The organism is Erysipelothrix sp. strain 2 (EsS2-7-Brazil), assembly GCF_016617655.1.
GTDB classification, from domain to species: domain Bacteria; phylum Bacillota_I; class Bacilli_A; order Erysipelotrichales; family Erysipelotrichaceae; genus Erysipelothrix; species Erysipelothrix piscisicarius.
Map to the genome: position 1 here is coordinate 57,672 of NZ_SCFT01000003.1, position 57,286 is coordinate 114,957.

The following is a 57,286-nucleotide window of genomic DNA, read 5'->3' on the forward strand; positions in this document are numbered from 1 at the left end:
ATTGAGGATTTAGTTGAAGCATCGAAAGCGAGTTCAGGAACAATCCCTCTCAATCAAGAAGATACCGACCTTAATGTCCTTCTTGATCAAGTCATTGGAGAGTACCGTGATCGTTTGAATCAGAATGAATTAGAGCTTATTGTGATACAAGATGAGGTTCATGCGCATTTAGATGGTAATGTCCTTTTCCGTATTTTGGATAATCTATTTGGAAATATTTGCAAGTATTCTTTAACCAAATCACGTGTTTATGTAACGTTAAATCAAATTGATTACAATGCAGTCATCGAAATTAAAAATATATCGGATGTATCGTTAAATATCAGTTCGGATGAATTAATGGAGCGATTTGTACGCGGGGATGCTTCCCGAAATACAGAAGGGAGCGGTCTGGGGCTTTCAATCGCAAAAGCATTAACTGAAGTCATGGGGGGCGCGTTTAAGTTGGAAATTGACGGCGATTTATTTAAAGTTAATTTAACCTTCCCACTTCAGTGACACACTTCGTTTTCTCACGTATAATAAAGTGAAGGAGACGATGCTAATGAATCAAAAACTTATGAAATTTAAAAATATCATCGTCTTAATCGCCGTAATTAATTTTACGATGTTGACGATAGTTCGCGTGATTCTCTATTCTGAATTGCATTTAGTATATCGCTCCCATTTTAAGATGTTTCTTTATGGATGTTTCTTTATCTGTATCATCCTCCTGTTGATTTACATGGTTTATTTTCTAATGCGTCCCAACGCCTTTGATCGACGGTATGGCATTGACAACTTAACTCGACGCATCTTTCTCACAGTATTTCTACTGGGATGTATTTTTTATTTAGGGTCCATCATGACACGTTATGTTATTGGGCTGGAGCGAACAGAAGTCAAACGTGCAGGGATGATTGAAGTAACCGCGAATGGACATCTTGAACGCTATCGAAATCGAGGTCCATTCTTTATGGAGTACATCACACCATCCCCCAATTAAGTAAAACGATCTTTCCAGGATCGTTTTTTTTTACGTGATTTTGAATAACAATTATTGACAAGAAAAGTGAGAATCTCTATATTTAAACTTGATTTACTTGAGGAGGATGTATTATGAATCGGATATTGGTGGTTGATGATGATTTTGAAATCAGAGAATTGCTTGAATTACTACTCACAAACGATGGTTTTCACGTGCAGACATATGCGAATGGGTATGACGCGCTGGAGGCTCTTGATGATGGATTTGATTTAGCCATTTTAGATGTAATGATGCCAGAAATTGATGGTATTCAGCTTTGCCGGAAAATTCGGGATGCACATCACATTCCAATTTTATTTCTAACTGCAAAAGAAAGAGAAGAAGATGTAGTCAAAGGATTTTCAGCAGGTGCGGATGACTATGTCATGAAACCCTTCTCGTATCTTGAACTCAGTGTGCGTGTGAAAGCACTGCTTCGACGTTACTGTAATTACGGAAGCAAACCACAAGGGTATGAGTCCGATTTTCTTGAATCAAAGGACTTGCGTTTAAATCGTAGAACCAATGAAGTTTATAAAAAGGGAGCACTGCTCGATCTTACAGAACGTGAGTATCGTATATTACGGCTTCTTTTAGGGAATCCAGGCCGCATTTATACGATGGAACAGCTTTTTGAAATTGTATGGGAGGATACATATTTTTATTCGTGTTCCAATACGGTGATGGTTCATATTCGAAACCTGCGTAAAAAAGTCGAGGATGAACCCAATAAACCCAAAATTGTAAAGAACGTTTGGGGTAAAGGGTATACATACGATGGTCTTTAGGCAAACAAAGAAGCCAACGCATCTTTCGTTTCAAATTTTGGTTTATATCTTTATCGCAACAGTCGTGAGTTCGTGTTTGTATTTTACGATGCAGCGTTTCTCTGAAATCTATATTACCAGTGTCCACCCCAATCGAAACACGATTTTTCAACGGGTCGAATCTTTACAAACGTATATTGATGATAAAAACATTACCGAGCAATCCTTTGATCAACTGAATGATTGGGCTAAGCAATATCCTTATTCACTGTTTTATATCTATAATAATTCAAAACTTTTGTATACCAATGATCTTGAGGTTGAGGTGCGATCCTTTGATACGGTCAATGATGCCTCCTACCCCTTACAAACCTTTGGATTAAAGGTAGATGGGGATTCCCTTCGTGTTGATATCATGAGTCAAGATATTATTGAATTTCTCGATCGTTTTGATCAGGTGAATCGGGTTGTTTCGTTTATCGCATTTATAACGGTTATGTGTATTTTACTGCGAAGCATGACCTTATACATTGAAACGATTACCAACGAACTGAATGCGATTGGCGGTGGGATGCTTGAAACAAAAGTGTCGGAGCAGGGGAATGATGAACTGACTGATTTAGCGCGTGGCATTAATATGATGCGCGAAGCGCTGATTGCGAATACGGAGATGGTTGTGCGTTCACAAGAAGCCTTGAAAGATGCAACCACAACGTTATCGCATGATATACGAACGCCAATGACCATCTTGTTGGGTTATCTTGAGTACCTACAAAATGATCAGTCACTCGATCCTTCGCATCACGATAAGATTCAACGTTGTTATCAAAAAGCGCATCAAGTTAAAGATTTAGCGCAAGCGTTACTTCAATGCTTCACCGATATTGCCAATCAAGAAGATCATTCTTTTCCAATAATTAAAACCTCTTTTCAAGACTTGAAGCAGGACTTTTTAAAACAACTAATGGCTTCCCTTGAGGTACATGGTTTGGATATTGTTGTAGAGGACTGTGTTCAAGACCTGGGATGGTGCTATGTATCCCATATCTTAATGCATCGCATTTTTGATAATATCACCTCAAACATTATTAAATACGCTCAATATGAACACGGGGTTACGGTGAAAATCATGATGAAAGGATCCAAGGTATGGATGATCATTGAGAATGATGTTGCCGTAGAACCACGAAATCAGGAGAGTTATGGTATTGGGTTAAGAAGTTGTGATCGCTTGATGAGTCTACAAGATGGTTCATTGACTTGGAATCGGATTGGAAATCGATTCCAAGTATGCCTTGCATTGACGGTTAAGAATTATTAAGTAAGAAAGAATAGGATTTATTAGTATTCTTTTGTATACTATCAATGTCTTAAAACTGGATGACCGTATACATAATTAATCTCGTTGATTTGATAACGATTGTTATCAATCCATATTCTTTCCACGATCAGTCCTTCAGTTGTAATAAGACACAAAAAAACAGGATTTATATTCCTGTTTTTTTGTGTCGTCTATCTATACAATTCCCATCATAAATTCAACTCCCAATGCAACAACCACAACCAGTAATGAAATAATAAAACCTTGAAGGAACGGATTGAGTCCGGTCTTAATCATAGATTTAAATTTTGTATTTAATCCAATTGAAGCCAGTGCACATACCATTAAAAACTTACTAATTTGTTTCAGTAAATGACTGATGCCAACAGGTATGAGACCCGTACTGTTGAGGATGGCCATGCCAATAAATAATAGAATAAACCATGGGATGATTCGGGTGAATTTAATGGATTCATTTGTGGGTGTTAAACCGTCACGTTTTTTTACGTGAGCATGAATTAACGAGAAGACAATAACGGTTGGAATGATTGCCAGTGTCCGTGTCAACTTAACCATGGTCGCGAAATCACCGGCAGCCTCAGAGAATGCATAGCCAGCGGCCACAACACTTGATGTATCATTCACCGCAGTGCCTGCCCACAAGCCATAAGCCATGTCGGTAAGTCCAAGTGCTTTACCCATAATTGGAAATAAAACAATCATTAGGACATCAAACAAGAAAGTTGCGGACATCGCATAGGCGATATCTTCATCTTCTGCTTCAATAACAGGTGCAATCGCTGCGATTGCGGAACCACCACAAATTCCAGTACCGGCAGAGATTAAATTGGATAACTTCCAATTTAAGCCAAGTTTCTTACCGATAAAGTAACCCCCGCCAAAACATGTAAGGAGGGTAAAGACCATCACAGCTAAAGAAAGTTTTCCTACAGTTAAGATCATGGTGATATTAAGCGATGCACCTAAAAGAATAATTGCGAATTTTAAAACGTGTTTCGATGTGAATTTTAAACCTGTTTTAATCAATGCACTTGGTTCTTTCCATGTATTCACAAGCATTCCAATAAGAAGTGCAATGACGGATGCACCGACAAATTTTACGGGTAATAAGCTTTCAAGGACGACCGCAATCAAAGCGACAATGCATGAAAGCATAAAACCGGGTGTATATTTTTTAATTGAGTTCATAAGACCCCTCTTTCCAAAGAAAGTATAACATGTCCAACCATAACGGTTTATTATTCTGTGTTATAATAGATAAAGAATATTTATGGAGGGCGTATGGATCCAAAGTTAAAAACATTAATGACGGTAATGGATTTGGAAAGTTATACCGAGGCGGCTCAGGCACTTCATTTAACCCAACCCGCAGTATCGCAACATATTAAACGTTTGGAATCGGTGTATCAGTGTAAATTGGTGTTTTTTGAAGGGCGTGTGCTTCATTTTACACAGGCTGCTTATCTTCTGTATGATTTCGCCAAAATTCAAAGTGCTCATCAAGAGGTGTTATTTCAAAAACTTGAACGTATCGAAAATCCAGTATCCATTGGAATGACATTATCAATTGCGGATTATTACTTTCCGACGTCATTACGATCGTATCTGATTGATGAGTGTGTCAATTTCCAAATTAAAGTTGCGAATACGGAGACGCTTTTGGAGGATTTGAAATCGGGTGTTATTGATTGTGCCTTGGTTGAAGGAATGTTTGACCAAGATATCTTTACATCACATATCTTTACAGAGGCACGTTTTATGCCTGTGGTGGCACAAAACCATCCTTTGGCAGGACAAGGGGTGAGCGTGGAAGAATTATTGTACTATCCCGTTATCGTACGCGAGCAAGGTTCAGGGACCCGTTCAATTTTTGAAAATTGGCTGACGGCTCATAATCATCGCTTAACCTCGTTTAAATCAGTCCAAGAGATTGGCAGTTTTCAAACCATAAAAACATTTTTAAAACGATCGGATGCGGTGTCGTTTATGTATACCAAAGTAGCTCATGATGATATTGAAAACAAAACGTTAACGTATCTTGAGTTAGAAGATTTTGAATTAAAACGTCCCTTGCATTTTGTCTATCTAAAACATCACCTTAAACACAATGAGATTGAAGCAATTTACCGACTTACGCAAAAATAAAAGAGGAACTTATATCAGTTCCTCTTTCTTTTGGATGGATTGAAGTTGCAAACTGCAGAAGGCAAGGATGAAAGTGGGAACGACCCATCCCAAGTTGAGTGAATAGAAGGGCAGTGCTCGACAGCATTGTGTAATTACGGGAATTGAAATTTTAATGTGATCAAGCACCGTAATAATACTAAAAATCGTACTTGAGATGATTGCAATACGGTATGTAAGAGCAGAAGGTTTTGAAGACAAACCTAAGAGAATTAAAACGATGGCCGCAGGATAGACACATGCGAGGATGGGCCCACTGATTTTAAGGATTGTTGTTAATCCGATATTTGAAATTGCGAAACTTAGGAAGCAAAGGATTGATACACTACGGCGATAGCTTAAGCGTGGATAACGTTCTGCGAAAAATTCAGAAGAACAGCTGATGAGCCCAACGCATGTTGTAAGGCATGCAAGAAAGAAGAGCATCCCCAATACGAATGGACCGTAGTTTCCAAATAAACGTGTTCCAAGACGGGCAATAACTTCCGCACCATTTTGCGCATGAAGTAATTCACTCGACATTAAATTACCCAAAAAACCAAGCATGCAATAAACAATAAATAAGAGAATACCTGCAATCACACCCGATTGAATGGTTGATTTTCGAACTTGTTGTTCATCTTTCAAACCGTAACTTTTGATTGACATTGTAACCAAAATACCAAGATTTAAAGCACCTAATCCATCGAGTGTTAAGTAGCCATCCACAAAACCACTCGCGAATGCAGACCCTGATGTGAGGTAGGGCTCATGCGATAGAGTGTTACTGGATAAAGTGGTGACGAAAGCCGCACCAAACAATATTAATATAAATAACAAAAGCAACGGTGTTAAGATTTTTCCAACACGATCGCTGAGTGCTTGTGGTTTTATACAAAAACCAAAGCATAGAAGAAAAAATAGGAATGAATAAATCAATAATCCAATTTGAATATGACTTGGGTCCTTAAAGAGGAGGCGAAGTGACGTTTCGAATGGCATAATCCCTGCTCGTGGCACCGATAAGAGTGGACCACTTAAAAGATATAAAATGGTTGGGAAAATTAGTGCAAAGCACGGATGTACTTTGTCTGCGAGATTTAAAAAACCATCTTGTTTGGAAACGGCAACAAGGGCAAGGATTGGTAAGAGTACCGCTGTAATACTAAATGCAAAGATTCCAATCCATTTGTGTGAACCCGCAAGGTAACCAATCATTGTTGGGAAAATAAGATTTCCAGCACCGAAGAACATGGAAAACAACATTAAACTAACAGACAGTAATTGTGATTTTGATAATTTATTCATATGAATACCCCTTAATTTTTAATTTTATTTTTTAATTAAACTTTAATGAACAAATATTGTCAATAATAATCACAAAAAAAAAGAGCCGTTTAAGACTCTTTAAGATTCGATTAGACCAGCGTAGCTCCAAAGATAAGGCAATATGCGACACCATTAATGAATCCATGAAAGCGTCGATGCATCACCATTAAGGCTATAAATTCACGAATCATTGCATTAGGTACAAAGTAACCGGCAGTCTTTGCGCCAATGCCTTGTGCATTTAAACCCACTTGACGCGCATATTGACTGGCTCTAAAAATGTGAAATGTATTGGAACTAAAAAGACATGTATAAGGCTGATGGGGTTTCATGGCATCCATAATCTGTTTTGAAAAAAGCATATTCTCATACGTTGTTGTGGATTTGATTTCCATAAGTGCATGGGACTTAGGGATTCCTTGCGCGAGTGCATAATCCCGCATTGCTTGACCCTCAGGAATCAATTCGTCCACACCTTGTCCCCCACTAAAAATAAGATGCGGTGGTACTTCTTGACGGTGATAATAGGTAAGTGCGACATCAATCCGTGCGGCTAAAAGAGGAGGTACCTCACACCCATTTCGCAACCCACTTCCCAAAACAATGATAAAATCTCGATCTTTATGCGGTTTAAACCGTTGATAAAGATAAGAAGAGGACAAAAAATTAATAAAGACAAAGATAAAATAAAAACATGAAAATGTAATACAAGCTAAAAGAGCCTGCACCCATCGTAACTCTTGTGGAATTGATTTCGATAGCAAGGGAATGATAAAGACAAACAGAATCAAACCAATAGCAGCGAAAAGCGTTAATAAATTCGAAAAACGAATTCCTTCCTTTTGAATTAACTGCTTCGCATTCTTAAAAAGTCCGATGATGAGTACATAATAACCGAAGAGGAAAAATAAAATTCCAATTATGATTAATAACAGGGCAAACCCACGAAGAAAGGGATTTTCATAAGAGAACGAAAGCGCAATGATATCAAGAGCCACAAGGAAAAGTAAAGCATTAAATAAAAAACCATTTAAGATGCGCCCACGATTTTGTTTAAAGGATACAAAGAGAATCGATGCAAAGCCAAGGCACATTAAGGTTAGGATTTTCACGACAGTAAAATCAGCCATATTCGCCCCTCCTTTTTCGCATATTATACCTCAAAACGACCAAAGACAAAACTTCAATGATTTTTAAGGTATAATAGGTTTAAGGAGTGTGACATATGATAGAGATACGTAAATTAAAAAAAGAAGATATGACAATGTTATGGGAATATGCCTTTCAAAAAGAAAGACCATGGATGTCCTTTGATGCTCCGTTTCTTGATGAACATCTTCCGTTGTCTTATGAAGATTTTGAAGCATCACGACTTGAATTATACTTGGATGTGGATTTCCGACAAGGTATATTCAAGGATGGTCGATTAATTGGACTTGTGTCATATTATTGGGAGTCTTATAAGACACGATGGCTTGAATTTGGAATTGTTATCTATGACGAGAATGAGTGGGGTCACGGTCTTGGTAGCTCGTGTGCCATGTTTTGGATGGACCAGCTGTTTACAGCCTTTCCAGATATACAACGTCTTGGATTTTCAACATGGTCTGGTAATAAAGCCATGATGGGAGTTGGTGAAAATATTGGAATGACTTTGGAAGGTAGAATTCGAAGCGTTCGCTATTACCAAGGTAAGTATTATGATGCATTGAAATATGGTATGCTACGCGAAGAGTGGGACGTTAAAAGGAGAATGTTTTAATGGACATTCAAGCGTATATCAATCAAGGGGAAGGTGCCTTTAAAAAGCAATACATTTTATTGTTTGATGCCATCAAATCCTCCATCCCTAAAGGATTTGAACTGGTTATGCAATACAATATGCCATCATTTGTTGTTCCGTTATCGTTATATCCAAAAGGATATCGTGGCGATCCTAATGTCCCATTACCCTTTATCAGTTTGGGATATCAAAAACATCATATTGGTCTTTATCATATGGGTATCTATGCACAACCAGAAATCTTAAAGTGGTTTGAAACTTCCTATGAACAAACGGTCTCAACTAAACTAAACATGGGTAAGTCATGCATTCGATTCACAAAGACAACAGAAATTCCAATCCAACTCATTCAAAATCTCGCATCCAAGATAACACCAGAAGCATGGATTGAAATATACGAAAACAGCTAAGCGGCTGTTTTTATTTTTTCAGATTGACAAAAAATCAAGGACTGTATATAGTGTATATATACAGAAAGGATTCCTATGAACATCTATATCAAAACAGAATATGATTTACCGATCTATGAACAGATTGTTGTTCAGATTAAACAAGAAATTGGAAACGGCACGCTTAAGGCCCATGAAGCTATGCCCTCGATCCGATTTCTAGCAAAAGAGCTTCAGGTGAGTGTTATAACGACTAAAAGAGCTTATGAAGAACTTGAGAAAGCAGGATATCTTTATACCATACCAAGCAAGGGATCGTATGTATCTGAATTGGGAAAAGATAAACTTTATAAGGACTCGGTAAATTCGATTCAGACACATTTCGATTCAATCTTAAACATTGCGAAAAATGCTGATATTTCCAAGCAGGATTTAATTAACATTTTAGAGGAAGCATACGAAAAACAATAGAAATGGGAGAGAAAAATTATGATAAACGCAATCAAACGACAGTACGCTCTATTTAAATCATTTTACACATACAAAACATTTTTAGTATTAATGCTTTGTATGTGTGTCTATGCACTTGTATTTCAAGAATATCGCATCAACCCAGGTATCTGGACTATTATCTTATTTACTCAACCAAACTGGAAAAGTTACGTATCGCTGCGATATCACTCTAAGAAAACTTTCTTTGTCGATATGCTCGGTGTTAGTTTGATTACATTAATATTTAATGCAGTCATTGTCGGGATTTTCTATTTTGGACTTCGTAGTATCTTTGGAACGGAAATCTTAATATCAGGAAAAAATATGATTTATTTCCAACAAGAAGGGCTCAATAGAGTTCAGATTTCAAAAGATGTTTTTTGGAATGAAATAAATATGAATATGACCGTTTTGTTGATTGTAGGAACCTTACAGGTATTTAGTCTAACGCGAATCTATAAAATTCATATTGATCGTCCTAAAGAAATAGGGACAGTTGCCGTGAAAACTATCATTGCCATTGTGTTGGTTGGCGGCATTGTAAGTCTGCCAATCACTTTATTTTATAAAATAATTATCGGCAGTCTTGCGTTTCTTGTGCTCATCTACCAAAACTATAAATATTCAGTTAGTCATTTAGACTTAATCTAGAGGAGGAACTATGTCAGACTACTTAACCGCCGACCATTTTGGGCGTAAAATTGAAGGGTCGTTTGAAATTGAACCCATTTCTTTTGAAATGATGCCTGGAACCATCTGTGGTGTGATTGGAGAAAATGGGGCAGGGAAAACAACTCTCATGAAAATGATGATGCAACTGTATCAGCATACATCAGGATCCATAAAACTAGGTTCAAATTTAAATATAAATGCATTAACGGCCTATATACCCGATGTCATTCCCTATCCATTACATATGACACTTCAAGAAATTGTCACTTTAGAATCCTTATTAATACCAACATGGAATCAGACGGTATTTGATAAATATCGCATTCAATTTAATTTAAAATTAATGATGCCTTTAAATAAATTAAGTCTGGGTGAGAAACAACGACTGATGTTTGCGATTGCCCTTGCCAGTGAGGCGAACCTCTATATTCTGGATGAACCAACTGAAGGCATCGATCCTTTTGAACGTGATGAATTCATCAGGTTATTGCATGGAAACATCTACAAGCACGAAGCAATCGCATTGATATCAACGCATAATGTGAAAGGAGTCGAAAACCTACTGGACTATATCTTGTATATGGAAAAAGGAAACAGTGTTCTTTTCACCGACATTGAACAGTTTCCTGAGGAAGCACGAAAATGTTTATTAGAACGTCAACTTGATACACGTTTATTTGATAAAAATCCGAGTTTAACGCAATTTATTCAAATGATGCAGGGATGCAGCGCATGATTCATATAAACAACTTAAAAATTAAACGAAATGCTTTTACACTCGATATTCCAAAACTGGACTTAGATTCTGGAAAGTTAATTTTGGTCGTTGGAGCAAATGGCAATGGTAAATCAACATTACTGAAACTTCTTAGCGGAGGACTGCAATCTGATTTAGGAACGGTAAAGATTGATAACAAAACGGCTCAAGATTATGCGTTAACTGAAGGGGTTTGTTATATCCCTTCTCAATTTCCATTTAAAACCTCTATTCGATTATCTGATCTAGGAGGGTTTGGAGAAGCACTCATTCCTAACTGGGATATTAGGTTATTTATGAATCAAGTTAAAGCGATGGGATTTACAAATTTAGATCGTGTTGATGAAATATCTCAAGGACAGCAACAACAAATTCTGTATCATTTCATGATGCAGAAGCAGAGCAATCTCCATCTTTTGGATGAACCAACCCTCGGACTTGATGCACGCCATCTACAAATACTACGAGATGATATCCAAACAAAACTGCTCAACGAAGATCACACTGTAATCCTCGCAACAAATGCCCCTGAGCATTTTGAAGCGATTGCAGATGAAATCGTTTTAATGTCTAATGGGCGATGCATCGCTGCGGAAACCATCGAAAATCTGAAAGATCGCTATCAGGGAATGACTCAAGAGGCATGGAATAAAATACAAAGAGATGATGCAGTGATTGGTATCTCAAATTCAGGCTTGCGAATAATTGATAGCAAACTTTATTACGATGAAAGGATGCAACGTTTGGCACTTGTTCCAATATTAAAAGCGTTGGTCGATCAACATGAAAACATATCTTAAAGATTCTTTTTTTAGAGAACGTCTTTTAGTAGGCATCGCCATACTTATCTGTGACTTACTCATATTTGTATCGATTCGAAATGAAATGGCTCCCAATTCATTCGATATGCTTAGCAGTATCTGGATAGTTGGAAGTTGTGTGATGATAGGGGTGTCGATAAATAGTGCAACTAAGACATTTAAGGATGAAAACCACCTCGTACAACTAAAATCGCTGGGTTTTACCTCAAATGAAGTGAAACATTCCTTTGAGCATTTAATTATTATCAGTGTCCTTCAACTTAGTATAATGCGCATTATTGTGATGGTATTTACTAGCACTTTTTCAATCAAACATTTGTTAATTCTAATGCTTGCGTCACTGAGTTACACTGTGATCTTGAAAGGGTCGATCCGTATAAAAAAATAAAAAAGCCCCACGCTTAATAAGTGGGGCTCTTTCTTTTAGATTGATGATTCTTGTGTAGGTGTGATTTTGGATAATTTTTTAAATTTTGGTGGTAATGGTGATACAAAAGTCATCAATTTCTTTGTTTTAGGATTCATAACTTGCAAACGATAAGCATGCAATCCAAGACGTTTTAAGGGATTCGTTTTCGCATCATATTTTTTATCACCAATAATGGGGTGGCCAATATCATTCATATGAACACGAATTTGGTTTTTACGTCCAGTATCAATTTGAATCTTTAAAATAGTATTGTTTTCAGTGCGTTTAATCACTGCATAATTTGTGATTGCTTCTTGACCGGATGTTGTGGAGTACATGTGTGTTGTCTTATTTTGTCTTAAAAAGGAGCGGATGACATCATTATCTTTCGGAACGACCCCCTCAACGATTGCGACATACAAACGTTCTTTAACCAGTTCAGACCACTTATCTTGGTATAGACGTTTAACGTATTCGCTCTTCGCAAACATTAGAACACCGGATGTATCTTGATCCAGACGGTGAACAACAAAAATACGATTTTTTGAATCTTGTTTTTTGACGTAGTCACTTGCGAGACGGTATGCAGTTAATTCTTCTTCTTTACGCGTCGAAACAGTTAAGAGTTTATAAGGTTTATCAACCACTAATATATCCTTATCCTCATAAAGGATTTGTAAAGGTGTATCACGTTGCTGGTTATGACTCACGATTGTGATTGTTTGACCTGCTGTGATGGCATCATCAAATTGTGTTGTAACTTCATTATCAATTGAAATACACTCGTGTTTTAAGAGTGACTTAATCTTTGAGCGGCTATACGGTAAGTCTTGGCTCAAAAGATAATTCAAAAGTTCATCATTATGTTTTACTTTTAAAATATGTTTCATATATATTCCTCATTTCGTACTCTATTATGACAGAAAATCTTAATGAAAGATACACGTACTCTTTCATAACATGATGATATGAAGTAAAACGTGCGTGATTTTGGGAATGCAGGATACGTTTCGATAAGTTGGCTCTCGAAGTGAAAGATCAAAGCAAGCAGCTGTGCACACCCTCTTAGTGTGAATTTTAAAATGAAACTTTTGTGAGAGGCGATCTAAAAACAAGGGGGTTATAACTGAATTACTCAAAGGTTTTGCATTAATAAACCTTTGGGTTCGGGAATAATAGTTTTCATTTTTTATCATTTATGAGGATATTCTTAACATTAAAGACCCGATGAATAACATTAAACATTAAAAACTATTACAAAAACCTTTAAAAACGTGATGCAAATCCAATTTGTCCTGTACGCAAATGAATCGCAAACATACACGATTGTGAAAACGAACAAAAATCCAATCAAGAGTGCATATTATGAAGGTTTAATAATTACTATGGAATTGATGCCGTAGAAGTCTAAACTGTTTAATTCTCAGGAATGCATAATAGAGATTATGAATCGCCATGTGTTCGTTTTATCATGATGGACACATATTTTGAACATGATCATTTTCGATAGAATAAATCAATAGTAATCATTGAATTGATATCATCAATCTTAAAGCGTTATTTGTTGAGTTTTTAGGTCAAAATGTAAACGCTTAATATTTATGGGTTTGTGGTACGATAATTCATTGACAAGGTGTTTTAGAAGTGATAATATCAAGTTGTAATAAGAATGTTTATGATTAGTATTGTATATTAAATCGTAATAAACTCAATGTGTTTTGAAGAACTGGTATATTAGTTTGCGAATTACGCTTGAGTACATCTTATTCTGATAGGAGGTACTAGCATGAGTACAGGTAAAGTGAAATTCTTTAACGCTGAAAAGGGTTACGGATTCATTACTATCGAGGGTGGGCAAGATATCTTTGTTCATTACTCAGCAATCGTTGCTGATGGATACAAAACTTTAGAAGAAGGACAAGAAGTTAGCTTCGAAGTTGTTGAAGGTCCACGCGGCGAACAAGCAGCAAACGTTAGAGCTATCTAATTAGTGAGCTAAAATAAAACAGTGGATTTATCCACTGTTTTTTCTTTGTTTCAATCAAGAGCACGTTAATCACATTATTCAAAATGTATGATTCAGCGTGCTCTTTTACGATTTATTATAAACACTTTGTTCGATCTTATCGCCTAAAAATCCTATCAACGGCAATTTGCAATATTGATACTTACCCGCTTTGGCGATGCCGAATATATGATATAAGCTATAGATCAGTCCTAATGCAATATTAATAATGGTGAAAACTAAGACTGCAGTGGGGCCGACTAAGATAATCCAACCAAATACGGATAAGAAGATGGTCTGAATCAGCCCGATAATTAAATTGATCATAAAGATTGCGATGTTTAGAATAACAATCTGGCTTGCGTGATTACGAAGATAATTGCTATGCTTTTCTAGAAACAGGACGAGAAACGCAAAGATTAATGGAAAAACGCTTAAATCACGATTGCCGATTGCGGCAGCAAAGCTAAAAGCCCATAAAATTATTGCGATAATATTGACGTTAATATCCATAAAACTGGCATTTTCATTACGATGATTCATATGGTATTCCTCCTTTGTTTATAATATAATGAATAAAGGTAAAAGTAAACGTGGAGGTAGTTTTTATGGACGGAGCAATACATGTAAGTGGTTTGCAAATCGCAATGATGATTGTGAGTTTTGTGTTTATTATCGCAATGATGGTTGTATTACTAGGACGTTATCGTCGTGATAAGGATTTAAGTCGTACTCTAATCTGGGGACTTGTAATCTTTATGGGTACCAATGTGTTTGTAACGGGTTTTGGATTAATTCTAAATAAATCAGGATGGTTCATGGCGTTACACCCCTTAATACAAATGTTGATTTATTCATTAGATTTAGTTATTGGTTACACACTTATTTCTGCGATTGTTATGCATTTTTTTGTTAAAAAAAGTCATAGCGATCGAACACCAATTATAATGGCTCTTGGATTTATGCTTATGCATTTTTTTCAAACGGCCATGAGCTTAGCGAATTTTGCGGTTATGTCGGTTGCGATAAATAAAGGTGATACCGCAAAATTTATCGGAGAGAATGTAAATGCGGAAGCTGTGCAAAATACAATCGATTCGATTATTGCTATGAAACCAATGAATTATCTCGATCTAATTGTTTCAATTTATGGTGATTTTATCGTTTATACTGTAGTCTTAATCATTCTCTATCGTCTATTCACTGCTCGTGATAAAAAAATGGTGTTTGGCTTCTATTCGATAGCAATATTACTATTCTATCGACTTCTAATTGGAATTTCCAAGTATTACATAAGTAGTGTTGTCATTGTAATTTTAATTAATCTTGTTGCAATGAGCGCAATTGGTTATCTAGGCTATAAATTCTATAAAAAAGATTTTTAATTCGAGGTGAATCATAATGGAACTAAAATTGATCGATATTTCAGATGAATTTGATGATAACGGTGTTGAAACACTTTTATTTGATATTTATGTAGGTGAAATTGATCGTTATGTTGGACGGTGCGAGTATCGTAATGAGCACGGGCGAGATCTTTGGTATTATGGAAATATTGGTTATATTATCTATCCACCTTATCGAGGGCACAATTTTGCTTATCATGCGTGTGTTGCGCTTTTTGAAATTGTGAAATCGGTAAAAGCAGGCTTACCAGAATTAATTATTACTTGTAATCCTGATAATATTGCATCAAAAAAGACGATTCTCAAGTTAGGTGGCAACTATCACTCAACCATTGATATTATGGCTGATCATGATTTGTTTAAACTTGGTGAAACGTCTAAAGAAATATATACGATTAAACTTTAAATTTTACGGATAATTCCTAATGGTGTTGATTGTGCTTTTTGACCAAGGGGGTTATCCTTTAATATTTTAACCATTAATTGATTATCAATTGAGGAAGAACTTGATCCAAGTATATTTCCACCTAAATCATTAATATCAGTTACGATGACTTCAATATCCTTATCAAATGCAGCTTTAATTGCTTTTGCAACTTCGTTTGGACGTTCGGGTCCCAGTACCACATATTCGTTATAAGGTGGAATTGTATGGGAAGTTGGTCCATCGATCGCACGTGCCTTTGAACCTGCTACACGGTAGAAATCACCTTTGCGTCCAAATGGTTTCGTAACTGCAGCAACACCTGCTGCGAGGATAATGCGTGGTGTTCCACATTCACGAAGCGCCATTTCCATGGTTTCAGGCATTCCTAAGCCAATTCCATGAGGGGTTTTCGTTACGTATTTTGATAATGTGAATGCGAGTTTACGTGGCTTCACATCTTTAATTGGATATGCACGTCCCTGCGTGATTGCTACGATTTTCTCAGTAACAAATAAAATATCTCCATCGTGTAATGAAGCATCCGCAAATTCTTTGATAACTTCAATTAAATTATCATCTCGCATGATTAATTTTGTTTTTAAAGGTAAACGTTGGTAACGTTTGCCATCGACAATTACTTCAAGTTCTTTATTGTCATTTGGTTTGATTGTCATGATTATCAACCTCTCTATCCTTAATATCATAACTTTTGCATTAGGCTTAATCAAGTAGAAACTTGATTATTGAATTTAGTTTAAAGTATAATTTACATATAGAAAGAGGACTTATGAAAACATTACTACGTTTATTAACGAATAAGATTTTTATGGTTGGACTTATTGTGATTGCGGAGTTTGCGATTGTGGTTGCATTAATTTGGAATTTATCGCTTAATTACGCGTTTATGCACGCTTTTTTTGTGTTTTTATCAGTCCTTCTAATTATCTACATTACAAACCGTAATGACGATCCCTATTATCGTTTGGCGTGGACCATTATTATTCTTGTAATTCCTCCGATTGGTGCTGTGTGTTATCTTATTTTTGGAGGGAAAAAGGTTCCGAAAAAGTTGCGTGAACGAATTAGTGATACCTACTCTAAAGACGCTTTTTTACAGGATGAGTCATTTGGTATTTTGGAAGAATCAATTGAGGCAACCCCGCGTTGGGCGCGTCTTGTGAAGTATTTAATGGCAAGTTCTCATTATCCAATTTATAAAAATACAGAAGCAACATATCTTGCAAGTGGTGAAGAAAAATTCTTGCATATGAAAGAAGAAATTCGCAAGGCAGAGAAGTTTGTTTTTTTAGAATACTTTATCATTAAAGAAGGTTTAATGTGGCAAGAATTGCTTGTTATTCTTCGAAAAAAAGTTGAAGAGGGTGTGGATGTTCGGTTGATGTATGATGACTGGGGTTGTGCACTCTTTCGTGATTTAAAGAAGCAATGTGAAGAGGCAGGAATTGTTTGCGTGGAATTTAATCCATTAGTAGCGCGTTTAGCAATCCAAATGAACAATCGTGATCACCGCAAAATTTGTGTTGTGGACGGTCGTGTTGGGTTTATTGGTGGAATCAATCTTGCGGATGAATATATTAATATCGGAAGTAAATTTGGTCATTGGAAAGATACTGCAGTCATGATCGAAGGGGATGCAGTGCATTCACTTACCTTGATGTTTCTACAGTTTTTCCGTTATTATACGGGAGAGATTGAAAATCCGAATGATTATAAATATGACTTTGGTGATTTAGAAAATGCACAAGGATATGTTATGCCTTTTGCGGATGCACCTACTGATAATTATGATTTGGGATTGGATGCTCATTTATCCATGATTAACAACGCGCGTGATTACATCTATATCCAAACTCCATACTTAATTGTGGGACATGAAGTTATTCAGGCTTTAGAGCTGGCTGCACGCAGTGGCGTGGATGTCCGAATCATTGTTCCCCATATTCCAGATAAGAAAATTGTAAATCATGTGACGAAATCCAATTATCAAATCTTGATTGAAAGTGGTGTGCGTATTTACGAATACGAACCAGGGTTTGTGCATTCAAAAACATTTGTAGCAGATGATCAAATCGCGCTTGTAGGAACGACAAACATGGATTTTAGAAGTTATTATTTGCACTTTGAGTGCAGTATTCTCTTCATCAATAACAACATCGTTGGTGATTGTTATGATGATGTAATGCATACGATTACAGAGAATGCGATTGAGATTACGTTAGAGGACTGTCTTTCAGTTCCATATCCCGTAAGACTCTTTCGATCAATCGCCCGTATTTTTAGCGGCTTAATGTGAGGTTAAAATGGAAAAAATTGGTTTAGTTTTAGAAGGCGGTGGAATGCGTGGAGCCTACACGGCAGGCGTATTACATTGGTTATTACAAGAAAAAATAGAATTTGATTATATCGTTGGGATTTCATCGGGAGCGTTGTATGGTGGTATGTTTGCTTTAGGTAAAGCAGATACCTTGGAGAAAGCAGCGATTGATGTTGCGGCTGATAAACGCAATGTAGGAATTCGTCCGGTTTTGGCGGAAAAAACAATTGTAGGTTATGATTTCCTTTACAATACAGTGACTCAAGATTTGGATTATCCAATTGCTGAAATCAATAAAATCCCGGGAAATATTGATATCGGAGTTTATGATATTGCAGGTGAAAAAACGATTTGGATTGATAAAGAACAATTGGCGAAAGAACCTCTATTTATTAAAGCTGCATGTACTCTGCCGGTGGCAGGGCGTGCGGTATGGATTAACGGTCGTAAATATATGGATGGTGGGATTACTACGATGATTCCAGTTCAAAAAAGTATTGATGAAGGCTGTACACGTCATATTGTTGTGACCACAAAGTCGGCAGATTACGTTCGTAAAGATCAAGGGTTTGCACAGAAGATGCTTTTACGAAGTGTATACCGTAAGTATCCGAAACTTGTGCATGATTTTGAAAGTCGTCGTGATGTTTATTATGAAGAACGTGCGTTGATAAACAAACTTGTGGACGAGAAAAAAGCAACCTACATTTATCCAACTCAAGAAGTTGGGGTCGGTCGCTTTAAGGGAACTGAAGAACAGTTTGAAGCCCTGTTTAAGATGGCTCATGATGATTGCGAATTACGTCGTGACGAAATTATGGCAATGGTTTCTAGAGATTAAATGGGAATTCTGAGGGCGTGTGACTTGTAAAGGTCATACGCTCTTTTGTTATGGGATGATCAAAACTGAGTTCGGTCGCCCATAACGCAATTTGTTGCCCTGGTTTTGCCTGTTTATTGTAACGTGCATCGCCCCACAATGCATGCGAACGTGACGCAAATTGCACACGGATTTGGTGAGATCTTCCTGTAACGAGCTTAATCTTAACTGTTGACAGATTTTCGGTTGGGTGATAGTAGGCTTCGATGACATGAAGCTCCGCATATTTGCCATCCGGATGGTTTTTATCGACCACATACGAAGTGTTTGTCTTGCGATTTTTAACTAGAGTATCTCGGAACGTTGTAGGTTCAACATAGCCTGTACAAATAGCGGTATACGTTTTATCTAATGTACGTGTTCGAACTTGAACGCTGAGTCGTCCTGCTGCTTTTGATGTTTTTGCGAAGACCATGATGCCACCAACTGGGCGGTCAAGGCGATGGACAAGCCCCACATAAACATTTCCGGGTTTATCATATTTCACTTTAATATAGTTTTTGACTTCTGTAAGGAGGTCAAGGTCATTACTTTCATCACCTTGTGAGGGTTGATTCGGTTTTTTCTCCACGACAATAACGTGGTTATCTTCATAAAAGATTTTCATCATAACACCACCTTGTTGTGACGCCACAGGGTAACATTGTATCCATGGATGTGATAGGTAGTCCTATCGCTTCGCTGTGTGTGTTTATCGGAAGTTTTTGATTGCGCAGCGCATCATTTAACGCGTGACGAACTTTTTTAGGTGTAAGATTTGTCGTATAAGTATTTAAGACGACAAAAAGTGCATTGGGATCTAAAAGTTCCATAGAAGCGTTAAGAAGCGGTTGCAGTTGATCTTCAATTTTCCAACGCTCTCCTTTAGGCCCCCGTCCAAAACTTGGCGGATCCATGATGATACCATGATAGGTCCGTCCGCGACGTTTTTCACGTTCAATAAATTTCATAGCATCTTCAACGATTGTTCGAATTTTTTTGTCATTTAAATCATTCAGTTCGATGTTTTCCCGTGTCCAAGCAATCATTCCTTTAAGTGCATCAATATGAACAACCTCTTCAACATTTTCTTTGGCACAAGCGATGGTCGCACCGCCGGTATATCCAAATAAATTAAGAATGCGAACTGGCTCATTGTGGGATTGGATAACAGAACGCATCCAATCCCAGTTAACAGCTTGTTCAGGGAAAATTCCGGTATGTTTAAAAGATGTTGGGCGAACTTTAAAGTTTAAATCTTTATATTTGATAATCCAACTTTCGGGAAGGGTTCGATTAAAATGCCATCCCTCCTTAAAAAAAGCATCAATCGGCATGCCCGGGGTTGTGGGTTTCCAAGTCGCAACAGGATCAGGACGTCGCACAATAATATCATGATAGCGTTCTGTTTTTAATCCATTTCCTGCGTCGAGGACTTCAAAATCTGTCCATTCAGTAGGGACTCTCATACGTTTACCTCAGTTTCTAAATATATTCCTTCATATTATAGGTTAGAAAGGTGTTTGAGCGCAAACATTTACTTAGTAAATGTCACTCAGTCAAACGAGTGAATATGCTATAATGTTAGCGGTGATAAAATGGATTATATTCAAGGATTAAATAAAGAACAAAAAGAAGCAGTATTAACAAAAGCAAAACATGTGCGTGTTATAGCGGGAGCTGGAAGTGGTAAGACTCGAGTTCTTACAACCCGCATCGTGCATCTCATCGCAGATCTTGGATATTATCCATCTAAAATCTGTGCAATTACATTTACGAATAAAGCGGCGAATGAAATGAAAGAGCGTATGGAAGCGATGTTGCCCGAAGCAATTCGTGTTCATACATCAACCATTCACTCATTATGTGTGCGTATTATTCGTGAAGAGTATGAAGCGTTAAATTTAGTTCGCAATTTTACAATCTTGGACACTTCAGATCAACAAGCAGTGATGCGCGAAGCATATAAACAATTTGACTATGATCGTAAAGATATTTCGTTCCGAGAGGCATTGACCTATATTTCAAATAATAAATTTGCAGGCGTTGATGTTGCGCAAGCGGAACGTATGGCGGGATCGAATTATCACGAACAGAAAAAAGTGAATTTATATCGTTTTTATGTGAATCGTTTGCATGAACTTTTTGCTTTAGACTTTGATGACCTACTTTTAGAAGTGAATCGTTTGTTTAAAGAGAATCTTGAAGTTCGTGATAAATGGCGTCGTCGCTTTGATGTGGTTTTAGTTGATGAGTTTCAAGATGTGGATCATGTTCAGTATGGAATTGTGGATGCACTTGTTGGTGATGAGAACCAACTTTATGTGGTTGGAGATCCTGATCAAACAATCTATACCTGGCGTGGAGCCAATGTTGATTTTATTATCGATTTTAATAAGAAATATCCCGATTCAGAAACGATTACCCTAAATCAAAACTATCGCTCGACGCAACACATTCTCGATAGCGCAAATACATTAATAAAAAATAATAAAGATCGTCCTGATAAAGCACTTTATGCAAATAAAGAAAGTGAATTTCCGGTACAGTATGCAACATTGGATGACGGTGATGCCGAAGCGTTTTGGGTTGCGAATCGGATGTTGGAGCTACACGATGAAGGGCATTCTTACTTAGATATGGCTGTTTTGTATCGTTCGAATTACTTATCGCGTGCACTTGAGAAAGTCTTGATGGCGCGTCGAATCCCTTATGTTATTTATGGTGGTTTACGATTCTACGACCAAGCTGAAATTAAAGACATGATGAGTTATTTACGGATGATTACACATGGTGATGATTTGGCCTTGCGAAGAAGTATCGCAATGCCTCGTCGTGGTATTGGTGAAAAAACGTTGGATACCATTATGTTTCAGGCAAGAGAACGTGGTATGACGATGTATGAGAGCATGCTCTATGATGTTCATCATCAGCAAGCAACGCCCAAGATACGAAACTATGTCATGATGATTGAAGATTTTCGCGAAATGGCCCAAGAGGCATCAATTGAAACGATTATGCAATATGTATTAAAACGAAGTGGACTTCGTGAACATTTCGAAAAAATTCAAGAACTGGAGCGCGTTGAAAGCCTCAAAGAATTAATTGGGGATGCACTAACGTTCCAAGAAAATTATGAAAATCCGAGTTTAGAAGAATACATTCAGATGGTGAGTCTCTATGGTGATAAAAGCGAAGTGGTGGAGGGCGAGTATGTCCGTCTCATGACCGTTCATGCAGCCAAGGGACTGGAGTTTGAGAACGTCTTTATTATGGGGCTCGCGGATAATATTTTCCCAAATAAAAACAGCATTCAAGAAGGTTCTGGAGGAATCCAAGAAGAACGCCGATTAATGTATGTTGCAATTACACGTGCGAAAGAACGGCTGTTCCTTTCAAATAATATTGGATACAACTTTGTTGCGGGCGGGTACGCGCGAGCTTCTCGATTTATTAAAGAAATGCACTTAGATGAAAAACCTTCAGGATTGGAAACGACGCCAACCATAACACGTAGTGAAGTTCAAGATACAATCAGTTCGTTTGAAAAAGCAGCGGGTCTTACGAAGTTAAAGAAAAAAATCAAATTTAAAAGTGGAGACCAGGTTGTTCATGATGACTTTGGCGAAGGCATCGTAATTCGTGTTGAGGATGATACGATTAAAATCGCCTTTAACTTCCCACATGGTACGAAAGTGATTTCAAGAAAATATACAGGCATTCGATTGAAGGGAGATATGTCATGATTAAAGAACGGATTTTAGCGTTACGAAAACAACTCCATCAGTATAATTACGAGTATCATGTTTTGGATCAACCAACCATTTCAGATGTCGAGTATGACCAACTGTTACTTGAATTAAACGAGTTGGAAGCACAACATCCTGAGTTTTTTGATGTTAATTCACCGACCCAAAAAGTTGGGGGTGCGGTTTCGGATCGTTTCTCAAAAGTAACGCATCGATTTCCGATGTTTTCATTGGGGAATGCGTTTTCGCGTGCTGATTTAGAAGCTTTTGATGAGCGTTTGCGTACTCAATTTCCGACTGTCTCATATGTTGTGGAATTAAAAATCGATGGACTTGCGATGTCCGTTGATTATGAAGATGGAATGTTTACACAAGCTGTGACGCGGGGCGATGGAACCGTCGGAGAAGATGTGACACAAAACATTCGTGTGATTGATTCCATACCACTTAAGCTTAATGTTGATGAAGATGTTACCGTTCGTGGTGAGGTGTTTATGCCCGTTAAATCGTTTACCCGGGTTAATGAATCGCGAAAAGAAAACAATGAGGTGGTTTTTGCGAATTGTCGAAATGCAGCGGCAGGGACAATTCGTCAATTAGACTCGAAAGTTGTGGCGAACCGAGGTCTTGATGGTTTTTGGTATACTTTGGTCAATGCAAAAGAATTAGGGATTACAAGTCAATTTGATTCGCTTACGTATTTAAAACAAATTGGATTTAAAGTAAATCCGGAAATCCGCTTATGCCATACCATGGATTCCGTTTGGGAACGCATTGAAGACATCGAACAAATGCGTGCATCCTTGCCTTATGATATTGATGGTGTCGTAATTAAGGTAAATGACTTTGCGATGCAGGAAGAACTTGGATTTACCGTTAAAACGCCAAGGTGGGCGATTGCTTACAAATTTAAGGCAGAAGAAGTGAAAAGTCGTGTTGAAGATATCTTTGTGACAGTGGGGCGTACAGGGAAAATTACGCCCAATGCGAAACTCACTCCGGTTCAGATTTCAGGATCGCTTGTAAGTTACGCAACCCTTCATAATGAGGATTACATTATGAACAAAGACATTCGTGTTGGTGATGAGGTTGTTGTTCGTAAAGCGGGTGAGATCATTCCGGAAATTGTTTCAGTTGATGTAACGCATCGAACGGATGTAATTCAGCCTTATCAGTTTCCTGAAGTATGTCCTGTATGTATGGGGCATTTAGTTCGATTTGAAGGAGAAGCAGATCATTATTGTGTGAATGTTGATTGTTCTGCGAAAATATCTGAGGCACTCGTTCATTTTGCGTCAAGAGATGCTATGAACATCGATACCTTAGGGGAGCGTCGTGTCTATCAATTGCATGATGCGAACTTGCTTAAAACGATCACTGATATCTATACCTTACATGAACATAAAGATGTTCTTGAGAAACTTGAGAAGCTGGGACCTAAAAGCACAGAAAAATTATTTGAGGCAATTGAAAACAGTAAAAACAATTCGGTAGAGAAGTTAATCTTTGGACTTGGTATTCGACATGTTGGTGCGAAAACATCCAATGTTCTCGCCGCTCACTACAAAAACATTGCTTCACTGATGAACGCAACGTATGATGAACTCATTGAAATTGATGAGATTGGTGGCGTAATTGCTCAGTCTGTTGTTTCATTCTTTGAAATTGATCATAATCGAGAATTAATTGAAGATTTACTTGAACGTGGCGTCAATGGGAATTACAATCATGTAGTAACTTCAAATAAATTTGAAGGCAAGAAGTTTGTTCTTACTGGAACATTGCAAACCATGGGGCGAACCGATGCAAAGAAAATCATTGAATCGTTTGGTGGTAGTGTATCAGGCAGTGTAAGCAGTAAGACGGATGTTGTTGTATATGGTGAAAGTGCTGGATCAAAACTGACGAAAGCTCAATCATTGGGCGTTAAAACATGGACAGAAGAAGAATTCTTGAATGAGGTGAACTCATGAAAATGAAAAAAATAATGATTGTTAGTCTGGTGGGACTCTTATTGATATCAGGATGTGCACGCCAAGAGACCAAGCCGGAAACAGATAAAGAAAATATTTCGGTTATTCAAGGTGGTAAAGGAGAATATTCAATCCTCACACCGTTTAAAACGTCGCCTTTGCGACAAAATTATGGCACAAACTTTAGAGAAGTGGACATGATTGAAATTGGACGGCGACTTCAAGATAAGTCAAAAGATCATTTTAATCCTGCCAACTTCAATATTTCAGAAGGGTCAATTATTAACGATGACCATTATGATCAACTGCTCCGTCATGAATCGAAGAATTATCCGTATGGTTTAAATCCGGTAGATGGAACGGAGTTTGTGGAAAAAGGACGTAAAATTCAAACACCCACATTTGTACGTGATGTCGTAGAGGTAAATTTCCATTCAGGTAATGATATCAATAAAATTGATGGTGTGGGGATTGCACTCGTCATGAAACGTGTACAAACCGAGGCGGGGACGGGACTCCCTGTTCGCTTATCGGATGAAACGCTTTATGAAATTGCAAGAACTTCGATTGGAAATCGACTCATCTCCTATTTACGTACGATTGAAGGGATGAGTGATGTACCCATTTACCTTGTGCTTTACGCACAAGAAAGTGATACAGACTCATTGCCAGGGAAATATTTACCTGGACGTGTCATTGGCGAGGGATATTTTGAATCGCGTGGTGGTCAATTTGAACAAACCAATGAAAAATGGACGCTCCTTGGGACGTCAGAAGCATCTGAAGAATATCCAGAAACCTCTGCTGATTTCTCCGTATTTAAACGTGAAGTTGTTGACTTTATGAATGACGAAAGTATTGGTGTAACCGGTAAGATGTTTGTGGTTGATAAAAAAGTTCAACAACTTGATATTGACTTAACAACAGGTGCAAAGACTTATCTTGAGATTTATGGACTTGCGCAATATGTGTCCGAGCGGGTCAGCGCATTTTCAGACATTCAAGCGCCCATAACCGTAAATATCAAAGTCTATCAAAATACACGAATGATTGTTCGTAAAGAACCTGGGAATAACAAACCCATTATTATTACAGTAACTTAGGAGGATTTATGAAAAAGTTAGATAAAGAGCTTATTGAAAAATTTGCTTCCGACTTGATGTTTCGTCTAACCGATGAAGAACTTGAGATGGTTGAAGCAAATGCTCATGTATTTGAACGTTATATTGATAAAATTCAGGCAATCGATACTGAAGGTGTCGAAGTGATGTCTTATCCTTTTGAAATGGAAACGACCTGGCTTCGTGAGGATGAACCCAATCATGTTATTGATCAATCCCTTGCATTTGAAAATGCACCGCGGGTTGAGGGGGATTACTTTGAAATTGTAAAGGTGGTTAACAAATGAGTAAATCAATCGATGAAATAATCGGCAATTTAAAAAAAGAAAATGAGCGTCTTAACGCGATTGTCAGTTTTGTAGATCCAAATGAAGCTAAAGCTGGTTTGATATCTGGATGGGATCTTGCTTTAAAAGATAATATTAATATGGAAGGAACGCTTACAACTGCTAGTTGTAAGTTGCTTTCAAACCATCAATCGATTTACAACGCACATGTTGTAGATCGCCTCTTAGATGAAGGTGCTGTTATTGTGGCGAAGACATCGATGGATGAGTTGGGGATGGGTGGTACAAATCTTTCTGCCATTACAGGACCCGTATTCAATCCATACGACACTTCACGAATATCAGGCGGGTCTTCAGGTGGTTCTGCGGCGCTTGTAGGTGCGAAAGCTGTTCGCGCTGCATTAGGAAGCGATACTGGCGATAGTGTTCGTAAACCTGCTGCATATTGTGGCGCTGTAGGGGTAAAGCCAACATATGGCCGAATTTCTCGCTATGGTGTGATTCCTTATGCGTCTTCCCTTGATCACGTGGGTTATTTCACCCAAAATGTAGCGGATGCAGCACGCCTTCTCGAAGTGCTTGCTGGACGTGATGATCGTGATATGACCAGTTCCATGGAGCCGGTTGAACCGTATTCACAACTTCTTGATATGGATTTAAACGGAAAACGCATTGGTATTTTTAAAACAGTTGAAGATGCAATCGAAAATGAAGCTGTTAAAGCATCATTTGGTCGTTTTAAGGAAGCACTTGTATCACAAGGCGCAGTTTTGGTTGAAAAAACAATCGATAAAACATTAATGCGTACAATGCTTCCAGTTTACAGTGTAATTTCAAATTCAGAAGCTGTAGCAAATCATGCGAATCTCGATGGTGTGCGTTTTGGGTTATCGCAAGAGGGTGATTCACTTGAAGAGATTATGAAGAATACGCGTACAAATGGATTTAGCTCACTTATTAAACGTCGCTTTATCTTTGGTGCCTTCGCATTAGATGATGCAAATCAAAAAGAAGTGTTTGACCAAGCGAAGAAAGTTCGTCGTTTATTAGTCGATGCTTATGCATCTTGTTTCGAAGATGTTGATATTATGGTCACATTAGCTTCAGGAACGGTTGCTCCAACGGTTGAGAATCAACCTATGGATGAATTATCCGATGCTTATCTGATTGGGGAAAACCATATGGTCATTAATAACTTTAGTGGTTACCCAAGTATGACGTTACCACTTGATCTTGTGGATGGACTTCCTGTTGGAATCAATATTTCGACACAACCCTTTACGGAAGCGAAAATGTTTGCATATGGACAAGCGTTTGAGGCATTAATTAACTGGAAGGGAGCATTTTAATGGGATACGAAGCAGTTATTGGAATTGAAATTCATTGTGAACTAAAAACACGTACAAAGATGTTTTCAGGAGCGCCCCTTGGGTACGGACAAAAACCGAATACCGCAATCAATGAAATTGATTTAAGTTACCCTGGAACCTTACCTCAGCTTAATAAACAAGCGGTGAACTATGGTGTTCGTTTATGTAAAGCGCTCAATTGTGAGATTGATGATCTCGTTCGCTTTGATCGTAAAAATTACTTTTACTCGGATTTACCAAAAGGATATCAAATTACGCAACAATTCTTTCCATTAGGTCAACATGGTCATTTTGATGTGCTTGTAGGTGAAACCGTAAAGCATGTACGAATTAACCGTATTCATATGGAAGAAGATACGGCTAAACAGTTTCATGAAGGGGATAAAACGTTAATCGATTTTAATCGTGCGGGAACACCTTTACTTGAAATTGTTACGGAAGCAGATTTTAGAACTGGTGAAGAAGCAGCGGCCTATGTGGACGCATTGCGATTATTGGTTGTATATTTAGGCATTTCTGATGGTCGCATGGATGAAGGGTCTTTACGTTGCGATGTCAACATTTCATTAAGACCTGAAGGGCAAGAAGCCTTTGGAACAAAAGTAGAAATTAAAAACTTGAATTCAACCAACAACGTTCAAAAAGCCATTGAGTTTGAAAGTGTGCGTCAGGCAGAAATTTTAGATTCAGGTCAACACGTAATCACTGAAACACGTCGTTTTGATGAAAAATCACAAGAAACAGTCGCAATGCGTACTAAAGAGACGGCTGTAGACTACCGTTATTTTGTTGAACCGAATATTGTACCTGTACGAATTGGTCAAGATATCCTTAACCAAACTTTGGTTGAATTACCTATGGCTCGCATTCAACGATATCAAGACCAAATGGGTTTAAGTTTATATGATGCGAGTGTCTTGGTTAAAAACCCGGAATTATCCGCTTACTTTGATGTATTAGCTCAAAAAACAGATGCTTATAAATTACTGGTGAATTGGTTAACACAAGATGTATTAGCGGTACTGGATCAAAAAGGTGACCGCAGCTTTGACGCATGGCTCAATGTTGATCACTTTGTTGATTTTATCGAAGCAATTCAATCCGGTTCTATCAATTCAAAACAAGCAAAACAAGTGTTTGCGAAATTTGTTGAAGGAAAATCTCCGAAAGCAGTAATTAAAGAATCGGGTATGGTTCAAATCAGCGACGAATCAACAATTACAGCGTGGATTGAAGACGTGTTGACTCAAAGTCCACAAGTTATTGAAGATTATAAAAATGGTCTTGATAAGTCCATTAAGTTTGTCGTTGGTCAAGTAATGAAGGTATCAAAAGGGCAAGCAAATCCTCGTGTAACCAATGAACTGGTTGTACGTGTGCTTGATAATAAATAGAAAATAATATAATATTTAAATGCATAAGGAGGATCGCAATGACAAAAAAAATGGATCCAAAGCAAAATAAAGAAGTTCAAGTTAAAAAACAAAAACAAACAAAAAAACATGACTGGTCTTATTATGCAATCATTATCTGTCTTGTTTTAATCCTAATTCCATCTCTTTGGTTGGGCTTTACAATCGTTAAGGCTTCAATCGAATCTGGAAAACCATTAACCGGACAACGATTCGCGAATGATCATGATCCTGAAATCTCGTCAGACCTTCAAAAAAAGGTCGAGGCGGCTTTGAAGGAGCGTTCGGAGTTTGAGTCTGTGAGCGTCTCGTTAAAGACAGCTACGCTTCGTATTCAGCTCAAAATGAAGCCCGATACTTCGAAAGAAGATGCATCTGCTTTAATTGAATCAGCATATGATCACGTGGTTGAAATTTTACCGGTGACCGAGTACTTCACAACAGTGGGCTCGAAAAAACAATATGATTTAGAAATTAATCTTTTCAACTTTACCGATGTTACTGAGGATAATCGTGGTGATTTTATTTATTACCAATTAGTAAAAAACGGAAATATGGAAGATAAGCAAATTCAGCTTGTTTCTGAGTCGAAAGATTCAGAACTTGTCGAACGTTTAAAAACAGAACAAGCTGAAGCAAAAGAAAAACAATCAAATGAAAACGGAGAACCGTCGAAAGAAGAGAAAAAAGAAGAGTAAATTATAGTGATTTCGCTTTATTGGATGGCTTCTTAGATTAAAGTGACACTATTGTAATAGTCGTCACTTTTTAATGTGGTAAAATATATATGATGAAAATAATAAAAGACTTCAGTACAAAAGTAAGAACACTGCTATCAGAAAACGTGATTTTTTTGATGATTATGGTGTTATTCTTACCAGATTATTTGCTATATCCAGCGGTCATTGTGGCAGGAATTTTTGTATTGTACGAATGGATTCGTTATAAAGGATTTAAATGGAGTTTGTTTTGGGTTCTATGGGCCTATCTCTTGGGTGTGGCGCTGTTGAACAAGAATATGCAAGGGGTTATGGGGACGTTATATTTGATCGTCTTAGTAGCCTATGCATTTGTTTTAAATCGAAGAATGAGCCCTAAAGAATACATGAAGATGCAATATTATATTGTTTGGTGTTCCTTATTTAACTTCTTCTTTAACTTTATCCGTTGGAGACCGGTCTGGTATAAATCGTTTATGGGATTGTTTGATGGTGTAATACAGATGGGGCATCTTCCATTTTATGGGGATGGATACTTTAGAGCGTACTCTACATTTGATAACCCCAACTTGTATGCGTTTATCCTTTTAATTGTTCTGTTGGTTTGTTTTAATCAACTTCAATTTCAAATAACATTTAAAAACTACCGATTGGGTGCCTTCTATGCAGGAGCTTTTATCATTAACCTCTATGCAATGTTTTTGACAGGTACACGATCAATTATCGTAGCGTTAATGTTTGGCCTTCTTACTGTAATTTTGGTTCAAAAAAAATGGACGCAATTTAAGGTGATGATTCTTTTAGGTGCGCTCTTAACCTTATTTATTCTATCGAGACCTGATTTGTTTCCACGATTTATGCAAATTGCTGAGCACAGCGGCATTCGCCTTGAGATTTGGGATAAAGCAATTCATCAAATTTTGAAAGAACCGTGGTTTGGTAAGGGTATGTTTACCTATGCATTGCTTTTCGATAATATTGATGCACATAATATTTTTATTGAAAGTTTCTTAAGTTTTGGAATTTGTGGGACGATGATTCTTGTCGCATTTTTAATTGAAAAATTACGTGATATATACTTAAATGCGTATTACTTAGACTACCCCTTAGCTTTAGGGGTGTTGGTCGCGACCATCATGTATGGGATCTTCGATATTCCCTTATTTGCGGTGCAAACGAGTCTTTTATTTGTTGCGGTTTTCTGTCTTCCCCGACGTCAACCGTCACAAATATTGATTCCAAAACCAACGCATGTTGAATTTATTGAAAAAACTTAAACTATTTTTAAAATATGCTTGTCAAGGCAATATTAGTATGGTATATTTTATAAGCACTTGGCGATGCTTGTTTAGCTCAGTCGGTAGAGCAACTGGCTGTTAACCAGTGGGTCGCAGGTTCGAGTCCTGCAACAAGCGCCATTTATATGGCCCGTTGGAGAAACGGTTAACTCACATGCCTTTCACGCATGCATTCACGGGTTCGAATCCCGTACGGGTCACCATAGTGTAAATAACAAACCTCATCGTTAAGATGAGGTTTTTCTTTGTCCAAAGGTATTTGTATGGGCACGGAAGATCCTTTGTTATCTCCTTAATTTAAATGAATTTCAAGATGCGACGACATCTAAATGAAGACCCTAAATCACACCTTCTTAAAAAGCGAAAATAATCAATTATTTTCACGAAAAAAGGTTGCTAAGTCGAGATGGGTATGGTATATTTTATGAGCACTTACGCGATGCTTGTTTAGCTCAGTCGGTAGAGCAACTGGCTGTTAACCAGTGGGTCGCAGGTTCGAGTCCTGCAACAAGCGCCATTTTATATGGCCCGTTGGAGAAACGGTTAACTCACATGCCTTTCACGCATGCATTCACGGGTTCGAATCCCGTACGGGTCACCAAAGTGTAAATTACAGGTTGCATCATAACGATGTAACTTTTTTTTAGAAATAAGGACATTACCGTCTTATAGTGACTGTAATTCACATATAATCAATATATTCAAAAAGTATGATTTATTTGTGAAATAATGCTTGCCAAGTCATATTTCGTATGGTATATTTTATGAGCACTTAAGTGATGCTTGTTTAGCTCAGTCGGTAGAGCAACTGGCTGTTAACCAGTGGGTCGCAGGTTCGAGTCCTGCAACAAGCGCCATTTATATGGCCCGTTGGAGAAACGGTTAACTCACATGCCTTTCACGCATGCATTCACGGGTTCGAATCCCGTACGGGTCACCATAGTGTCAATAACCTCACTTCTTAGGAAGTGAGTTTTTTTATTTTGTAGATTTATGTGTTTTTTAGCACAGTCAATCGTCTTGTGGTAAAATAGATGTAACGGGTAAAACCGCAATAGATAAGAGGTGTATTTATGTCGGATAAATATGAATTACCACTTCGAAGTGAAGTGGATATAAAAGATACATGGGATTTAACACCTATGTTTAAAGATGATGACGCATGGAATGCAGAGTTTGATGCGATTCAAAACGACTTAAGTGAAGTGGCTGCATATCGCGGTACACTCACCAAGAGCGCAGAGAGTTTATTAGCGGGTCTTAAATTTCGTGATGAATTAAGTTATCGTATTGAATTTTTATATGTTTATGCACATCTAAGTTTTGATGTCGATACCACAAACCCTAAGTATCAAGCAATGAATGCACGCGTACAATCGCTTCTTGCGCAATTTGGATCAAGTTTTTCTTTCTATGAAGCAGAAATTTTATCTGCAGATGAGGCGGTTATTCGCGAATATCTTGAATCAAATGAGGCACTCACTTTATATCATCACGAGTTTGATCGTCTTTTTAAATCAAGACCTCATATTCTTAGCGAGAAGGAAGAGCGTATTCTCGCATCATCAGGCGAAATCTTTGGCGTTTCTTCGCAAACATTTGGTATGTTAAATAATGCGGATATTCAATTCCCTACAATTAAAGATGAATCAGGAAATGATATTCAATTATCACACGGACGTTATTCACTCTTAATGGAGAGTGCGGATCGTCGAGTTCGTGAAGATGCTTTTAAAGCAATGCAAACAACGTATGGTAATTTAAAGAATACACTTGCAAGTACTTTATCAGGAAATGTAAAGGTTCATAATTTCAATGCAACGATTCGTAATTATGCATCAGCACGTCAAGCTGCACTTGCTGCAAATAATATTGACGAAGAAGTTTATGACTCACTTCTCGAAGGAATTCATAATAATATTGATTTACTTCATGATTATGTTGCACTTCGTGAAGATGCATTGGGTATTGAGGATATTCAAATGTATGATATCTATGTCCCAATGGTTGATGAAGTGGATTTAAAATTTACGTATGAAGAAGCACAAGAAGTAATTTTGGATGCCTTGAGTGTTCTGGGTGAAGAATATTGTGCAGTATTAAAACGTGCATTTAATGAACGTTGGATTGATGTTGTTGAGAATAAAGGGAAGCGATCGGGTGCTTATTCATCAGGTACTTATGGAAGTGCCCCTTATATTCTGTTAAACTGGCAAGAAAATATAGATAATGTCTTTACACTTGCTCATGAACTCGGCCACAGTGTTCACTCTTACTTTACACGTAAGTATCAACCTTACATTTATGGTGATTACTCGATTTTTGTTGCTGAAGTTGCTTCAACGACAAATGAAAATTTATTGTTGAATTACTTATTGGATCAATATGAGGATCCTAAGGTTCGTGCTTACCTGTTGAATCATTATTTAGACACGGTTAAAGGCACGGTGTTCCGTCAAACGCAGTTTGCTGAGTTTGAACACCTTATCCATAAATCAGACCAGGAGGGCGTTGCTTTAACGGCTGATTATCTCATTGAGTCGTACTACAAACTGAATCAATTCTATTATGGTGAATCGATCAGTACCCAGGAAATTGGTTATGAGTGGGCACGGATCCCTCATTTCTACTACAACTATTATGTTTACCAATATGCTACAGGATTTAGTGCGGCAACTTTATTCAGTGAAACAATTTATAATGGTGGCGATGCGACACCTTATCTTGACTTCTTAAAATCGGGAAGTTCTGATTATCCTATCAATGTCCTACGAAAAGCAGGTGTTGATATGACAGAATCAACAGCTGTTGATAAAACACTGGAAAAATTTGGTGAACGTATGGCGGAATTACGAACACTGCTTGTAAAATAGATAATAAAAAAAACGGAATCACACCCAATTTGGATGAGATTCCGTTTTTTCGTGTTTATTGCTCGTTTATAGCGTATTCCTTAAGCACACAGGATTCGATTACATTGAGATCAAGTTCTTTTGCCTTGGCACGTAAAACGTCGTTTACGGTGCCGGGTTGAAGCCAGAGAACGTTGATGCCTTTTTCTTTAATTGATTCGAGCATGTGAATGCCAATTTTAGGATTAACAACCATCACAGCAACATCAACGGTGTCCGTGATTTCCGAAAAGGAAGGGTAGACGGTCTTGCCATTAATTTCGGTATAGTTTGGATTTACACCAAGAACCGTTTTACCTTTTTGTTCTAACAATTTATAAATGCGGTATGCATACGATTCGGGTTTGTTATTAATTCCAGCTATCACAAATGTTTGTGATACATTTAGGATTTCATAAGGGTTATTCATAATGTTAGCTCCATATCAAACCATTGTTTGATTTCTTCGATTTCGTAAGCGCGCATCCGATGGTCCAATTCATAAATGCGGTGTGTAACACGTGCATTATTATTAATGAGACGTTTCTCCAAAGCGACGGCACTTTCATAAGGAATTATATCATCAAATCGACCACTATGGATTAAAATGTCCATGCCCTTTAAATCAAGCTCCTGTGTATCACTTGTGAAGTTCATTGGTCTCAGTAAGACACACTTTTTAAAAGGGGTTGGTTGTTCTAGGATTAAGGCTGCGATGGTATTGGCGCCATTAGAAAAACCTAATGCCCATAGTTCGCCAAGATTGTAGGTGTCTTGTAATGACTTCACAGTATCCAAGATTGTACGAACTCGGCCCAATAAGTCCGCTTCATCAAGAATTTGAGTTTCGCTTTGTACAGCAGAAAAGCGTCGTTTACCAAACGTAACGACGTCGCCTCGGATGGAGAGGTGATTCATTGTGGGGGCAACCATTTTCGCTACCGGCAGTAATACGTTTTCATCACCACCTGTACCATGAAATAAAACAAGCGTTTTATCGCTTCCGTTATCAATAAATTTATGTATCATTTTGAGTACTCCTTAAGTCGTAAATATGAAAACATCATACATGATGTAAGGTTTTGGGACAAGTCATGCGCTAGGCAGAAAGTAACGCGTGTTTAAATTCATCAAAGGATTGACCTTCGATAAGCTGTTGGACTTTAAGACGGTCCATAGACCATCTTGAGAATCGATCACATAGGTAGAAGAGGTCATGATCCCCATCACGTTTTGTTTTAATAAGAAAAAGAACGTGAACTTCACTTTTATCCCAGATAATCGGTTTTTCCAATACCGCTACAAAACATAAAGCCCGATCAACATGTTTCTTGAGATCTTGTAAATGTACAAGATTGTGTCCGATTTCATGTGTTGCGAAGGGGTTTGAATCATAGTGGGGTTTGAGGAGGTTCATGGTATTCATTTTCTCAGTTAAGTTGTGAAGGACTTGTTCTTTGTTGTTGCCAGGGAGGTTATAAATTACATATTGAGGTTTAAGATAGTGGTCTAAATCGGCTTCAGCAAGATCGAATTGTTTGATTTTTTGTTCGATATGGGTAAGGTAGTTCCCATCCTCGATTGCGACGACTTCACGGGCTTGTGGGATGGTCATTTTGGCCATGGATACGCCGATGTCCAGAGGTTGTGTAATTTCTTGTAAGGATCCATAAACGCTGACAGTAATATGATCATCATTAAAATGTTCGCGCAAAGTTTGGCCATAAACTATGGTTTCAGACCGTCCATTTCCACCAATAAATCCAATGTTGAGGGTTTGTTGGTGGCGGCGGGTCATGAGTGCACCTTGGAAATAAAGTAATAAATAGCCAAATTCATCAAGATTTATGGAAATGTCGGGATAATTGGATTCGATGACCGAAACGGCAGAGATGGTTACCTTGGCGGCAAAGAGAAATTCACGAAGGTTTCGATGGATTAGCGGATTTCGAATGGTCAATCCGTTTTCAATCCGTTTAATCATTTGGGGAATGTGTAATAACAGATAACGAAAAAGTTCGTGATTATCGAAAAAGTTAATCGCGAAGTTGTTATCGATTTCAGTGAAAATATCGTAGATGAGTGCCTCGTCTTGCAGTTTTGTTTTTCCTGAGTGCGCAATGATTTGTTTGCTGTCAAGGTGGATTGCCAGGTAGAGAAGTTCTGATTTTTCTAAGAGGTCTTCATTTAAAAGCGTACTAATCGCATTGGCCATCGTTTGAGCAAGGGGGAGTAGTGGTGAATCAGTTGTTTTATGAATTTCAACGGTGTGACCTTCACGACGACGTTTAAAAAGGATTAAAATATGTACTGCAATATTTTGGAGTGAAAAATCAGAAAGAAGGATATTCGCATTAAAACAACATTCCTTTACAATCGCTTCCGTTTTATGAAGCATGTCATTGTTGAGGATGAATGCTTCTTTTTCCTTCGATTCCACAAGACTTAAGGTATTATGGAAAAAGTATTCCGCAAAGGCAAGCCGCAGGTTGAATTCCGACCCAATGAGTTTCAGTCCATATGCAGGTCGAGATTTTAGTTCAAGATGAAATCGGCGAAGTTGCAGTCGAACATCTTTAAGGTCGTTGTGAATGGTGGTACGACTGACAAACATCCGTTCTGCGAGGTCTTCAATCTTTAGGTAATCGTTGGCGTTTAAGAGCGTTCGAATTAGATAAGAAACACGTTCGGAGTTATTTCGCGAAAAACTATTCATGCGTCGAATCAAGCTAATCGAGCCAATGTTCTCGAAAATTTTTTCTTCTTGGTGTTCATTTAGAGGATTTAGACGATATCCATGGCCTGGAATGGAACAAACCTCAATCTGATATGACTTCAACACTTCACGAAGTATTTGGATCTCTTTCTTGATTGTTCGAATGGATACATTACTTGAAAGTGCAAGTTCATGGGCTGTAACGGTTTGCCCTTGTGCAAGATGATGCATGATGATAAGTTGCCGATTTGTGAATTCCATAAGTCCTCCTTTTAAAAAAAGATGTTGCGTATCTTAACGATAACGCAACATCCTGTCTTGTGCAATTAGAGTAATCCAATATACGAACCAATGATACCAAATGCAATGGTAACAAGCAGTAAGAACATCGAACTCTTTTTCTTGTTCTTTAATAAATGGAACATTAAAAGTGTATAAAGAAGTGGTAAAAGCAGTGGGAAGATTTGATCAATGTATTGTTGGAGTAAAAACTCTGTTTCATTAAATGAAAATGCCACAATGGTTTTAAGTTTAACCATTTGAGCACTCATGCCTCCAATAACCATTAATCCGACAATGGTTGCTGCTTTGGTAATCTTTGCGAAAATACCGGATTCGGATGCACTATCCATAAGGTTTGTTCCGAATTTATATCCAAAGACACCACCAAGGTAACGCACAATCATGTGTGGAACATTGAATGCAATTAGGAATAAAATCGGACCGAGGATGTTTCCTTGTTGTGATAAAGGTAACGCAATTGCGGTTGCAATAATACGGATGGTTCCCCAGAAAAAGGAATCACCAATCCCAGCAAATGGACCCATCAATGAAATCTTGATGCTATTAATTGTATTCTTATCAAAATCGGGATTTTGACTTGCTTCTTTTTCAAGTGCCGTCGCAACACCCGTGATGGCGGAAACAACATGAGGGGTTGTGTTAAAGATTTGCATATGACGTACAAGTGCATCGGCACGATCTTCTTTGGTGTGGTAAAAGCGTTTAATGGCTGGCCACATTCCTACCGCAAATCCGAGTCCTTGTTGGCGTTCATAGTTATAGGAATTTTCGAGTAAGAATGAGTACCAGAAGATTTCTCGAAATAACTTTTTATCTTCTTTTGTTGTTTCTATTTTATTCATCGAATAAGTCCTCCAATTCATCATGTTCTATGGCTGCAGGTGCTTGTCCGACTTCAAAGACAATAATGAAGGCAAGAATAACACCGAATAAGGTTACTGCTAAGATTGGTAATTCAAGGTAGGCAATAAGAATAAATCCAAGAATGAAGTAGAGAATGTTTTTTCCATTCATCATCGGTTGGAGTAACAATGCGAACCCTACTGCAGGGAGCAGTTTTCCAGCAACTTCAAGACCATTCATTAGATTTGCGGGAATGGCTTGTACAAATCCTTCTACAGCACTTGCACCGAAGAGTACAGCAATAAAGGCTACTGTAAAGTACATGAGGCAGTGAAGTAAGAGACCTCCAATATTGAGGGCAAACATTCCTTTAATGTTCGCATCTTCTGCGAGTTTCATGGCAAAGTCCATAAACCATGATCGAACAATAAAGATAATAACTTTTAATGATTGTGCAAGGATTGCAATCGGTAAAGCAAGCGCAAGCGCAATTTCAGATCCTTGACCGGATAAGATTGCGAACGCTGTTCCCAGTGCAGAACCAATTAACACATCCGGTGGTACTGCAGCACCAACTTGAATGGCACCCATAAAGACAAGCTCAAGACTGGCACCAATAATTATTCCTGATTGAAGATCGCCAAGTACGAGTCCAACAAGGGGTGAGATAATAAGTGGTCGATTGGCCATTGGGGTTCCGAGCATCTTTTCTACGAACCATACCAAGGCGACTACAAGACCAACAAGTAACGCTTCTTGCATAGATATTTCCTCCTTATATATTTTTAGTAGATTACTGTGTTAAAAATTTTTGACGTAAATCTGAAAAGTCTTTACCTTTGTCATCGGGTACTTGTTTCACTTCGACAGAGATTCCTAAACCAATGAGGTCGTCCATGGCGTGGAGTTCTTCGGGTGTGAAGTATACAGCTGGTGCGAAGGCTTTGCGACCTTCTTTCATTTGAACACCACCCAGTGTACATATAGGTGTTTCTTGAATGCCTTGGTAGAGTTTGAGTGCATCATGTGGGGATGCAGTCACAACAAATACCTTAAGACCTTTTAATTTTTCATTATTTAAAAGGGCGATGGCTTCATCAAGAGAACGAATTGCGAGTTTAACCCCGTCAGGTTTGGCAAGTTTAAGTGCTTGTTTACGAATTGGGTCCGATGCTGCATCATCACTTGCAATTACGATTGCTTCATAATTGAGTGCAGATTTCCAACTGTAAGCGACTTGACCGTGTAACAAGCGGTCATCGATTCTAATTTTTTGTATCATAATATACTCCTTCTTTATATAGTACCGGTTAGTGATGTAAGTGTCGGATTGAAGTTATCCGTTATCGATATTCGAATAAAACCAACATCGCACAGTGCGGTAAATCATAAGGTCCAATGCTTTAGACAATTTAATGTAGTTCGAAGGTACCTTCATTAAGAACGTTTCGTCTCAAGACTTTTATTGATGTATTCCGTAAGTTGGGGATACATTGTCTTCGAAAGGTCGCGACCACGATCTGTAGCAATGTGGTATGCAAGCACTTGGAAGAATGTCATATAAGCAAGTGGATAGAAATACGTTGATTTCGTGTTGATATTGAAATCGTCTTTGTCCGTATTTGAGACAATTATACAGCGGGCATGCACTTCCTGTGTTATAAATTTCTGAATCTTCCTGCTTTTACGCAAATCATTTTCGTGATACGCAAGTAAGAAGAACCCTTGGTCATGGGTAAACATATTTTGTGGACCATGAATTAATTCTTCAAGTTCGAAACTATTGGTAAGACTGGGTAGCATTTCCATAAACTTAATATCTGCTTCTTGAGCAATGGGCCATAAGGCGCCCGGTCCGGAAAAGATATAAGCATCTGTCTTTGAAAAATATAACTTATTGTTGTGATAAAAGGCATTGGATGCTTCACGAATGTGGGGGAGTTCCTGAATCATCACGTCTAAGTCTTTGATAATTGCTTCAGATTGTGTGGGGTCAATCTGATTGTTTATAACGCCAAGAGATAGGTAAATAAGATAAAGAACGGTACATGTCGTCGAAAACCCAAGTGTTCGAAAAATAAATTGTTCTTTTCCACTGCCCATTTCAAGTGCGGTCTGTGCCTTTTTCGCAATCGGTGTTTCAAGCGACTCGGTAATCGAAACTGTTTTCAGTCCTAATTGATTGGCGCATTCAATCGCTTCGTACACAAGTTTTGTTTGGCCTCCTTGTGAAATGAAGATATAGAGTGCATGTTGATCACAAAGTGCTCGGTTATAGTGTTCAACAAAAATACTGGGGTACATTAATTCAACTTCAATGTGGCATGTAGATTCCGCAAATGTTTTTGTGGTAAATGCCGTATTGTAAGATGAACCCGAACCCACAACCACAACTTTGCGTACAGTATCTCCATGTGTCGCTTGGTTTATTGCGGTTGCAATCACATCACGTTGATCACGTAAATGATTTAATTTTTCTGGGATTTCAATAATACAATCCATTAATGTATTCATTGAGTCACCTCTCTTTCCTTTGCTCGCCTTTATCATACATATCTCTGGTTTTTAGTTCCATAGGGACTTTTGCACGAATGTTCGTGCAAAAATTTAAAGCGGTTTCAAAACCGAGTTTTAATGCTTGTTTTGTGTGTCAATATGTAAAATATAAAAACTCACAAAAAAGAATGAGAAATGAAAAACAAAGTTACTAACAATGATAAACGTTAATTAATTTATCTTTCAAGTTTACATTCTTCAATTTCGCGGGAATTTCATGCAATACTCAAGAATTTCGGGGAGGGTTATGTTTAAATGAAATTAGTTCGAAAGGATGTGACGATGTGATTGTGGTTTTTGACAGTTTAACGGGGCAATGTCAACGATTTGCGGAAAAACTTGGCGTACCATGTATTGATATCTTAGAGTATGAACCGATGGATGAAGACATTTTTTTGGTAACGCGGTCATGGGATTTCGGTAAGGTAACGGAAGAGACCAAAGCATTTTTGGAACACGAAGCTGCAAAGGTCGTTGGCGTTGCGGTTGGTGGCAATCGCAATTGGGGCACAAACTTCGGTGCAGCAGGCGATAAAATTCATGATGAATACAATATTGAACTTGTTTTAAAGTTTGAAGGATCAGGATTCACAAAAGATGTGGAGATTGTTCGACAATGGCTTGAATCATATAAGGGGAGGACAAAATAAATGACAGTACAAAATAAATCAAATCAAATTCCAGAATGGGTAATTCTAAATAATCAAATCGTTGATGGCGATGGAAATATTAAGGATTTAAATAAAGATAAAGAGGCAGTCCGCTCTTACTTTTTAAATGAAATCAATAAGAAAACTCAGTTTTTTCACTCACTTGAAGAAAAATTGGAATATCTTACAACGAATGATTATTACGAAACAGAATTTTTAGAAAAGTATACGTTTGATCAAATTCAAGCGGTCTATGATATTGCATATGATGCCAAATTCCGTTTCCCGACATATATGGGAGCGTTTAAGTTTTATAATGATTACGCACTTAAATCCATTGACGCGGAACGTGTGTTCTTAGAACGTTATGAAGACCGTCTTTCGGTAATTGCACTTTATCATGCGGATGGCGACTTTGAACTTGCTAAAAGACTGATTACGTCGTTAATTGCGCAAGATTTTACACCGGCAACACCAACACTTCTCAATACCGGTAAGAAAAAACGCGGTGAATTTGTATCGTGTTTCTTATTGGAAGTGGATGACTCGTTAAACGATATTGCACGAGTTCAAGAATTTGCGATGCAACTTTCAAAATTGGGTGGTGGCGTTTCCATTAACTTGACCAATTTACGTGCAAAAGGCGAATCAATTAAAGACATTCCAAACGTTGCGAAAGGTGTTGTTGGGGTAGCAAAACTTTTAGATAATGCATTCCGATACGCCGACCAAATGGGACAACGTCAAGGTGCAGGAGCTGTTTACTTAAATGTATTCCATGCTGATATTGAAGATTTCTTGCAAACAAAAAAACTCAATGCCGATGATGATGTTCGTGTTAAAACGCTCTCAATGGGGGTTGTGATGCCCGATAAAATGATTGAATTAGCGCGTGAAGATAAAGACATGTATGTCTTCTATCCACACACGGTCTATAAAGAATACGGGATTCCATTCTCAGATGTCGCCATTAAGATGGATGAATGGTACGACAAGTTGGTTGAAAATCCTAAAGTGCGCAAACGCAAAATCAATCCACGTAAGTTATTTGATATGATTGCGCAATTACAAGGGGAGTCAGGTTATCCATACATTATGTATGCGGACAACGTAAACAAAGAAAATCCACTTGCTGATCCAATCAAGTTCTCGAATTTATGTACAGAAATTTTACAGCCGTCGATTGTATCTCACTATGGTGATTATCATCGCCGTGATGAAGATGAAATCGGTCTCGATATTTCTTGTAACCTTGCGAGCGGTCATATGGGAAATATGATCAAAAATAACTCCATTAAAGAGACCGTATTTGCTGCAATGGAAATTATGAACTCTGTTTCCGAAAAAACAAATATTGCGCATGTTCCCGCTGTAGCGCGTGCAAACCGCATTATGCGTAGTGTTGGTTTTGGTATTATGGGACATCATGGTTATATTGCGGAAAATTACATTGGTTACGGTAGTGAAGAAGATATTGACTTAATTGATGTGTTCTTTAGTTTAATTAACTATTATAGTCTTGTGCATTCAATGGAGAAAGCGAAAGAAACCGGCGAGAAATTCTATGGTTTTGAGCGAAGTTCGTATGCGGACGGCAGTTATTTCAACGATCGGGGTCGAGTATTACCAAAGACTGACGTGGTTCGAGGCTTGTTGTCGGATATTGAAATACCAACGGATGAAGACTGGGCTCAATTAAAAGAAGATGTAATGACCCATGGACTCTACAACTCAAATCGATTAGCGGTTGCACCGAATGGTTCGATTGCATATGTTATGAGTGCTACACCTTCCTTAACGCCAATTAAACAAATTGTCGAAGAACGTACGTATGGAAATTCAAAAACATACTTCCCAATGCCTGCTGCGGATGTTGCAGGGTTTATGTACGAATCAGCATATCAAATGGATAAGTATAAGATTATCGACGTGATTGCTACGGCACAAAAGCATGTTGATCAAGGAATTTCATTTGAGTTATGCATTACTTCGGATGAGACAACACGTAGTCTACAACGCTATTACCTCTATGCACATTACCAAGGAATTAAGACGTTGTACTATACACGAACACAAAAATTGAGAATTGATGAATGTGAAAGTTGTGCGGTTTAAGGAGGAGGAAAACGATGATGTTAAAGCAAATTAATGAGATTAAGGCGGATCGCGAATACGATGGCGCGAATTGGAATGAACATGAAGATAATTTTACGCAGACGTTTTACGAACAAAATTTAAGTCAGTTTTGGAGACCGGAAGACATTAGTCTTCAGCCTGATTTAAATTTATGGGCGAGTTTACCTGAAGATGTGAAACTGGCCTATGGACGAAACTTACTCGTACTTACGTTCCTCGATACATATCAAGGTGATATAGGAATGCCTGTTGTTTCGCGATCGATTGATCATAAATATCATCAGCGTAAGTCGGTGTTGAACTTTATGGCAGCTATGGAAAATGCTGTGCATGCGAAAAGTTATTCAAATATTTTTATGACATATATGAAAAACGAAGAAATTGATGACCTTTATCGATGGGGCGAACAAAATAAGAATATGCAAAATATTCTTGCTTTAATTGTTGGTTACTATGAAAACTTAGATCGCCTTACCTATCGCAAGCAATATGCAGATTTAGGGGATCCAGTGGATGACTTTGAATTTGATGTTGCACAGTGGAAAGCCATGGTTGCAAGCGTGTTCTTGGAATCGTGCCTCTTCTATAGTGGTTTCTACTATCCCCTCTATTTTTATGGTCAAGGGAAATTAATGCAAGCTGGAGAAATCATTAATCTTATCTTGCGTGATGAAAGTATCCATGGGCTTTATATTGGAAACTTGGCGATGGAACTTTATCGCAAGTTCGATGCTGAGACACAAGCGTCGCTCTATGAATGGCTTACAACCTATCTCGATGCAATCTATGAGGAAGAAGTTGAACTCATTGAAACAATTTATGATCCCGTAGAATTATCGCACGATGTTAAGATCTTTGTTCGTTACAATGCGAACAAAGCCATGATGAATCTTGGGTTTGATGCATATTACGAATATGAAGAAGTAAACCCTGTTGTACTTAATGGATTAAACACTGAAACAAAAACAATGGATAACTTCTCGATGAAGGGAAATGGTTATCAAAAAATGAAATCTGAATCATTACATGATGATGACTTCTTCTTTGATAAAGAAAGGATTACACGATAATGACAAAAGTTATGATGTTAACTCAGGACAACTGTCCAAAATGTATGGCATTAAAGAACTACCTCGAGTTGGGACTTCGTAATAAATATGCCGAACATATCGAAGTGGTAAAGCGAGAGGAAAACCCAGAACGTTTTAAATCAATCGCGTTGGATCATGGGATTATGGCAACGCCTGCCTTAATCGGTGGCGATGAGGTATTGCTCGATACAAACCCATCTAAAGTAAACGCATTTTTCGAAAAAATCATTTAGACTGGAATTATTCCAGTCTTTTTGTTACATTGATATAAGGAGAAGTGGTGCATGAAAAAAATAATAAAAAAAATCCAAACTGTTATGGAGATGATGTCCTCAAATGAAGGGACACTCTTTACATATGCTTTGGCATATTCAATTATCGTTGGTATTGCACCGTTTATCATTATATCGGTGGTGTTTGTGGGGACGTATGTATACGATGTATCACAGATTATTCAACTTTTACAACGTTATGTCCCAGCGGACTTAATTCTGCCATTTGTGGATTACATTCAAACATCGGATTTGTCGAATTTATGGTTGATCATCTCATTGCTTGGGGTATCGATTTGGGTTGCTTCAAAAAGTATTTATTCGTTCCTACTGTTAAGTAGTGAACAAGATGGGGTCAATATTAATCATTTCTTTTTAAGAATTTTAGCGTGTATTTACTTTATCATGATTGTTTTAGGAATCATGGCTTTTGGAATCTTAATTGGATATGTTCCATTTATCAATAAATTTACGAGTCCAATAGTCATTACATTTTTCTTCGTTTTTTTCTACCGATTGTTGTCATTTAAATACACGCGATTTCGCGATGTTATTTGGGGATCTGCAATTACTTCAATCATCTTGATTCTATTAGGCCGCCTTTTCTTTGTGTACATTAATCAATATTCGAATTACCAAACCATTTATGGTCCACTCGCATCGATAATGATTCTCTTAATTTCAGGGTGGATTATCGCTTGGGTTGTTTTTTTTGGATATTGCATAAACTATGTTGTTCGTGATGATTCATTACCTGTTCAAGGGAAGCATCGACTGATATCCATTCTGGAAAAAACAAATGAAAAAATCGATGAACGAGAAGAAAAGTTTATTCATGATCATATTGAAAACAAACACCCAGTAAAGGAAGATGCCATTACAGAGGTTGAGGACAATTCAGGACACTTACAAGACTAAGAAGCACCACGGTGTTTCTTTTTGTTTTGAATTGTAATGCGTGTAGAACCTTGTTAATATATTTAAAGGGAGTTGACGTTTATGGAAAAATTGATTCTTTTTTTTGAAAAACCATTTGTCTTACGTTTGGTAAGCATCGCTGTAACGCTTTTTATTGTGTTCGTAGTGGTTCGTATCATTCGTAAGAGTCTTGTTAAAATTGAAAATAAAGTTCCGCTTGGCAAACAACAACGTACGGTTTACCCAATTATTTCGAGAATACTTGTGTATGTTGTGTATTTTATTGCGTTTATCATTATTTTAGAAACAATCGGATTGGATACGAAGCCCATTCTTGCAGTCACAAGTATAGGGAGTGTTGCGGTAGGATTTGGTGCACAACAACTTGTGAAGGATGTTATTAATGGATTCTTTATTTTATCGGAGAATCAATTTAATGTCGGTGATGTTGTGTCCTTATCGAATGTGACAGGCACAGTCGAGGACATCACATTGCGGACGACGCGATTGCGTAATGGGACGGATGGTAAAGTTTATATCATACCTAATGGTGAAATTAAGATGGTTACGAATATGTCGAAGGAATTTATGTTTGCGGTTGTTGATGTACCGGTTCCTTATGACAAAGATCTGGATACGATTTTAGAAATTTTAAATAATACAGTAAAACACTATCAAAATCCAGGATCGATTATGCAAACACCGATTGTTCAAGGCGTTACAGCATATGAAGAAAGTTCGTTAAATATTCGTATTACATGTAAAACGTATGTAGGAAAAAACTGGGCAGTTGAGCGTGATCTTCGTCGTGTAATTATTTATGCACTTGAAGCCCATGATATTACACTACCGTTTCCAACTCGGACCGTTTATGTTGAACAGGATTTATCCAATTAGATGATATTATTAATTAAACGCAAAAAAAAGGTAACACGGATGATGTGTTACCTTTTTGGATGGCCTGAATTAACAGCTTAAGCGGATTCTGTTTATTTATAAATTTTCGATAGCAGTGATTGCACCGGTTTTTGCATTAATCAGTTTAATGAGTGCTTCAGGTTTCATCTCAATTTGCGTTCCAATGCGTCCACCGGAAAAGATTATAGTCTCAAAGAGCAAACACGTTTCATCAATAATTGTAGGGAATTGTTTTTTCATACCGATCGGCGAGCAACCGCCTCGAACATACCCGGTTAGGTCGAATAATTCCTTCACATGTAGCAATTCAAGTTTTTTGACCCCTAACCCTTTTGCACATGCTTTGAGATCGATATGGTCGGCAACAGGGATTAGAGCAACAAAATATTGATTTCCATTATGCAAGACGATGGTTTTAAAAACCTTTTCGGCTGATTCTTGAATTTGTTTGGCAACCGAGATGCCATCAATATTAATGCCATCACTTTGATATTCGCGCATGGTATAGTCAATTTTCTTTTGATCAAGAATGCGCATTGCGTTCGTTTTTTTCATTTTACACCTCATTTGAGTATATAGTAACATAAGTTGATTTCTTAGGGCAGTCTTGGTATTCTTAATTTATCAAGCAAAGTAAATGACACGCGTTAAGTGCATACGGATGGGAAGTTGCTGTATGACGAAGCGAAAGCGCGATGTGTTATTGCGTCCGTTGCGAGAGCTTTTCTTTTTGCTTGACAAAGAAAAGAGGAATTTATGATGAATACACGAAAGCTTACACATCTTGCGATGTTTGTGGTGCTTCAAATCGTTGTTTCACGGTTTTTAGCAATACCAACACCCATCGTTAAGATTAGTTTTACCTATGTACCAATGGCAATTGCAGGGTATTTATATGGTTGGTTATTTGGTGGCGTTGCAGCTGCACTTGCAGATGTATTGGGAGCAGTGCTCTTCCCACAAGGGGGTGCTTATTTTCCCGGTTTTACCTTATCAGCATTTATTATTGGCGCGATGTATGGATTGTTGAAGGATGCAGATTGCCGCTTATCCGTTATTGTCGGGATTGCGCTTTTTAATACGATTGCCATCAATTTGTTATTAAATACGTATTGGTTAAGTTTGGTACTTGGAAAGAGTTATCTTGCGATGATACCCGTTCGCGTAACGAAATCTTTAGTTATGCTTCCCATTAAGATTTTTGTCATTAAAAAGGTTTTGGACTATATGAAACCTTATAAAACTCGATTAACGAAAGCATAGGCATCCTATGCTTTCTTAAATTTTAGGAGGAATGTTATGAAAACAGATGTAGAGATCTCTGAAGCAACAAAAATTTTACCGGTGCAATCGATTGCGGATAAATTGGGAATTTCTGCCAATCTTATTGAACCTTATGGTAACAGCAAGGCCAAACTTTCATTGGAAATTATGAAACGACCTGAACAGGGAAAGTTGATTCTTGTAACTGCGATTAATCCGACGCCGGCAGGCGAGGGGAAGACGACGGTAAATATCGGTCTCTCGATGGCTTTGAACCGTTTGGGTGTATCTGCTGTCAGTGCCCTCCGTGAACCTTCTTTGGGTCCGTGTTTTGGTATGAAGGGTGGTGCTACCGGAGGGGGTTATGCTCAAGTTGTACCGATGGATGATATCAATCTTCATTTTACGGGAGATTTTCATGCGATTACCTCGGCACACAATCTTCTTGCAGCATTAATCGATAACCATATCTATCATGGGAATGAAATGGGTATTGATCCTGAGCGACTTGTATGGCATCGGGTGATGGATATGAATGATCGCTCGCTTCGGGAACTGGAAATTGTTGGTAAGCGTGTCTCACATGCGACGTCATTTGATATTACGGTCGCATCGGAAATTATGGCTATCTTGTGTCTTGCGGAAGATATGGATGACTTGAAGCAACGCTTAAGTCGTATTGTAGTAGGGTATACATTTGAAGGTGAGATGCTGACAGCCCAAGATTTTGATGCGGTGGGGGCCATGGCCTTGCTTCTAAAAGATGCAATCAAACCCAATTTAGTTCAAACAACCGAAAATACACCAGCGCTGATTCATGGTGGTCCGTTTGCGAATATTGCTCATGGATGTAATTCGGTTATTGCGACACGAATGGCTCTCAAAGTAAGCGACTATGTTGTCACAGAAGCCGGTTTTGGGGCTGATCTTGGTGCAGAAAAGTTTTATGACATAAAATGTCGCGGTGCCAATCTCGTCCCGGATGCGACGGTTTTGGTCGCAACGATTCGAGCACTTAAATATAATGGTGGTGTTCCCCTTTCGGAATTGGAAGACGAAAACATCGCTGCATTAATGGAAGGATCAAAAAACCTAATTCAACATTACGAAAATCTAAAGCAGTTTTCAGATAACGTGATGATTGCGATTAATCAATTTGAAACAGACACGCAAGAGGAAATCAATTATTTAAAACACTTGGGACAGGAACTGGGCTGTGAGGTTGTCTTAACCAACGTGTTTGCCAGAGGGGGAGAAGGCGGTGAAGCATTGGGGCGTGCTGTTATTGAAATGTGTCAACGTCCTTCTAATTTCAAGCCTTTATATCCGCTAACGCAAAATCTAAGACAAGAGATTGAAACGATAGCGCATAGAATCTATCGAGCTGATTCAGTTTCATATTCTGAGAGTGCCCTTGAGAAGCTTAAGGATATCGAATCACAATACCCTGATGGTCTTCCAGTTTGCATTGCGAAGACACAAACATCATTTAGCGATGATCCAAAAAAACTCAATGCACCCGCAAATTTTTCGGTACATGTACGCGATGTTCGCCTTGCTGCTGGGGCTGGATTTGTCGTCGTTTTATTAGGGAATATTCTAACAATGCCAGGGTTGCCGAAACACCCGAATGCAGTCGATATGGATTATATCGATGGTAAGGTGACTGGATTGCGTTAGAAGTTGTGCTATAATATCTTCATTAATATTTGAGGTGAGTTGTGGAACATAAAGAAGTTTATATCGTATTAAGTGATACGGGGAGTCTTTTAACGCGCGTTATTAAAATGGTTACGGGAGCACCTTATAATCATGTCTCAATATCCTTTGATGCGTCGTTACATACACTATACAGTTTTGGGCGTAAACAACCGCACAATCCGTTTTGGGGCGGCTTTGTGAAGGAAAGTTTCTATGAAGGAACGTTTAAGCGTTTTAAGAATACCCGTTGTTTGGTCTTAAAGCTGGATGTTGAATTGGAGACGTATGCACAATTAAAGGCGAATGTCGGCGTGTTTGTCGAAAATATGGATGATTACCATTATAATTTTGTGGGGCTTGTTGGTGCGGCGTTTAATCGACGCATAGCCCGTGAGAACGGATATTATTGCTCCGAGTTTGTTGCAGAGGTTATGGAACAAGCGAATCTTGTTTTCTGGGAAACACCTGCTTATCTTGTTCATCCTTATGATTTCACAAAGGTCGAGGCATTTGAGGTCGTATATGAAGGCTTATTAGCTGAATTTTCAAAAGCGTGATGCACGCTTTTTTATTTATTTAAAGGTGTGTTAAAATAAGAGAAGAAGTGAGGAAATTTAATGGAAAAAAATATAGTTGATTTACTCAAGCAAGAACTTAAAGCGTACAGTCCGCATCAAATTGATGCGGTTTTAAAATTATTGGAAGACGGAAATACCGTGCCCTTTATTGCTCGTTATCGTAAAGAGGTTACGGGGACGTTGGATGAAGTCCAAATTCGAGAAATTGAAGAACGTCATCACTATCTTGAAACGTTAGAAACGCGTAAAGAAGAAGTGCTCCGTCTTATTGATGAGCAAGGAAAGTTAACGGATTCTTTGGCGCTGGAGATTGGGAACGCAACCGTACTTCAAAAAGTTGAAGATTTGTATCGTCCTTATAAGCAAAAACGCCGCACAAAAGCAACGATTGCGAAGGAAAAAGGTCTGGAACCACTCGCGGATGATGTTTTCTCCTGTCCACGTGATTTTAATGATGAAGCTCAAGGAACGTCCTATTTAAATGCTGAATTTGACTTAATTACGTTGGAAGATGTTTACCAAGGGGTTCATGAAATTATTGCGGAACGCGTCGGGGATGAGCCAGCATTTAGAGAGTGGATTCGAGATTATACAATAAATACAGGTGTTTTATCGACAGTCCTAAAGGATGACACCAAAGATGAACGTCATGTTTATGAGATGTATTACGCGTTTACCCAACCCGTTAAAAATGCTGCATCGCATCGGGTTTTAGCAGTTAATCGAGCTGAAAAAGAGGGTGTTATAAAGGTCGATATCGTTGTCGACGAAACAAAAATAATGCGTTATTTGGATCATCAAATCATTGGAAACAAGACGGATTCTCCAACGGTTCACAGGGTCAGAGCGGCTTATGAGGACAGTTATAAACGATTTATTAAACCAGCGATTGAGCGCGAAGTTCGGAATATGTTGACGGAGGAAGCGGATAAACAAGCCATATCTATTTTTGGAGAAAACTTACGAAATCTACTGCTGCAAGCACCGTTAAAAGGTCGTACTGTCATGGGATTTGATCCTGCATATCGTACCGGATGCAAGCTCGCTATTGTAGATGAAACGGGGAAAGTCTTAGCGATTGATGTCATTTATCCACACAATCCCGCACCTGCTCATAAGCAACGTGAAGCGGCTCAGCTTTTTATCGATTTAATTGAGAAATATCATGTTGATATGGTGGCGATTGGAAATGGTACAGCAAGTCGAGAATCGGAAGTGTTCGTAGCTGAAAACCTTAAAAAAGTAACGACAAAAACCTTCTACCTCATCGTGAACGAAGCGGGTGCATCGGTGTATTCAGCAAGTGATATTGCACGCAAAGAATTTCCGGATTTACAGGTTGAACAACGTTCGGCGGTAAGTATTGCACGCCGAATTCAAGACCCTTTAGCGGAGTTGGTTAAAATCGATCCAAAATCTGTCGGAGTTGGACAATATCAACATGATGTAAGTCAGAAAAACTTATCAAATCAGCTGGATTTTGTGGTTGAAACGGCCGTTAACCAAGTCGGTGTTGATGTCAATACTGCGAGTCCACAATTATTGGAACATGTTGCAGGACTCACTAAAACAACTGCGCAAAACATCGTGACGTATCGTGAAGAGAATGGTTCCTTCGATTCGCGGACACAAATCAAAAAGGTACCTCGATTAGGGCCGAAATCATTTGAACAAGCCATTGGATTTCTTCGCATTCCTAAAGGAAAAAATATTTTAGATAACACAGGAATTCACCCTGAAACCTATGTCATCACCAAACAACTTCTAAGCGATGAAGGCATTGCACTGAAGGATCTTGGTACGGAAGCGACACGAAAACATTTGGAGTCCTTATCAATCAATGCATTATCGGAGAAATACGATTTAGGAAAAGAGACACTTAACGACATCCTTAAAGCATTAATCGCCCCTGGTCGTGATATGCGTGATGCGATGAGTGGTCCACTTTTACGTTCAGATGTTTTAACGATGGAGGATCTGAAATCAGGGATGGAACTAAATGGTACTGTTCGAAATGTTGTCGATTTTGGAGCGTTTGTGGACATTGGCGTAAAGCAAGATGGACTCGTACATATTTCCAAACTAAGCAATCAATTTGTGAAACATCCGACGGATGTCGTTGCAGTTGGTGATGTTGTGAAAGTTTGGGTTGTGGATGTGGATGCTGCCAAACAACGTGTTCAACTTTCAATGATTCCCATGTCACAATCAAATTCATAAGAAAAAATGGTCTTCATCTACGTAAAGGTGAAGGCTTTTTTTGTGGTTTGACGAAAGAATGATTGAAAAACAATAAAAGAACAACAAGGATTTGTTAAGTTTGTGTTAAATTTTGGTGGTGAAAAGGTCGTTTTCCTATCCTATTTATATAGGGGCAAATTGAAGCGTTTTCTTTCGTAAATGTCGTACATACCCTGGTGTATTATTCATTGAAAAAAAACCTTCAATGTGTTACGATTTACCCGTATTCACAGTGTTGAATGAAGGAGTCGATAACCCGTTATGAATGTCTAACTTTTCTTACAGAAAGTGGATGCGAACAAAACGGGGTTTTTTTGAGATTATGGAGGTGCTTATGGCAAAGAAAATTCAAGTTGGTGTGATTGCGATTGTGGCAATGATTCTAATGTTCTTTGATTGGCGAATGACTCTTGGTTGGCTCATTGGCTGGGCATGCCTCTTAACGTTGGGATTTTTCAGAGAAAAATTTTATGCGGTTATGCTCGATGAGGATCAATTTACTGTAGGGAAATATATCCGGTATATCATATTTGTATTTGTAATCTTATGGTTACCATTATTACTTGCATTTATGTTTCCTAATGCAATTAACCCGTATGCATTAGCGGCATCGTATTTGATCGATCGACTCATATTATTTATGTCGGGATTATTTACAAAGGAGAATAAGCATGGTACAGAGTGAGCTCTATTCAGTCTTGATCTTAACGATTGCTGTCTCCGCCTTGATTTATGTTATTGGTACAAAGCTTAAAGATTTAACGCTTGAGGAGCGTCCGAGAGGATTGGTACTTAAAGCAGTACTTTATGTTCAAACCATAACTACGTTTACTGTGCAGAACATGGGTGAAAAACATGGGAAGCGCATGGCGGCGTACATTGGGAGTGTATTTATTTACATTCTCTTAGCAAATATGATGGGTTTAACGGGATTAGAAGCACCGACAAGTAACTATAGTGTTACACTCGTTCTTGCGATTATAACGTTTGTTCTCATCCAAATTGCAAAGATTGACGCGAATGGTGTTAAAGGATACATCAAAGGTTTCTTTGAACCGTTCTTCCCGTTTGTAATTCCAAACTTTTTCGGTACAGTTGCACCGCTCATTAGTTTGTCATTACGTTTATTTGGGAACGTATTATCGGGAACGGTCATTATGACATTACTCTATACGTTTACAGCATGGGTAAGTAGTTTTGTTCCAGTAATTGGTGGATTCAACTTTATGGGTGTAATTGTAGCCCCAGTATTGCATTTGTATTTTGATTTGTTTTCTGCATTTTTGCAGGCATTTATATTTATTTCATTGACATCAATTTTAATTGCTGTCGAGTATTCAGAATAAGGAGGATTTAAAATGGATACAGTTAGTGTTGGTAGAGGGTTAGTAGCAATTGCTGCTGCTTTAGCGGTTATGACAGGGATTTTCTCAACAATTGGACAAGGTTACGCAGCGGCTAAAGCTGTTGAAGCTGTAGGTAAAAATCCAGAAGCAGAAAGTAAAATTCGCGCTATGTTAATTCTTGGTGCTGGTATTGCTGAAACAGCTGCTATTTATGGTATGTTAATTTCATTCTTGTTAATCTTTGTATTTAAGTAAGATATTAGGAGGGTTCTATGACTATCGATATTGCACAAAAGTTAATGCCAAATCTCTTGACGATGGCAGCTCAGCTTGGTGCTACATTCGTAATATATTTGATGTATAAAAAATATTTACACGAACCTGTTCAAGAATACTTAGAAAAACGTTCGGAATTAATTGAGAGCGAAGTAAAAGAAGCAGAAGCACTTAAGCTAGAATCAAAAAAACTTAAAGAAGAACAACGTCATGAGTATGTTGTCGCAATGGAGCGCCTAAAGAAAATTGAAGGCGATATGATGGCCGATGCTGAAGCAAAACGTAAAGATATTATTGCGTCTGCTCAAGTAGAAATCGATCGTCGAGAAGCTGCATTGCAAAAAGAATATGAATTAGAAAAGAAAAAACTTTATACAGAAGTTCAACAATACATGCTGCAAGTTGCGGTCGATGTAAACCGTAAGGTTTTACAAGATGCGGAACTCAACAATCTAAATATGATGGATGATCTTGCGAAGGAAATGAATGCTTATGATTATAAGCACTAAAGTCTACGCAGAGGCACTTTATCAAGTGGGTGTTGAAACAAGAAACCCCTTGGAATTCTATAACGCATTACAAACGTTTCAAGAATTTTTAAACGATGAAGAATTTTATCGTATTATGACAGCAACGTTCTTGGATCAAGATGCGTTGGAACCAGTATGGAGTGAATTGGGGAAAACATTTCCTCAAGAAGTTGTAAAATTTCTCAAGATGATTCAAGATGCGAAATTGATGAGCGATTTTGATCGTATTGTACGAGAATATCGTGATTTCCTTGAAGAAGGTAAGCATCTCAATGTTGTTGAGGTTACAAGTCCAAATGTATTAAGTGAAAACGAAAAAGAACAATTAATGGCCAATTTAAAATTACGCTATGAAGGTGTTTTTGAGATTGACTATAATGTTGATGCTTCGTTGATTAAGGGTCTTGTGGTACGTGTCAACCATGATATTTATGACACAAGTATTAAAAGTAAATTAGATCGAATCTTAAACCAGGGAGGATTAGAGAATGAGTAACCAAACTGAAAACATCTTACAGATGTTAAAGGAAAAAATTAGTACTATCGAATTTGATGAAGCCAATGTAGATGTTGGTAAAGTCTTCAAAGTTGGTGATGGTATTGCCTTTGTGCGCGGTTTAGATCAAGTTCTATCTGGTGAGATGCTCCGTTTCAATGATGAAGTATTTGGTTTGGCACTAAACTTAGAAGAAAACCAAGTTGGGGTTGTACTTTTAGGTAACGACAAACTTGTAAAAGAGGGCGATGTTGTTTACCGTACAAACCATATTATTGAAGTTGGTGTTGGTGATGCACTTTTAGGACGTGTTGTTAATGCTTTAGGTCAACCAATTGATGGTCAAGGAGCCATTGAAACGGTTGATGTCCGTCCTATTGAACGTGTGGCACCTGGGGTAATGACGCGTAAATCGGTACACGAACCACTTCATACTGGAATTAAAGTCGTTGACTCAATGATTCCAATTGGTAAGGGACAACGTGAGTTAATTATTGGTGACCGTCAAACTGGAAAAACAAGTATTGCTTTAAACGCTATTTTGAATCAAAAAGGTCAAAATGTGAAATGTATCTATGTTGCGATTGGTCAAAAAGCATCAACGGTTGCAATGGTTGTTGAAAAACTTAAAGAACATGATGCACTGGATTATACAGTAGTTGTTTCAAGTACTGCAAGTGAATTAGCACCGCTACAATACCTTGCACCTTATACAGGATGTGCAATTGGAGAGCATTGGATGGATAATGGCGAAGATGTTCTTATTGTCTATGATGATTTATCCAAACATGCGGTTGCTTATCGAACCATTTCACTCCTCTTAAGAAGACCTGCAGGTCGTGAAGCGTATCCTGGAGATGTTTTCTATCTTCACTCACGCTTACTCGAACGTTCTGCAAAGCTTAATGAAAATTACGGCGGCGGTTCAATGACTGCGTTACCAATTATTGAAACGCAAGCAGGTGATATTTCAGCTTATATTCCTACAAACGTTATTTCAATTACGGATGGTCAGCTATTCTTAAACTTAGATGCATTCAACAGTGGGGTTCGTCCTGCTGTAGATAGCGGAATGTCTGTTTCACGTGTAGGTTCAGCAGCACAAACAAAAGCAATGAAACATGTAGCATCGTCACTAAAACTAGAACTTGCAACGTATCATGAATTATTGAGTTTTGCTCAATTTAGTTCAGACATTGATGAAGCAACTCAAAAAACGATTGACCATGGTCGTCGTTTAACAGAACTTCTAAAACAAGGTGCACTTACAAAGACACCACATGAGTTGATGATTATTAGTATGTTTTTAAATAAATATGGCTATCTTGACCAATTAGAGGTTAAGGAAGTTTTACCGTTTGAAAAACATTTACATGGTCGTTTTGTTCAAACACATACCGATGTGCTTGATCGCATTAAAAAGGACTATGTCCTTGATGATGCATTAATCGAAGACTTAAAAACAATTATCGATGAAGAAATAAGTGATTTTAAGGCGGCGCATCATGCCTAATACTTCAGGTATAAAAAAACGTATTAAATCAATCTCTTCAACTCAAAAAATTACGAAGGCGATGAAACTTGTTTCTTTGAGTAAATTACAACGTTATCGTGATCAAATGAGTGAGTTCAAAGAATATTATGAAGCCGTAACTAAGGTTTCTGAACAATTTATTCATTTTGATGAGGCGATTATTGATGACACCCCGCGATTGTACCTTGTAGTCATGCCGGATTTAGGGTTGTGTTCTGCATATACCCAAGGTCTTGCACGTAAACTGTTAGAAGTTTATCGTGAGGAGGATATGGTTATCAGTCTTGGTGCCCAAGCTTATGAATTTTTAAAAACACGAGGTGTAAACATCATTAATCAAGAAGTTTCAAGCGAACGTATTGAACTTCACGATATTATTAAAACGATTAACCCGTATGTATCTACACATCAAATTGTCGCAATCATACCCGAGTATGAAAATGCGATGACCCTTGATTTTAAACTTCATATCTTGAATACGAAATCAAGCGGTCGTCGTGATGATGTCATCTATGAACCAAGCTTTGAAGAAGCATCGGAAATGATGATTAAACAATCATTGATGAGTCTCGTTAAATATACATATCTAACTTCAAAAGTTAGTGAACATACAACACGTCGGATTGCGATGGAAAAAGCAACTGATAGTGCTCAAGATATGATTGACGATCTTGGCCGCAAGTACAATCGTGTGCGTCAAGAAGCAATCACACAAGAAATATCAGAAATTGTTTCTGGAATGGAGGTTTCTTAGATGAAAGGTCGTATCGTACAAATTGTCGGTCCTGTTGTGGATGTTCGCTTTGATAAAGAGCACATGCCAAAACTATACAATGCATTAAAAGTAAAACATGAATCAATGGATGTTACCCTTGAGGTATCACAACACATTGGAAATGATTTAGCGCGTTGTATTTCTATGGGTCCTACAGATGGCTTATCGCGTGGACTCGAAGTTGAGGATACAGGTTTTGCTATCAAAGTTCCGGTCGGAAAAGAAATTTTAGGCCGAATGTTTAATGTATTGGGAGAGCCAATCGATGAACAAACATTTAACACAGAAGGTGTTGAAATGCATGAAATTCACCGTGAAGCGCCACCCTTTAAAGATCAACAAACTACTAATACTGTGTTAG

59 protein-coding genes, 6 tRNA genes and 1 riboswitch (2 of these 66 only partly in view) are annotated in these 57,286 nt (G+C 38.0%); of the genes, 49 read left to right on the plus strand and 16 right to left on the minus strand.

The genetic code is table 11. The features are described 5' to 3' along the window. The 4 genes from EPJ90_RS02130 to EPJ90_RS02145 form a co-directional block, all read left to right on the plus strand. On the plus strand, window positions 1-498 hold the 3' end of the coding sequence (locus tag EPJ90_RS02130) for a sensor histidine kinase (protein ID WP_200542520.1). The gene continues 1,413 nt to the left of window position 1, outside the view; 498 of the gene's 1,911 nt are visible here — the last part of the coding sequence; its start codon lies beyond the left edge, outside the window; it ends in the stop codon at window positions 496-498. Window positions 499-544: 46 nt separating this feature from the next. Further along, window positions 545-985 (plus strand): hypothetical protein, encoded by a 441-nt coding sequence (locus EPJ90_RS02135; protein WP_161636997.1) that lies wholly within the window; start codon window positions 545-547, stop codon window positions 983-985. Between the two features lie 113 nt (window positions 986-1,098). Then, complete coding sequence (locus EPJ90_RS02140; RefSeq protein WP_161636998.1) at window positions 1,099-1,794, plus strand: response regulator transcription factor; 696 nt, start codon at window positions 1,099-1,101, stop codon at window positions 1,792-1,794. After that, window positions 1,784-3,094: a sensor histidine kinase gene (locus EPJ90_RS02145; protein ID WP_237558295.1), complete on the plus strand. Its 1,311-nt coding sequence runs from the start codon at window positions 1,784-1,786 to the stop codon at window positions 3,092-3,094. The genes EPJ90_RS02140 and EPJ90_RS02145 overlap by 11 nt, the downstream gene beginning before the upstream one ends. A gap of 195 nt (window positions 3,095-3,289) precedes the next feature. Here the strand turns inward: EPJ90_RS02145 and EPJ90_RS02150 are convergent, their stop codons facing one another. After that, a complete protein-coding gene (locus tag EPJ90_RS02150) occupies window positions 3,290-4,303 on the minus strand; it encodes a YeiH family protein (protein WP_200542521.1) in 1,014 nt (337 codons plus the stop codon). A gap of 93 nt (window positions 4,304-4,396) precedes the next feature. Between EPJ90_RS02150 and EPJ90_RS02155 the strand changes: the two genes are divergently transcribed. After that, on the plus strand, window positions 4,397-5,260 hold the full coding sequence (locus tag EPJ90_RS02155; protein WP_161637000.1) for a LysR family transcriptional regulator: 864 nt from the start codon (window positions 4,397-4,399) through the stop codon (window positions 5,258-5,260). Between the two features lie 9 nt (window positions 5,261-5,269). Here EPJ90_RS02155 and brnQ read toward each other — a convergent pair whose 3' ends face one another. Further along, window positions 5,270-6,586 (minus strand): branched-chain amino acid transport system II carrier protein, encoded by a 1,317-nt coding sequence (gene brnQ, locus EPJ90_RS02160; RefSeq protein WP_161637001.1) that lies wholly within the window; start codon window positions 6,584-6,586, stop codon window positions 5,270-5,272. Between the two features lie 110 nt (window positions 6,587-6,696). Further along, window positions 6,697-7,737, minus strand: coding sequence for a YdcF family protein (locus EPJ90_RS02165; RefSeq protein ID WP_161637002.1), 1,041 nt, complete (start codon window positions 7,735-7,737; stop codon window positions 6,697-6,699). 95 nt (window positions 7,738-7,832) lie between these two features. Between EPJ90_RS02165 and EPJ90_RS02170 the strand changes: the two genes are divergently transcribed. The 6 genes from EPJ90_RS02170 (at window position 7,833) to EPJ90_RS02195 (ending at window position 11,500) form a co-directional block, all read left to right on the plus strand. After that, entirely contained in the window at window positions 7,833-8,369 is a 537-nt protein-coding gene (locus EPJ90_RS02170) for a GNAT family N-acetyltransferase (RefSeq protein WP_200542522.1), read from the plus strand. Beyond that, entirely contained in the window at window positions 8,369-8,800 is a 432-nt protein-coding gene (locus EPJ90_RS02175; RefSeq protein ID WP_200542523.1) for a DUF1801 domain-containing protein, read from the plus strand. The genes EPJ90_RS02170 and EPJ90_RS02175 overlap by 1 nt, the downstream gene beginning before the upstream one ends. Window positions 8,801-8,875: 75 nt before the next feature. Beyond that, window positions 8,876-9,250 (plus strand): GntR family transcriptional regulator, encoded by a 375-nt coding sequence (locus EPJ90_RS02180; protein WP_161637005.1) that lies wholly within the window; start codon window positions 8,876-8,878, stop codon window positions 9,248-9,250. A gap of 18 nt (window positions 9,251-9,268) precedes the next feature. After that, window positions 9,269-9,922 (plus strand): hypothetical protein, encoded by a 654-nt coding sequence (locus EPJ90_RS02185; protein ID WP_161637006.1) that lies wholly within the window; start codon window positions 9,269-9,271, stop codon window positions 9,920-9,922. 10 nt (window positions 9,923-9,932) lie between these two features. Continuing rightward, window positions 9,933-10,679 carry an ABC transporter ATP-binding protein gene (locus EPJ90_RS02190; protein WP_200542524.1) on the plus strand — a complete coding sequence of 249 codons (747 nt, stop codon included), beginning with the start codon at window positions 9,933-9,935 and terminating at the stop codon, window positions 10,677-10,679. Beyond that, entirely contained in the window at window positions 10,676-11,500 is an 825-nt protein-coding gene (locus EPJ90_RS02195) for an ABC transporter ATP-binding protein (protein WP_200542525.1), read from the plus strand. Before EPJ90_RS02190 ends, EPJ90_RS02195 begins: the two co-directional genes overlap by 4 nt. A gap of 444 nt (window positions 11,501-11,944) precedes the next feature. On the opposite strand, the gene EPJ90_RS02200 is transcribed toward EPJ90_RS02195, so the two are convergent. Next, on the minus strand, window positions 11,945-12,820 hold the full coding sequence (locus EPJ90_RS02200) for an RluA family pseudouridine synthase (protein ID WP_161637009.1): 876 nt from the start codon (window positions 12,818-12,820) through the stop codon (window positions 11,945-11,947). Window positions 12,821-13,716: 896 nt separating this feature from the next. Here EPJ90_RS02200 and EPJ90_RS02205 point away from each other — a divergent pair. Continuing rightward, the gene (locus EPJ90_RS02205) at window positions 13,717-13,917 is read left to right on the plus strand and encodes a cold-shock protein (RefSeq protein WP_018580069.1); all 201 of its coding nucleotides are present in this window, start codon (window positions 13,717-13,719) and stop codon (window positions 13,915-13,917) included. Between the two features lie 105 nt (window positions 13,918-14,022). Here EPJ90_RS02205 and EPJ90_RS02210 read toward each other — a convergent pair whose 3' ends face one another. Further along, window positions 14,023-14,478, minus strand: coding sequence for a hypothetical protein (locus EPJ90_RS02210; RefSeq protein ID WP_161637010.1), 456 nt, complete (start codon window positions 14,476-14,478; stop codon window positions 14,023-14,025). Between the two features lie 65 nt (window positions 14,479-14,543). On the opposite strand from EPJ90_RS02210, the gene EPJ90_RS02215 reads away from it, so the two are divergent. Next, on the plus strand, window positions 14,544-15,320 hold the full coding sequence (locus EPJ90_RS02215; RefSeq protein ID WP_161637011.1) for a hypothetical protein: 777 nt from the start codon (window positions 14,544-14,546) through the stop codon (window positions 15,318-15,320). 16 nt (window positions 15,321-15,336) lie between these two features. Continuing rightward, a complete protein-coding gene (locus EPJ90_RS02220) occupies window positions 15,337-15,747 on the plus strand; it encodes a GNAT family N-acetyltransferase (protein ID WP_125164168.1) in 411 nt (136 codons plus the stop codon). Here the strand turns inward: EPJ90_RS02220 and EPJ90_RS02225 are convergent. After that, the gene (locus EPJ90_RS02225) at window positions 15,744-16,442 is read right to left on the minus strand and encodes a coenzyme F420-0:L-glutamate ligase (RefSeq protein WP_161637012.1); all 699 of its coding nucleotides are present in this window, start codon (window positions 16,440-16,442) and stop codon (window positions 15,744-15,746) included. The genes EPJ90_RS02220 and EPJ90_RS02225 overlap by 4 nt on opposite strands. 113 nt (window positions 16,443-16,555) lie before the next feature. Between EPJ90_RS02225 and cls the strand changes: the two genes are divergently transcribed. Together cls and EPJ90_RS02235 are read left to right on the plus strand one after the other, a co-directional pair. Beyond that, complete coding sequence (gene cls / locus EPJ90_RS02230; protein ID WP_123171829.1) at window positions 16,556-18,082, plus strand: cardiolipin synthase; 1,527 nt, start codon at window positions 16,556-16,558, stop codon at window positions 18,080-18,082. Between the two features lie 7 nt (window positions 18,083-18,089). Continuing rightward, window positions 18,090-18,944 carry a patatin-like phospholipase family protein gene (locus EPJ90_RS02235; protein WP_125164171.1) on the plus strand — a complete coding sequence of 285 codons (855 nt, stop codon included), beginning with the start codon at window positions 18,090-18,092 and terminating at the stop codon, window positions 18,942-18,944. Here the strand turns inward: EPJ90_RS02235 and EPJ90_RS02240 are convergent. Next, a complete protein-coding gene (locus tag EPJ90_RS02240) occupies window positions 18,934-19,593 on the minus strand; it encodes an RluA family pseudouridine synthase (protein WP_244660366.1) in 660 nt (219 codons plus the stop codon). The two genes, EPJ90_RS02235 and EPJ90_RS02240, sit on opposite strands and share 11 nt — an antisense overlap. Then, window positions 19,574-20,431, minus strand: coding sequence for a class I SAM-dependent methyltransferase (locus EPJ90_RS02245; RefSeq protein WP_161637014.1), 858 nt, complete (start codon window positions 20,429-20,431; stop codon window positions 19,574-19,576). Before EPJ90_RS02245 ends, EPJ90_RS02240 begins: the two co-directional genes overlap by 20 nt. A 129-nt stretch (window positions 20,432-20,560) precedes the next feature. On the opposite strand from EPJ90_RS02245, the gene EPJ90_RS02250 reads away from it, so the two are divergent. The 15 genes from EPJ90_RS02250 to pepF all read left to right on the plus strand — a co-directional run bounded on the left by EPJ90_RS02250 (window position 20,561) and on the right by pepF (window position 33,764). Continuing rightward, window positions 20,561-22,708 (plus strand): ATP-dependent helicase, encoded by a 2,148-nt coding sequence (locus EPJ90_RS02250; RefSeq protein ID WP_200542526.1) that lies wholly within the window; start codon window positions 20,561-20,563, stop codon window positions 22,706-22,708. Beyond that, complete coding sequence (gene ligA, locus EPJ90_RS02255) at window positions 22,705-24,684, plus strand: NAD-dependent DNA ligase LigA (RefSeq protein ID WP_200542527.1); 1,980 nt, start codon at window positions 22,705-22,707, stop codon at window positions 24,682-24,684. Before EPJ90_RS02250 ends, ligA begins: the two co-directional genes overlap by 4 nt. After that, window positions 24,681-25,787 carry a CamS family sex pheromone protein gene (locus tag EPJ90_RS02260; RefSeq protein ID WP_161637017.1) on the plus strand — a complete coding sequence of 369 codons (1,107 nt, stop codon included), beginning with the start codon at window positions 24,681-24,683 and terminating at the stop codon, window positions 25,785-25,787. Before ligA ends, EPJ90_RS02260 begins: the two co-directional genes overlap by 4 nt. A gap of 8 nt (window positions 25,788-25,795) precedes the next feature. Then, window positions 25,796-26,092, plus strand: coding sequence for an Asp-tRNA(Asn)/Glu-tRNA(Gln) amidotransferase subunit GatC (gene gatC, locus EPJ90_RS02265; protein ID WP_125164176.1), 297 nt, complete (start codon window positions 25,796-25,798; stop codon window positions 26,090-26,092). Further along, complete coding sequence (locus EPJ90_RS02270; protein ID WP_161637018.1) at window positions 26,089-27,441, plus strand: amidase family protein; 1,353 nt, start codon at window positions 26,089-26,091, stop codon at window positions 27,439-27,441. The genes gatC and EPJ90_RS02270 overlap by 4 nt, the downstream gene beginning before the upstream one ends. Continuing rightward, window positions 27,441-28,856 (plus strand): Asp-tRNA(Asn)/Glu-tRNA(Gln) amidotransferase subunit GatB, encoded by a 1,416-nt coding sequence (gene gatB, locus EPJ90_RS02275; RefSeq protein ID WP_200542528.1) that lies wholly within the window; start codon window positions 27,441-27,443, stop codon window positions 28,854-28,856. The genes EPJ90_RS02270 and gatB overlap by 1 nt, the downstream gene beginning before the upstream one ends. A 38-nt stretch (window positions 28,857-28,894) precedes the next feature. Continuing rightward, window positions 28,895-29,572, plus strand: a complete 678-nt coding sequence (locus EPJ90_RS02280; protein WP_161637020.1) for a hypothetical protein — start codon at window positions 28,895-28,897, stop codon at window positions 29,570-29,572. Between the two features lie 89 nt (window positions 29,573-29,661). After that, window positions 29,662-30,870 (plus strand): O-antigen ligase family protein, encoded by a 1,209-nt coding sequence (locus EPJ90_RS02285; protein ID WP_161637021.1) that lies wholly within the window; start codon window positions 29,662-29,664, stop codon window positions 30,868-30,870. 65 nt (window positions 30,871-30,935) lie between these two features. Further along, window positions 30,936-31,011 (plus strand) — tRNA-Asn (locus EPJ90_RS02290). Window positions 31,012-31,018: 7 nt separating this feature from the next. Beyond that, window positions 31,019-31,094, plus strand: a tRNA-Glu gene (locus EPJ90_RS02295). 238 nt (window positions 31,095-31,332) lie between these two features. Beyond that, a tRNA-Asn gene (locus EPJ90_RS02300) sits at window positions 31,333-31,408 on the plus strand. Window positions 31,409-31,416: 8 nt separating this feature from the next. Then, window positions 31,417-31,492 (plus strand) — tRNA-Glu (locus tag EPJ90_RS02305). A gap of 180 nt (window positions 31,493-31,672) precedes the next feature. Beyond that, window positions 31,673-31,748, plus strand: a tRNA-Asn gene (locus EPJ90_RS02310). A gap of 7 nt (window positions 31,749-31,755) precedes the next feature. Beyond that, window positions 31,756-31,831: transfer RNA gene (locus EPJ90_RS02315), tRNA-Glu, on the plus strand. Window positions 31,832-31,964: 133 nt separating this feature from the next. Then, entirely contained in the window at window positions 31,965-33,764 is a 1,800-nt protein-coding gene (gene pepF / locus EPJ90_RS02320; protein WP_200542529.1) for an oligoendopeptidase F, read from the plus strand. A gap of 55 nt (window positions 33,765-33,819) precedes the next feature. Here the strand turns inward: pepF and EPJ90_RS02325 are convergent, their stop codons facing one another. The 7 genes from EPJ90_RS02325 to EPJ90_RS02355 form a co-directional block, all read right to left on the minus strand. Beyond that, entirely contained in the window at window positions 33,820-34,212 is a 393-nt protein-coding gene (locus tag EPJ90_RS02325) for a CoA-binding protein (protein ID WP_161637023.1), read from the minus strand. Next, window positions 34,209-34,811 (minus strand): alpha/beta hydrolase, encoded by a 603-nt coding sequence (locus tag EPJ90_RS02330; protein WP_161637024.1) that lies wholly within the window; start codon window positions 34,809-34,811, stop codon window positions 34,209-34,211. The genes EPJ90_RS02325 and EPJ90_RS02330 overlap by 4 nt, the downstream gene beginning before the upstream one ends. Window positions 34,812-34,881: 70 nt before the next feature. Beyond that, entirely contained in the window at window positions 34,882-36,759 is a 1,878-nt protein-coding gene (locus EPJ90_RS02335) for a BglG family transcription antiterminator (RefSeq protein ID WP_161637025.1), read from the minus strand. Between the two features lie 65 nt (window positions 36,760-36,824). Then, window positions 36,825-37,643: a PTS system mannose/fructose/sorbose family transporter subunit IID gene (locus EPJ90_RS02340; RefSeq protein WP_161637026.1), complete on the minus strand. Its 819-nt coding sequence runs from the start codon at window positions 37,641-37,643 to the stop codon at window positions 36,825-36,827. Beyond that, complete coding sequence (locus EPJ90_RS02345; RefSeq protein ID WP_161637027.1) at window positions 37,636-38,406, minus strand: PTS mannose/fructose/sorbose/N-acetylgalactosamine transporter subunit IIC; 771 nt, start codon at window positions 38,404-38,406, stop codon at window positions 37,636-37,638. The genes EPJ90_RS02340 and EPJ90_RS02345 overlap by 8 nt, the downstream gene beginning before the upstream one ends. A 31-nt stretch (window positions 38,407-38,437) precedes the next feature. Next, entirely contained in the window at window positions 38,438-38,926 is a 489-nt protein-coding gene (locus EPJ90_RS02350) for a PTS system mannose/fructose/N-acetylgalactosamine-transporter subunit IIB (RefSeq protein ID WP_161637028.1), read from the minus strand. 155 nt (window positions 38,927-39,081) lie between these two features. After that, window positions 39,082-40,158 (minus strand): SIS domain-containing protein, encoded by a 1,077-nt coding sequence (locus tag EPJ90_RS02355; protein WP_237558297.1) that lies wholly within the window; start codon window positions 40,156-40,158, stop codon window positions 39,082-39,084. 326 nt (window positions 40,159-40,484) lie between these two features. Between EPJ90_RS02355 and nrdI the strand changes: the two genes are divergently transcribed. The 6 genes from nrdI to EPJ90_RS02390 all read left to right on the plus strand — a co-directional run bounded on the left by nrdI (window position 40,485) and on the right by EPJ90_RS02390 (window position 46,164). Beyond that, entirely contained in the window at window positions 40,485-40,850 is a 366-nt protein-coding gene (nrdI, locus tag EPJ90_RS02360; RefSeq protein WP_161637030.1) for a class Ib ribonucleoside-diphosphate reductase assembly flavoprotein NrdI, read from the plus strand. After that, window positions 40,851-42,965, plus strand: a complete 2,115-nt coding sequence (nrdE, locus tag EPJ90_RS02365; protein ID WP_161637031.1) for a class 1b ribonucleoside-diphosphate reductase subunit alpha — start codon at window positions 40,851-40,853, stop codon at window positions 42,963-42,965. Window positions 42,966-42,979: 14 nt separating this feature from the next. Continuing rightward, window positions 42,980-44,056 carry a class 1b ribonucleoside-diphosphate reductase subunit beta gene (gene nrdF / locus EPJ90_RS02370; RefSeq protein ID WP_125164188.1) on the plus strand — a complete coding sequence of 359 codons (1,077 nt, stop codon included), beginning with the start codon at window positions 42,980-42,982 and terminating at the stop codon, window positions 44,054-44,056. After that, window positions 44,056-44,310, plus strand: coding sequence for a glutaredoxin family protein (locus tag EPJ90_RS02375; protein ID WP_125164189.1), 255 nt, complete (start codon window positions 44,056-44,058; stop codon window positions 44,308-44,310). Before nrdF ends, EPJ90_RS02375 begins: the two co-directional genes overlap by 1 nt. Window positions 44,311-44,361: 51 nt before the next feature. Continuing rightward, window positions 44,362-45,267: a YihY/virulence factor BrkB family protein gene (locus EPJ90_RS02380; protein ID WP_161637032.1), complete on the plus strand. Its 906-nt coding sequence runs from the start codon at window positions 44,362-44,364 to the stop codon at window positions 45,265-45,267. Window positions 45,268-45,348: 81 nt separating this feature from the next. Beyond that, complete coding sequence (locus EPJ90_RS02390) at window positions 45,349-46,164, plus strand: mechanosensitive ion channel family protein (RefSeq protein ID WP_200542530.1); 816 nt, start codon at window positions 45,349-45,351, stop codon at window positions 46,162-46,164. Window positions 46,165-46,260: 96 nt separating this feature from the next. On the opposite strand, the gene ybaK is transcribed toward EPJ90_RS02390, so the two are convergent. After that, on the minus strand, window positions 46,261-46,740 hold the full coding sequence (ybaK, locus tag EPJ90_RS02395) for a Cys-tRNA(Pro) deacylase (protein ID WP_125164192.1): 480 nt from the start codon (window positions 46,738-46,740) through the stop codon (window positions 46,261-46,263). A gap of 72 nt (window positions 46,741-46,812) precedes the next feature. Continuing rightward, window positions 46,813-46,902: riboswitch (THF riboswitch) on the plus strand. A gap of 39 nt (window positions 46,903-46,941) precedes the next feature. Here ybaK and EPJ90_RS02400 point away from each other — a divergent pair. The 12 genes from EPJ90_RS02400 to atpD form a co-directional block, all read left to right on the plus strand. Next, window positions 46,942-47,448: a folate family ECF transporter S component gene (locus EPJ90_RS02400; protein ID WP_125164193.1), complete on the plus strand. Its 507-nt coding sequence runs from the start codon at window positions 46,942-46,944 to the stop codon at window positions 47,446-47,448. A gap of 36 nt (window positions 47,449-47,484) precedes the next feature. Next, window positions 47,485-49,128, plus strand: a complete 1,644-nt coding sequence (locus EPJ90_RS02405) for a formate--tetrahydrofolate ligase (protein ID WP_161637035.1) — start codon at window positions 47,485-47,487, stop codon at window positions 49,126-49,128. 41 nt (window positions 49,129-49,169) lie between these two features. Next, window positions 49,170-49,706 carry a hypothetical protein gene (locus EPJ90_RS02410; RefSeq protein ID WP_125164195.1) on the plus strand — a complete coding sequence of 179 codons (537 nt, stop codon included), beginning with the start codon at window positions 49,170-49,172 and terminating at the stop codon, window positions 49,704-49,706. Window positions 49,707-49,766: 60 nt separating this feature from the next. Then, window positions 49,767-51,947: a Tex family protein gene (locus EPJ90_RS02415; RefSeq protein WP_161637036.1), complete on the plus strand. Its 2,181-nt coding sequence runs from the start codon at window positions 49,767-49,769 to the stop codon at window positions 51,945-51,947. 355 nt (window positions 51,948-52,302) lie between these two features. Next, a complete protein-coding gene (locus tag EPJ90_RS02420) occupies window positions 52,303-52,653 on the plus strand; it encodes a hypothetical protein (RefSeq protein ID WP_125164197.1) in 351 nt (116 codons plus the stop codon). Continuing rightward, the gene (locus EPJ90_RS02425) at window positions 52,640-53,314 is read left to right on the plus strand and encodes a F0F1 ATP synthase subunit A (protein ID WP_161637037.1); all 675 of its coding nucleotides are present in this window, start codon (window positions 52,640-52,642) and stop codon (window positions 53,312-53,314) included. Before EPJ90_RS02420 ends, EPJ90_RS02425 begins: the two co-directional genes overlap by 14 nt. 12 nt (window positions 53,315-53,326) lie before the next feature. After that, window positions 53,327-53,569, plus strand: coding sequence for an ATP synthase F0 subunit C (gene atpE, locus EPJ90_RS02430; protein ID WP_003775506.1), 243 nt, complete (start codon window positions 53,327-53,329; stop codon window positions 53,567-53,569). Between the two features lie 17 nt (window positions 53,570-53,586). Continuing rightward, window positions 53,587-54,099: an ATP synthase F0 subunit B gene (locus EPJ90_RS02435; RefSeq protein ID WP_125164199.1), complete on the plus strand. Its 513-nt coding sequence runs from the start codon at window positions 53,587-53,589 to the stop codon at window positions 54,097-54,099. Continuing rightward, window positions 54,083-54,616: an ATP synthase F1 subunit delta gene (gene atpH, locus EPJ90_RS02440; protein WP_244660367.1), complete on the plus strand. Its 534-nt coding sequence runs from the start codon at window positions 54,083-54,085 to the stop codon at window positions 54,614-54,616. The genes EPJ90_RS02435 and atpH overlap by 17 nt, the downstream gene beginning before the upstream one ends. Beyond that, the gene (gene atpA, locus EPJ90_RS02445; RefSeq protein WP_125164201.1) at window positions 54,609-56,129 is read left to right on the plus strand and encodes a F0F1 ATP synthase subunit alpha; all 1,521 of its coding nucleotides are present in this window, start codon (window positions 54,609-54,611) and stop codon (window positions 56,127-56,129) included. The genes atpH and atpA overlap by 8 nt, the downstream gene beginning before the upstream one ends. Beyond that, complete coding sequence (locus EPJ90_RS02450) at window positions 56,122-56,904, plus strand: F0F1 ATP synthase subunit gamma (RefSeq protein WP_125164202.1); 783 nt, start codon at window positions 56,122-56,124, stop codon at window positions 56,902-56,904. The genes atpA and EPJ90_RS02450 overlap by 8 nt, the downstream gene beginning before the upstream one ends. Further along, window positions 56,905-57,286, plus strand: partial view of a F0F1 ATP synthase subunit beta gene (atpD, locus tag EPJ90_RS02455; protein WP_161637038.1) — the 5' portion only. The gene runs 1,016 nt beyond the window's last position; only the first 382 of its 1,398 coding nucleotides appear in the window; its start codon is at window positions 56,905-56,907; its stop codon lies beyond the right edge, outside the window. It abuts the gene before it with no gap.

Excerpts from the sequence above, each read along its gene's own strand:
- EPJ90_RS02185 (WP_161637006.1), top strand. The coding sequence starts at position 9,269 with ATGATAAACGCAATCAAACGACAGTACGCTCTATTTAAATCATTTTAC.
- ligA (WP_200542527.1), top strand. The coding sequence starts at position 22,705 with ATGATTAAAGAACGGATTTTAGCGTTACGAAAACAACTCCATCAGTAT.
- EPJ90_RS02145 (WP_237558295.1), top strand. The coding sequence starts at position 1,784 with ATGGTCTTTAGGCAAACAAAGAAGCCAACGCATCTTTCGTTTCAAATT.
- EPJ90_RS02425 (WP_161637037.1), top strand. The coding sequence starts at position 52,640 with ATGGTACAGAGTGAGCTCTATTCAGTCTTGATCTTAACGATTGCTGTC.
- EPJ90_RS02165 (WP_161637002.1), bottom strand. The coding sequence starts at position 7,737 with ATGGCTGATTTTACTGTCGTGAAAATCCTAACCTTAATGTGCCTTGGC.
- EPJ90_RS02420 (WP_125164197.1), top strand. The coding sequence starts at position 52,303 with ATGGCAAAGAAAATTCAAGTTGGTGTGATTGCGATTGTGGCAATGATT.
- EPJ90_RS02205 (WP_018580069.1), top strand. The coding sequence starts at position 13,717 with ATGAGTACAGGTAAAGTGAAATTCTTTAACGCTGAAAAGGGTTACGGA.
- EPJ90_RS02140 (WP_161636998.1), top strand. The coding sequence starts at position 1,099 with ATGAATCGGATATTGGTGGTTGATGATGATTTTGAAATCAGAGAATTG.
- EPJ90_RS02400 (WP_125164193.1), top strand. The coding sequence starts at position 46,942 with ATGATGAATACACGAAAGCTTACACATCTTGCGATGTTTGTGGTGCTT.
- EPJ90_RS02245 (WP_161637014.1), bottom strand. The coding sequence starts at position 20,431 with ATGAGAGTCCCTACTGAATGGACAGATTTTGAAGTCCTCGACGCAGGA.
- EPJ90_RS02175 (WP_200542523.1), top strand. The coding sequence starts at position 8,369 with ATGGACATTCAAGCGTATATCAATCAAGGGGAAGGTGCCTTTAAAAAG.
- EPJ90_RS02220 (WP_125164168.1), top strand. The coding sequence starts at position 15,337 with ATGGAACTAAAATTGATCGATATTTCAGATGAATTTGATGATAACGGT.
- brnQ (WP_161637001.1), bottom strand. The coding sequence starts at position 6,586 with ATGAATAAATTATCAAAATCACAATTACTGTCTGTTAGTTTAATGTTG.
- EPJ90_RS02380 (WP_161637032.1), top strand. The coding sequence starts at position 44,362 with ATGAAAAAAATAATAAAAAAAATCCAAACTGTTATGGAGATGATGTCC.
- EPJ90_RS02155 (WP_161637000.1), top strand. The coding sequence starts at position 4,397 with ATGGATCCAAAGTTAAAAACATTAATGACGGTAATGGATTTGGAAAGT.
- EPJ90_RS02335 (WP_161637025.1), bottom strand. The coding sequence starts at position 36,759 with ATGGAATTCACAAATCGGCAACTTATCATCATGCATCATCTTGCACAA.
- EPJ90_RS02250 (WP_200542526.1), top strand. The coding sequence starts at position 20,561 with ATGGATTATATTCAAGGATTAAATAAAGAACAAAAAGAAGCAGTATTA.
- EPJ90_RS02235 (WP_125164171.1), top strand. The coding sequence starts at position 18,090 with ATGGAAAAAATTGGTTTAGTTTTAGAAGGCGGTGGAATGCGTGGAGCC.
- EPJ90_RS02330 (WP_161637024.1), bottom strand. The coding sequence starts at position 34,811 with ATGATACATAAATTTATTGATAACGGAAGCGATAAAACGCTTGTTTTA.
- nrdF (WP_125164188.1), top strand. The coding sequence starts at position 42,980 with ATGATGTTAAAGCAAATTAATGAGATTAAGGCGGATCGCGAATACGAT.
- EPJ90_RS02135 (WP_161636997.1), top strand. The coding sequence starts at position 545 with ATGAATCAAAAACTTATGAAATTTAAAAATATCATCGTCTTAATCGCC.
- EPJ90_RS02225 (WP_161637012.1), bottom strand. The coding sequence starts at position 16,442 with ATGACAATCAAACCAAATGACAATAAAGAACTTGAAGTAATTGTCGAT.
- EPJ90_RS02150 (WP_200542521.1), bottom strand. The coding sequence starts at position 4,303 with ATGAACTCAATTAAAAAATATACACCCGGTTTTATGCTTTCATGCATT.
- EPJ90_RS02240 (WP_244660366.1), bottom strand. The coding sequence starts at position 19,593 with ATGATGAAAATCTTTTATGAAGATAACCACGTTATTGTCGTGGAGAAA.
- ybaK (WP_125164192.1), bottom strand. The coding sequence starts at position 46,740 with ATGAAAAAAACGAACGCAATGCGCATTCTTGATCAAAAGAAAATTGAC.
- EPJ90_RS02215 (WP_161637011.1), top strand. The coding sequence starts at position 14,544 with ATGGACGGAGCAATACATGTAAGTGGTTTGCAAATCGCAATGATGATT.
- EPJ90_RS02435 (WP_125164199.1), top strand. The coding sequence starts at position 53,587 with ATGACTATCGATATTGCACAAAAGTTAATGCCAAATCTCTTGACGATG.
- pepF (WP_200542529.1), top strand. The coding sequence starts at position 31,965 with ATGTCGGATAAATATGAATTACCACTTCGAAGTGAAGTGGATATAAAA.
- EPJ90_RS02270 (WP_161637018.1), top strand. The coding sequence starts at position 26,089 with ATGAGTAAATCAATCGATGAAATAATCGGCAATTTAAAAAAAGAAAAT.
- EPJ90_RS02325 (WP_161637023.1), bottom strand. The coding sequence starts at position 34,212 with ATGAATAACCCTTATGAAATCCTAAATGTATCACAAACATTTGTGATA.
- EPJ90_RS02450 (WP_125164202.1), top strand. The coding sequence starts at position 56,122 with ATGCCTAATACTTCAGGTATAAAAAAACGTATTAAATCAATCTCTTCA.
- EPJ90_RS02340 (WP_161637026.1), bottom strand. The coding sequence starts at position 37,643 with ATGAATAAAATAGAAACAACAAAAGAAGATAAAAAGTTATTTCGAGAA.
- EPJ90_RS02195 (WP_200542525.1), top strand. The coding sequence starts at position 10,676 with ATGATTCATATAAACAACTTAAAAATTAAACGAAATGCTTTTACACTC.
- EPJ90_RS02210 (WP_161637010.1), bottom strand. The coding sequence starts at position 14,478 with ATGAATCATCGTAATGAAAATGCCAGTTTTATGGATATTAACGTCAAT.
- EPJ90_RS02190 (WP_200542524.1), top strand. The coding sequence starts at position 9,933 with ATGTCAGACTACTTAACCGCCGACCATTTTGGGCGTAAAATTGAAGGG.
- EPJ90_RS02180 (WP_161637005.1), top strand. The coding sequence starts at position 8,876 with ATGAACATCTATATCAAAACAGAATATGATTTACCGATCTATGAACAG.
- EPJ90_RS02260 (WP_161637017.1), top strand. The coding sequence starts at position 24,681 with ATGAAAATGAAAAAAATAATGATTGTTAGTCTGGTGGGACTCTTATTG.
- atpE (WP_003775506.1), top strand. The coding sequence starts at position 53,327 with ATGGATACAGTTAGTGTTGGTAGAGGGTTAGTAGCAATTGCTGCTGCT.
- cls (WP_123171829.1), top strand. The coding sequence starts at position 16,556 with ATGAAAACATTACTACGTTTATTAACGAATAAGATTTTTATGGTTGGA.
- EPJ90_RS02345 (WP_161637027.1), bottom strand. The coding sequence starts at position 38,406 with ATGCAAGAAGCGTTACTTGTTGGTCTTGTAGTCGCCTTGGTATGGTTC.
- EPJ90_RS02375 (WP_125164189.1), top strand. The coding sequence starts at position 44,056 with ATGACAAAAGTTATGATGTTAACTCAGGACAACTGTCCAAAATGTATG.
- gatC (WP_125164176.1), top strand. The coding sequence starts at position 25,796 with ATGAAAAAGTTAGATAAAGAGCTTATTGAAAAATTTGCTTCCGACTTG.
- atpA (WP_125164201.1), top strand. The coding sequence starts at position 54,609 with ATGAGTAACCAAACTGAAAACATCTTACAGATGTTAAAGGAAAAAATT.
- EPJ90_RS02350 (WP_161637028.1), bottom strand. The coding sequence starts at position 38,926 with ATGATACAAAAAATTAGAATCGATGACCGCTTGTTACACGGTCAAGTC.
- gatB (WP_200542528.1), top strand. The coding sequence starts at position 27,441 with ATGGGATACGAAGCAGTTATTGGAATTGAAATTCATTGTGAACTAAAA.
- EPJ90_RS02285 (WP_161637021.1), top strand. The coding sequence starts at position 29,662 with ATGATGAAAATAATAAAAGACTTCAGTACAAAAGTAAGAACACTGCTA.
- nrdE (WP_161637031.1), top strand. The coding sequence starts at position 40,851 with ATGACAGTACAAAATAAATCAAATCAAATTCCAGAATGGGTAATTCTA.
- EPJ90_RS02355 (WP_237558297.1), bottom strand. The coding sequence starts at position 40,158 with ATGAATACATTAATGGATTGTATTATTGAAATCCCAGAAAAATTAAAT.
- atpH (WP_244660367.1), top strand. The coding sequence starts at position 54,083 with ATGATTATAAGCACTAAAGTCTACGCAGAGGCACTTTATCAAGTGGGT.
- EPJ90_RS02170 (WP_200542522.1), top strand. The coding sequence starts at position 7,833 with ATGATAGAGATACGTAAATTAAAAAAAGAAGATATGACAATGTTATGG.
- EPJ90_RS02280 (WP_161637020.1), top strand. The coding sequence starts at position 28,895 with ATGACAAAAAAAATGGATCCAAAGCAAAATAAAGAAGTTCAAGTTAAA.
- EPJ90_RS02415 (WP_161637036.1), top strand. The coding sequence starts at position 49,767 with ATGGAAAAAAATATAGTTGATTTACTCAAGCAAGAACTTAAAGCGTAC.
- EPJ90_RS02200 (WP_161637009.1), bottom strand. The coding sequence starts at position 12,820 with ATGAAACATATTTTAAAAGTAAAACATAATGATGAACTTTTGAATTAT.
- EPJ90_RS02390 (WP_200542530.1), top strand. The coding sequence starts at position 45,349 with ATGGAAAAATTGATTCTTTTTTTTGAAAAACCATTTGTCTTACGTTTG.
- EPJ90_RS02405 (WP_161637035.1), top strand. The coding sequence starts at position 47,485 with ATGAAAACAGATGTAGAGATCTCTGAAGCAACAAAAATTTTACCGGTG.